Source organism: Bacteroides sp. AM37-9, from assembly GCF_003603455.1.
Classification (GTDB): Bacteria; Bacteroidota; Bacteroidia; order Bacteroidales; family Bacteroidaceae; genus Bacteroides; species Bacteroides xylanisolvens.
Map to the genome: position 1 here is coordinate 1 of NZ_QTNF01000027.1, position 57,671 is coordinate 57,671.

Annotated in this window: 57 protein-coding genes and 2 pseudogenes; 9 read left to right on the forward strand and 50 right to left on the reverse strand. The window is 42.4% G+C overall.

The genetic code is table 11. From position 1 onward, the window contains the following. Positions 1 to 1,152: 1,152 nt before the first annotated feature. From DW862_RS26420 to DW862_RS17360, 3 genes and pseudogenes are all read right to left on the reverse strand, one after another. Positions 1,153 to 1,437, reverse strand: a pseudogene (locus DW862_RS26420) (transposase); the annotation flags it as partial. 296 nt (positions 1,438 to 1,733) lie between these two features. After that, positions 1,734 to 2,933 carry a hypothetical protein gene (locus DW862_RS17355; RefSeq protein WP_120069599.1) on the reverse strand — a complete coding sequence of 400 codons (1,200 nt, stop codon included), beginning with the start codon at positions 2,931 to 2,933 and terminating at the stop codon, positions 1,734 to 1,736. Between the two features lie 243 nt (positions 2,934 to 3,176). Further along, positions 3,177 to 4,181, reverse strand: coding sequence for an aldo/keto reductase (locus tag DW862_RS17360; protein WP_120069602.1), 1,005 nt, complete (start codon positions 4,179 to 4,181; stop codon positions 3,177 to 3,179). A gap of 222 nt (positions 4,182 to 4,403) precedes the next feature. On the opposite strand from DW862_RS17360, the gene DW862_RS17365 reads away from it, so the two are divergent. The 8 genes from DW862_RS17365 (at position 4,404) to DW862_RS17400 (ending at position 18,086) form a co-directional block, all read left to right on the forward strand. Then, on the forward strand, positions 4,404 to 5,582 hold the full coding sequence (locus DW862_RS17365) for a site-specific integrase (protein ID WP_120069604.1): 1,179 nt from the start codon (positions 4,404 to 4,406) through the stop codon (positions 5,580 to 5,582). Positions 5,583 to 6,019: 437 nt separating this feature from the next. Beyond that, complete coding sequence (locus tag DW862_RS17370) at positions 6,020 to 6,607, forward strand: DUF3575 domain-containing protein (RefSeq protein WP_087318487.1); 588 nt, start codon at positions 6,020 to 6,022, stop codon at positions 6,605 to 6,607. 10 nt (positions 6,608 to 6,617) lie between these two features. Continuing rightward, complete coding sequence (locus DW862_RS17375) at positions 6,618 to 8,165, forward strand: DUF3868 domain-containing protein (RefSeq protein WP_120069608.1); 1,548 nt, start codon at positions 6,618 to 6,620, stop codon at positions 8,163 to 8,165. 194 nt (positions 8,166 to 8,359) lie between these two features. Beyond that, entirely contained in the window at positions 8,360 to 9,709 is a 1,350-nt protein-coding gene (locus DW862_RS17380) for a membrane lipoprotein lipid attachment site-containing protein (protein WP_120069611.1), read from the forward strand. A gap of 344 nt (positions 9,710 to 10,053) precedes the next feature. Further along, positions 10,054 to 11,265 (forward strand): hypothetical protein, encoded by a 1,212-nt coding sequence (locus tag DW862_RS17385; RefSeq protein ID WP_243636506.1) that lies wholly within the window; start codon positions 10,054 to 10,056, stop codon positions 11,263 to 11,265. Between the two features lie 21 nt (positions 11,266 to 11,286). Then, positions 11,287 to 12,429, forward strand: coding sequence for a FimB/Mfa2 family fimbrial subunit (locus tag DW862_RS17390; protein WP_087318491.1), 1,143 nt, complete (start codon positions 11,287 to 11,289; stop codon positions 12,427 to 12,429). A gap of 9 nt (positions 12,430 to 12,438) precedes the next feature. After that, entirely contained in the window at positions 12,439 to 14,901 is a 2,463-nt protein-coding gene (locus DW862_RS17395; RefSeq protein ID WP_243636507.1) for a DUF4906 domain-containing protein, read from the forward strand. Positions 14,902 to 14,906: 5 nt separating this feature from the next. Next, positions 14,907 to 18,086 (forward strand): DUF4906 domain-containing protein, encoded by a 3,180-nt coding sequence (locus DW862_RS17400; protein WP_120069616.1) that lies wholly within the window; start codon positions 14,907 to 14,909, stop codon positions 18,084 to 18,086. A gap of 233 nt (positions 18,087 to 18,319) precedes the next feature. On the opposite strand, the gene DW862_RS17405 is transcribed toward DW862_RS17400, so the two are convergent. The 14 genes and pseudogenes from DW862_RS17405 to DW862_RS17470 form a co-directional block, all read right to left on the reverse strand. Next, complete coding sequence (locus DW862_RS17405) at positions 18,320 to 19,807, reverse strand: MBOAT family protein (protein ID WP_120069618.1); 1,488 nt, start codon at positions 19,805 to 19,807, stop codon at positions 18,320 to 18,322. After that, positions 19,794 to 20,711 (reverse strand): SGNH/GDSL hydrolase family protein, encoded by a 918-nt coding sequence (locus tag DW862_RS17410; protein ID WP_243636508.1) that lies wholly within the window; start codon positions 20,709 to 20,711, stop codon positions 19,794 to 19,796. The genes DW862_RS17405 and DW862_RS17410 overlap by 14 nt, the downstream gene beginning before the upstream one ends. Beyond that, on the reverse strand, positions 20,698 to 22,089 hold the full coding sequence (locus DW862_RS17415) for an SGNH/GDSL hydrolase family protein (RefSeq protein WP_008023016.1): 1,392 nt from the start codon (positions 22,087 to 22,089) through the stop codon (positions 20,698 to 20,700). Before DW862_RS17415 ends, DW862_RS17410 begins: the two co-directional genes overlap by 14 nt. Positions 22,090 to 22,311: 222 nt before the next feature. Continuing rightward, on the reverse strand, positions 22,312 to 22,605 hold the full coding sequence (locus tag DW862_RS17420; RefSeq protein ID WP_049701227.1) for a PG0541 family transporter-associated protein: 294 nt from the start codon (positions 22,603 to 22,605) through the stop codon (positions 22,312 to 22,314). Positions 22,606 to 22,619: 14 nt separating this feature from the next. Further along, positions 22,620 to 25,778 carry an efflux RND transporter permease subunit gene (locus DW862_RS17425; protein ID WP_009040607.1) on the reverse strand — a complete coding sequence of 1,053 codons (3,159 nt, stop codon included), beginning with the start codon at positions 25,776 to 25,778 and terminating at the stop codon, positions 22,620 to 22,622. A gap of 114 nt (positions 25,779 to 25,892) precedes the next feature. After that, the gene (locus DW862_RS17430; protein WP_120069621.1) at positions 25,893 to 26,930 is read right to left on the reverse strand and encodes an efflux RND transporter periplasmic adaptor subunit; all 1,038 of its coding nucleotides are present in this window, start codon (positions 26,928 to 26,930) and stop codon (positions 25,893 to 25,895) included. Positions 26,931 to 26,963: 33 nt separating this feature from the next. Further along, the gene (locus DW862_RS17435) at positions 26,964 to 28,310 is read right to left on the reverse strand and encodes a TolC family protein (RefSeq protein ID WP_008023023.1); all 1,347 of its coding nucleotides are present in this window, start codon (positions 28,308 to 28,310) and stop codon (positions 26,964 to 26,966) included. Positions 28,311 to 28,365: 55 nt separating this feature from the next. Beyond that, positions 28,366 to 29,017, reverse strand: a pseudogene (locus tag DW862_RS17440) (TetR/AcrR family transcriptional regulator). Between the two features lie 348 nt (positions 29,018 to 29,365). Then, positions 29,366 to 30,865, reverse strand: coding sequence for a histidine ammonia-lyase (hutH, locus tag DW862_RS17445; RefSeq protein WP_008023027.1), 1,500 nt, complete (start codon positions 30,863 to 30,865; stop codon positions 29,366 to 29,368). Further along, complete coding sequence (locus tag DW862_RS17450; RefSeq protein ID WP_117683452.1) at positions 30,862 to 31,491, reverse strand: cyclodeaminase/cyclohydrolase family protein; 630 nt, start codon at positions 31,489 to 31,491, stop codon at positions 30,862 to 30,864. The genes hutH and DW862_RS17450 overlap by 4 nt, the downstream gene beginning before the upstream one ends. 35 nt (positions 31,492 to 31,526) lie before the next feature. Beyond that, positions 31,527 to 32,780 carry an imidazolonepropionase gene (gene hutI, locus DW862_RS17455; RefSeq protein WP_008645755.1) on the reverse strand — a complete coding sequence of 418 codons (1,254 nt, stop codon included), beginning with the start codon at positions 32,778 to 32,780 and terminating at the stop codon, positions 31,527 to 31,529. Positions 32,781 to 32,918: 138 nt separating this feature from the next. Beyond that, positions 32,919 to 33,821: a glutamate formimidoyltransferase gene (gene ftcD, locus DW862_RS17460; protein WP_004313464.1), complete on the reverse strand. Its 903-nt coding sequence runs from the start codon at positions 33,819 to 33,821 to the stop codon at positions 32,919 to 32,921. A gap of 228 nt (positions 33,822 to 34,049) precedes the next feature. Beyond that, positions 34,050 to 36,047 carry a urocanate hydratase gene (locus DW862_RS17465; RefSeq protein ID WP_015531719.1) on the reverse strand — a complete coding sequence of 666 codons (1,998 nt, stop codon included), beginning with the start codon at positions 36,045 to 36,047 and terminating at the stop codon, positions 34,050 to 34,052. 540 nt (positions 36,048 to 36,587) lie between these two features. After that, a complete protein-coding gene (locus DW862_RS17470) occupies positions 36,588 to 37,232 on the reverse strand; it encodes a DUF6563 family protein (protein WP_165861942.1) in 645 nt (214 codons plus the stop codon). 254 nt (positions 37,233 to 37,486) lie between these two features. Between DW862_RS17470 and DW862_RS17475 the strand changes: the two genes are divergently transcribed. After that, on the forward strand, positions 37,487 to 39,301 hold the full coding sequence (locus DW862_RS17475) for a MutS family DNA mismatch repair protein (RefSeq protein WP_120069627.1): 1,815 nt from the start codon (positions 37,487 to 37,489) through the stop codon (positions 39,299 to 39,301). Between the two features lie 152 nt (positions 39,302 to 39,453). Here DW862_RS17475 and DW862_RS17480 read toward each other — a convergent pair whose 3' ends face one another. The 33 genes from DW862_RS17480 to fusA all read right to left on the reverse strand — a co-directional run bounded on the left by DW862_RS17480 (position 39,454) and on the right by fusA (position 57,665). Next, a complete protein-coding gene (locus DW862_RS17480) occupies positions 39,454 to 39,996 on the reverse strand; it encodes a hypothetical protein (RefSeq protein ID WP_004313460.1) in 543 nt (180 codons plus the stop codon). Positions 39,997 to 40,108: 112 nt separating this feature from the next. Beyond that, the gene (locus DW862_RS17485) at positions 40,109 to 40,504 is read right to left on the reverse strand and encodes a hypothetical protein (RefSeq protein ID WP_120069630.1); all 396 of its coding nucleotides are present in this window, start codon (positions 40,502 to 40,504) and stop codon (positions 40,109 to 40,111) included. 147 nt (positions 40,505 to 40,651) lie between these two features. Next, positions 40,652 to 41,155: a 50S ribosomal protein L17 gene (gene rplQ / locus DW862_RS17490; protein ID WP_004313458.1), complete on the reverse strand. Its 504-nt coding sequence runs from the start codon at positions 41,153 to 41,155 to the stop codon at positions 40,652 to 40,654. Positions 41,156 to 41,158: 3 nt separating this feature from the next. Beyond that, complete coding sequence (locus DW862_RS17495; protein ID WP_004296325.1) at positions 41,159 to 42,151, reverse strand: DNA-directed RNA polymerase subunit alpha; 993 nt, start codon at positions 42,149 to 42,151, stop codon at positions 41,159 to 41,161. Positions 42,152 to 42,162: 11 nt separating this feature from the next. Then, positions 42,163 to 42,768, reverse strand: a complete 606-nt coding sequence (gene rpsD / locus DW862_RS17500; protein WP_004296326.1) for a 30S ribosomal protein S4 — start codon at positions 42,766 to 42,768, stop codon at positions 42,163 to 42,165. Positions 42,769 to 42,885: 117 nt separating this feature from the next. Further along, on the reverse strand, positions 42,886 to 43,275 hold the full coding sequence (rpsK, locus tag DW862_RS17505; protein ID WP_004296327.1) for a 30S ribosomal protein S11: 390 nt from the start codon (positions 43,273 to 43,275) through the stop codon (positions 42,886 to 42,888). A gap of 11 nt (positions 43,276 to 43,286) precedes the next feature. Further along, complete coding sequence (gene rpsM, locus DW862_RS17510) at positions 43,287 to 43,667, reverse strand: 30S ribosomal protein S13 (RefSeq protein ID WP_004296328.1); 381 nt, start codon at positions 43,665 to 43,667, stop codon at positions 43,287 to 43,289. Between the two features lie 33 nt (positions 43,668 to 43,700). Beyond that, positions 43,701 to 43,817, reverse strand: a complete 117-nt coding sequence (gene ykgO, locus DW862_RS17515; protein WP_002558051.1) for a type B 50S ribosomal protein L36 — start codon at positions 43,815 to 43,817, stop codon at positions 43,701 to 43,703. Positions 43,818 to 43,825: 8 nt separating this feature from the next. After that, positions 43,826 to 44,044, reverse strand: a complete 219-nt coding sequence (infA, locus tag DW862_RS17520; protein WP_002558052.1) for a translation initiation factor IF-1 — start codon at positions 44,042 to 44,044, stop codon at positions 43,826 to 43,828. Position 44,045: 1 nt separating this feature from the next. Further along, complete coding sequence (map, locus tag DW862_RS17525) at positions 44,046 to 44,843, reverse strand: type I methionyl aminopeptidase (protein WP_008023041.1); 798 nt, start codon at positions 44,841 to 44,843, stop codon at positions 44,046 to 44,048. A gap of 15 nt (positions 44,844 to 44,858) precedes the next feature. Further along, positions 44,859 to 46,199, reverse strand: a complete 1,341-nt coding sequence (gene secY, locus DW862_RS17530; RefSeq protein ID WP_004310881.1) for a preprotein translocase subunit SecY — start codon at positions 46,197 to 46,199, stop codon at positions 44,859 to 44,861. A 4-nt stretch (positions 46,200 to 46,203) separates the two neighbouring features. Beyond that, complete coding sequence (gene rplO / locus DW862_RS17535; RefSeq protein ID WP_004310882.1) at positions 46,204 to 46,650, reverse strand: 50S ribosomal protein L15; 447 nt, start codon at positions 46,648 to 46,650, stop codon at positions 46,204 to 46,206. A 32-nt stretch (positions 46,651 to 46,682) separates the two neighbouring features. Next, the gene (gene rpmD, locus DW862_RS17540) at positions 46,683 to 46,859 is read right to left on the reverse strand and encodes a 50S ribosomal protein L30 (protein ID WP_004296332.1); all 177 of its coding nucleotides are present in this window, start codon (positions 46,857 to 46,859) and stop codon (positions 46,683 to 46,685) included. Between the two features lie 9 nt (positions 46,860 to 46,868). Then, the gene (rpsE, locus tag DW862_RS17545; RefSeq protein ID WP_004296333.1) at positions 46,869 to 47,387 is read right to left on the reverse strand and encodes a 30S ribosomal protein S5; all 519 of its coding nucleotides are present in this window, start codon (positions 47,385 to 47,387) and stop codon (positions 46,869 to 46,871) included. Positions 47,388 to 47,392: 5 nt separating this feature from the next. Further along, the gene (rplR, locus tag DW862_RS17550) at positions 47,393 to 47,737 is read right to left on the reverse strand and encodes a 50S ribosomal protein L18 (RefSeq protein ID WP_004310883.1); all 345 of its coding nucleotides are present in this window, start codon (positions 47,735 to 47,737) and stop codon (positions 47,393 to 47,395) included. A gap of 21 nt (positions 47,738 to 47,758) precedes the next feature. Beyond that, the gene (rplF, locus tag DW862_RS17555; protein WP_004310884.1) at positions 47,759 to 48,328 is read right to left on the reverse strand and encodes a 50S ribosomal protein L6; all 570 of its coding nucleotides are present in this window, start codon (positions 48,326 to 48,328) and stop codon (positions 47,759 to 47,761) included. Positions 48,329 to 48,343: 15 nt separating this feature from the next. Beyond that, positions 48,344 to 48,739: a 30S ribosomal protein S8 gene (rpsH, locus tag DW862_RS17560; RefSeq protein WP_004296336.1), complete on the reverse strand. Its 396-nt coding sequence runs from the start codon at positions 48,737 to 48,739 to the stop codon at positions 48,344 to 48,346. Between the two features lie 52 nt (positions 48,740 to 48,791). Next, positions 48,792 to 49,091 carry a 30S ribosomal protein S14 gene (gene rpsN, locus DW862_RS17565; protein WP_004310885.1) on the reverse strand — a complete coding sequence of 100 codons (300 nt, stop codon included), beginning with the start codon at positions 49,089 to 49,091 and terminating at the stop codon, positions 48,792 to 48,794. A gap of 5 nt (positions 49,092 to 49,096) precedes the next feature. Further along, complete coding sequence (gene rplE / locus DW862_RS17570) at positions 49,097 to 49,654, reverse strand: 50S ribosomal protein L5 (RefSeq protein ID WP_004310886.1); 558 nt, start codon at positions 49,652 to 49,654, stop codon at positions 49,097 to 49,099. After that, positions 49,654 to 49,974 (reverse strand): 50S ribosomal protein L24, encoded by a 321-nt coding sequence (gene rplX, locus DW862_RS17575; RefSeq protein ID WP_004296339.1) that lies wholly within the window; start codon positions 49,972 to 49,974, stop codon positions 49,654 to 49,656. Before rplX ends, rplE begins: the two co-directional genes overlap by 1 nt. A 19-nt stretch (positions 49,975 to 49,993) precedes the next feature. Continuing rightward, positions 49,994 to 50,359, reverse strand: coding sequence for a 50S ribosomal protein L14 (gene rplN / locus DW862_RS17580; protein ID WP_004296340.1), 366 nt, complete (start codon positions 50,357 to 50,359; stop codon positions 49,994 to 49,996). A gap of 2 nt (positions 50,360 to 50,361) precedes the next feature. Next, entirely contained in the window at positions 50,362 to 50,631 is a 270-nt protein-coding gene (gene rpsQ / locus DW862_RS17585) for a 30S ribosomal protein S17 (protein WP_004296341.1), read from the reverse strand. Continuing rightward, positions 50,628 to 50,825, reverse strand: coding sequence for a 50S ribosomal protein L29 (gene rpmC, locus DW862_RS17590; RefSeq protein ID WP_004296342.1), 198 nt, complete (start codon positions 50,823 to 50,825; stop codon positions 50,628 to 50,630). Before rpmC ends, rpsQ begins: the two co-directional genes overlap by 4 nt. Positions 50,826 to 50,830: 5 nt before the next feature. Next, positions 50,831 to 51,265: a 50S ribosomal protein L16 gene (gene rplP / locus DW862_RS17595; protein WP_004291234.1), complete on the reverse strand. Its 435-nt coding sequence runs from the start codon at positions 51,263 to 51,265 to the stop codon at positions 50,831 to 50,833. A gap of 23 nt (positions 51,266 to 51,288) precedes the next feature. After that, positions 51,289 to 52,020, reverse strand: coding sequence for a 30S ribosomal protein S3 (gene rpsC / locus DW862_RS17600; protein WP_004296343.1), 732 nt, complete (start codon positions 52,018 to 52,020; stop codon positions 51,289 to 51,291). Positions 52,021 to 52,025: 5 nt separating this feature from the next. Next, positions 52,026 to 52,436 carry a 50S ribosomal protein L22 gene (gene rplV, locus DW862_RS17605; protein ID WP_004296344.1) on the reverse strand — a complete coding sequence of 137 codons (411 nt, stop codon included), beginning with the start codon at positions 52,434 to 52,436 and terminating at the stop codon, positions 52,026 to 52,028. Positions 52,437 to 52,472: 36 nt separating this feature from the next. Beyond that, positions 52,473 to 52,742, reverse strand: a complete 270-nt coding sequence (gene rpsS, locus DW862_RS17610) for a 30S ribosomal protein S19 (RefSeq protein ID WP_004296345.1) — start codon at positions 52,740 to 52,742, stop codon at positions 52,473 to 52,475. A 20-nt stretch (positions 52,743 to 52,762) separates the two neighbouring features. Further along, positions 52,763 to 53,587, reverse strand: coding sequence for a 50S ribosomal protein L2 (gene rplB / locus DW862_RS17615; protein ID WP_004296346.1), 825 nt, complete (start codon positions 53,585 to 53,587; stop codon positions 52,763 to 52,765). Positions 53,588 to 53,592: 5 nt separating this feature from the next. After that, entirely contained in the window at positions 53,593 to 53,883 is a 291-nt protein-coding gene (gene rplW, locus DW862_RS17620) for a 50S ribosomal protein L23 (protein WP_004296347.1), read from the reverse strand. Between the two features lie 16 nt (positions 53,884 to 53,899). After that, a complete protein-coding gene (gene rplD / locus DW862_RS17625; protein WP_008023043.1) occupies positions 53,900 to 54,526 on the reverse strand; it encodes a 50S ribosomal protein L4 in 627 nt (208 codons plus the stop codon). Further along, complete coding sequence (rplC, locus tag DW862_RS17630) at positions 54,526 to 55,143, reverse strand: 50S ribosomal protein L3 (protein ID WP_004313455.1); 618 nt, start codon at positions 55,141 to 55,143, stop codon at positions 54,526 to 54,528. Before rplC ends, rplD begins: the two co-directional genes overlap by 1 nt. Before the next feature lie 18 nt (positions 55,144 to 55,161). Continuing rightward, complete coding sequence (gene rpsJ, locus DW862_RS17635; RefSeq protein ID WP_002558075.1) at positions 55,162 to 55,467, reverse strand: 30S ribosomal protein S10; 306 nt, start codon at positions 55,465 to 55,467, stop codon at positions 55,162 to 55,164. Between the two features lie 80 nt (positions 55,468 to 55,547). Beyond that, positions 55,548 to 57,665, reverse strand: a complete 2,118-nt coding sequence (gene fusA, locus DW862_RS17640; RefSeq protein ID WP_004310890.1) for an elongation factor G — start codon at positions 57,663 to 57,665, stop codon at positions 55,548 to 55,550. Between the last annotated feature and the right edge of the window lie 6 nt (positions 57,666 to 57,671).

Sequence of the window (57,671 nt, forward strand, 5' to 3'; positions counted from 1 at the left end):
CAACAGGAAGAAAGAGACAAGAAGATGATATAGAAGGAAAACAAGAAAAAGAACGAAATGTAAAAAGAATACTAGGGATATACCACAAAGGGACATTACAAAAGGGGATTATTAAAGGGGATTATTAAAGGGGATGGATTAATTGGAATGGTTAATTGGGCATGACCAGCAGAATACAGGATATTCAGCGACGCAGCGCCACTAGAAATGATTTCTCATTTTCATTTCTCATATTCTCATAGGTTGCACAATAATCAACTGTAAATCATCAATATAACACTATGAGAAATAAAATAAAAAAGGCATTTCTCATAGTATTACCAGCGTTTTATACTGAAAACAGTGCATTTCTCATACCTTTTCAAGGTATTTCTCATAGTATTTTGACTATTTATGCTATAAATTCTCAAGCTAGATCCTAAACTAAAGACCAGGTTGAATACCAGACTAGACACAGCTTTACAATATATTATCAGTGCTTATTGAAAGTATATAGAGCAGACATTCGCATATTTTCCTACCTGCATCTGTATCGTTGCACTCGAGTGAACAGGCCTGTGCACTAGAGTAGAAAGAACCGTCTACTCGAGTGAAACGATCTGTTCACTCGAGTGCAACGATACAGATAGTAGTAGGAAAAAATGGTAATAATTAAGGAAAAGCATAAGGATATAAGGTGCATGATACACAGGAAAGCAGTAAACAATAGGAAGTTGCTTAATAAACGACATAAGAAAAAGGAATAATCGTAAAGTTCGACGAGAGTCTGGGAAAAGATACAGCCATAATGCATGAGAAAGGAGTAAAATAGATAAAAGGAGTATGAGAATAAGATGAGAAACGATTTAAAACCTATGAGAAATGCATCATTTTTAAGGATAAATGATAGAAATAGTATGAGAAATACCATTTTATATTTTATTTCTCATACTATTATATTATTGATTTACATATAATTACCGTATTATTTATGAGAATATGAGAAATGAAAATGAAAAATCGTTTGCAGAAGAAAAGAACAAGAGGAATCATTCACCAGGCAGGGAGATGTGTAAATTAAACTATGTAGGTAGTGTAAAATAAACTGTGTCACGCATTATTTTTCTCTATAAACCTCATCGGTCGGGGAACGGCCAGCGCCAAGGAGCAGGACTACCCGTCCCAACGGACGTAAAATTGCAACATTTTAAACCTATCTACAAATTTTATCGCCAGTTGTCGTGCACTAGCTCCCCAGTTAGCCAGTATGACATGGTCCATTTCTTACATATATTGCGATAAGCGAGGTAAAACAGTTTTTTAAGGGCGGTGTTGTTAGGGAACACGCCCTTGTTTTTTTGTCACTTTCCGTATCTGATGATGACAGTCCTCAACTGTATTTATGGTATAAATCATACGATGTATATCCGATGTGAACTGAAAGTATTCAGTAAGTTTTCCCTACGTTCATAATCCTCACATATGACATTCAGTTCTTTCAAAAGCAGAGAAATATTATTCATATTTTCTTTACCTCAAAAATCCATTTTTCGATTAAGACTACAAATAAGTTTTTCACAGTAAAATCAAACGAGAAACACTCCAGCAAAAGATCCTAAAAACAGACTTATCTCTATTATTATTGATATCCCATTTCTTGAATATTTATATTCAAATATCGGCCCAATTTGAGCCGATATTCTTAATTTAAAGGTATACGCAATATCCAACAACCTATCATTCCCAAGATAACTTTAATTGGAATTATATTCTAACCACTTCTTTATAGTTTTTTTGGTTGTTTGTTGTAATCCTTCAAGTTGGTGTGGATCATCGTTCGCATATCGTATTATCAGATTAGGATTATCTTGTAGATCTTCATACAATCTTATTGCAAAGAAATTATCCTCTTCTGTTACCATCTTCTCAATCAATAATGGAATGATTTCTTTTCCCATAGCCTTTAAATCGGCATATTGAGGTAAATTTCTTGTAGTAGCAGTGTTATTACTAAGCGAGTAATGCCATGCTTCCTTCCATTCATTAAACAGAGATTCAAACCTTGAACTATCTCTACATGTTTTTACTTTTCTAGCAATCATCATCAACTCATCCGGTGAGAAGATTATATTTTCGTGAATATCCTCACTTATTTCTTTCATTGCATTAGCATCTATTTCACTTAGACTACGGGTAGGAGAAACTGCCCCATAGGTTTCCACAGGAACTCCATACATTCCATTAGAAAACACACTTACAAGGTGCCACAATAGCCACATACGCCCCATCTTAGAATAAGGTGCCTCGCAATGGGGACTACCTCCAAGAGATGCATGCAGAGGGGTATTTCCCCAACCCCAAACTACAGGATAGTATCTTGATATTGAGGTTGCCCCTTTCATGTAATCATAAGCGGCATGATACACGGAACTCGCATTTTCATATCCATATCTTACTTGATCCCAAGTACTAAACTCTATCCACTTATTATTAAACCCCAACGAATAGGCAAAACAATTATATCCAGATGACGGATAATTCATAACAACTGTATTGGAATATTCAACTAAAGGAAACGATTTCCTAAAAGCATTCCTTTCAGCAGAAAAGAGAGGTCGTGGGAAAGAGTTCCTGATCAATTCGCGCTGTTCATCTGTTAATTGAGAATCCCAATTATCAGGAAGAATATACCCTCCCCCTGGTAGATTTGATCGTGTCTTAGCCATCGGTCCAATAATGCTATAAATATAATCCATAATTTCAAGGCTATCAAGCAAATTAACAGTTTGTATAGCCACTTCATTAGCCGGCTTTACAGATTCCTCAACGGTACTTACAATATCTTCGCTACTACAAGCAAAAATACACAACAGAGCGAATACTACAGTTAATTGCTTCATATCACAAGTATTTAAGGTGAATATTATACGAATGTATATATTTTTTTCGAGCATTCCTAACACTTTTCTGTTTTTTTACTCAATAATATTCCATTCTTTTGTTATTAAATGATATAGATGCTAGTGACTTTAAAAACCTTTTGAATATTTTAAAATAGCAGCAGCCAGAGGAGATGCAATCGCATGGTTAAATCTAGGAAATATGTATATGACTGGACAGGAGCATCCTTAAAATAAATGATTTCACCTTATCGTTTTCAATAATAAGGTGAAATCAGCATACGATTCAGGCTGAAATTATTCAGGTAAAATCTGTTCGATCTCTTTCAACTCATCTGCCGTGAATTCCAAATGATCCAACGCTTTTAAATTGTCGGCCAACTGGTTGACAGAGCTTGCGCCCACAATCACCGAAGTCATCCGTTCGTCTTTCAATACCCATGCCAGTGCCATTTCAGCAAGTGTTTGTCCACGTCGGAGGGCTATTTCATTCAACTGGCGGGCGGCTTCTACCTTTTCAGGCGTCACTTGCGAAAGCTGGAGAAAACCCGAAGAACGTGCGGCACGTGAACCTTCCGGAATACCATTCAGGTATTTATCTGTCAACAGTCCTTGCGCCAAAGGAGAAAAGGCGATGAAACCGGAACCATATTCTGCTGCCAGCGGAAGTGTTTCCGCCTCCACCTCACGGTCGAACATACTATACCGATACTGGCTGATGAGACAGGGAACACCGGCTTTTGTCATCATTTCGTAGGCCATACGTGCTTGTTCGGGAGGATATTTGGAGATTCCGATATACAGCGCTTTCCCTTGTTTCACGATATCAATCAATGTCTGAATGGTTTCCTCGACCGGAGTAACTCCATCATAACGATGGCTATAAAAGATGTCGAAATACTCCAACCCTGTCCGGCGGAGACTTTGGTCAATGCTCGCCATCAGATTTTTACGGGAGCTATTCCCTCCATAAGGACCAGCCCACATGTCATGTCCGGCTTTGGAAGAGATAATCATTTCATCCCGGTAGCCCTGGAAGTTCTCGCGCAAGATTCGTCCGAAATTAGTTTCGGCACTTCCGGGAAGAGGGCCGTAATTGTTCGCCAGGTCGAAATGAGTGACACCATGATCGAAAGCATACTTAATCATGTCGGTAGCTACATCGAAATTGTCCACACTACCGAAGTTGTGCCACAACCCCAAAGAGATTAAAGGTAACTGCAAGCCGCTCTTGCCACAATATTTATAGGGCATCCGTTCGTAGCGTCCGGCTGCCGGCTGATAACTGAAAGAGTTTTCCATAAAACAGAATGTTTATATTTTCCTTTCACAAAGAAAGGAAAATATATTTTAATAATACTTTTGAACCAGCCTAAATTTTACGGCAGCATTATTTAAATAAAATTTCCATAACAACCCTGACAGTCTCTTTACTTGAGACAATTAAACAAAAATATAAAACCGTTCTACCCCTTACAAAAAACAATAGCCGGTAGTCCACGTTACCTAAAAAAATAGAAAAATATGATAACTATCAAGGTTAAATTTAGAGAATCAACAATTAAGAAAAAGAAAGGAACCATCTATTATCTGTTGACAAGGAATAAAGAATACAGAGAGATAACAACTCCGTATAAGATTCATTCACACGAGTGGAATGACAAGCGTTCGCTAATTGCGATATCAAATGCCGAATACCAGCGCAGATATGAACTGCAGCTCATTGAAAACTCCATCATCCGGGATATTCGACACCTTCAGCACATTCTGACAAGTGAAAACAACATTGATACCATCATCAAACTTTTCAAAAAAATTCAAGGTGAAAGCCTATTATCCGTATTCAGCAAGAGTGTCACAAATGATTTGTATATCAAGAACCAACCCCGAACCGCAAAATCATATATAGCTTCGGTAAAAAGTTTCCTCCGGTTCAGAAACGGAGTTGACATTTCTTTCGAAGAACTGACTCCTAAACTTATTTCAGACTACGAAAGATATCTGAAAGAGCAGCAGATATGTAATAATACTATTTCATTCTATATGCGAAACCTAAGAGCCATTTATAATAGAGCTGTCGAAGAAAGCTATACAGAACAAAAGCATCCATTTAAAAAAGTATTCGTAGGCAATGATAAAACCATCAAACGGGCAATAGACGAAGATGTCATATCAAGATTAAAAACATTGGATTTATCGTCAAAACCACGATTGGCTTTTTCACGCGATATGTTTATGTTCAGCTTTTATGCACGAGGGATGGCTTTTATTGATCTGGCGTACCTAACCAAAGAGAATATCCAAGGAGAATATATTATTTACCGACGCCATAAGACCGGACAAGAACTTAGCATAAAACTAGAAATATGCTTAAAAACTATTATTGATAGATACTCTCATTACAGTAACGGAACTTTCTTATTTCCTATTTTATCAGAAAGTACACAGAATTATGATAGTGCCTTGAGACTTCATAATATTCATTTAAAGAAAATCTCCGGCTTCATGGGACTTCCCAAACCTTTGACTTCATACGTGGCGCGCCATAGTTGGGCTACACTAGCCAAGAAAAAAGGTATATCTACACAAATCATCAGTGAAAGTATGGGACATAATAGCGAAAAGACAACCCGAATATATCTCTCATCTCTTGACAGGTCCGTGATTGATGATGCTAATGCCAAACTGATTTCCGGTATATAAGAATATATGCAGGACTGCAAGATGGAATTAAAGTCTATGCATAATCAATTGATTTACACATTATTGTTCACTGCAATTCTTTCTCTTCAAAAGAGACGGAATAAAATATTTATTTGCAAAATAAACAATTTAAATCTTTACTCGCAAGTATTTCTCAAACAATGTTTAAGCTATATTCAAAATAATCAGCTCACTATAAATTCAAGTTACCGCAAATATATTTACCCATATTTCATAAATAAAAGGAACTTTTTTCAACCAAGCGCACAACTATACATCTAATTATAAGATAGTTACACACATAACACAAGTTTTATTCCGTCTCTTTTGAAGAGAAAGAATAGGCAGATATTACATTTTTTTCAATTAACAAAACAAACTGAAAAATAGTACAAGCTTAAAAACACACATACAAAAATAATCAACAAGTAAATATAATGAAAATAAGAAGTATTTTCACCCTCCTCATCCTAACTCTCCTCGTTTCATACTCGAGAGCGCAGGATATAGCCATAAAAACAAATTTACTTTACGGAGGTTATACCTATACCCCGAATCTTAGTCTTGAAATAGGTTTGGGTAAAAGAAGCACACTCGATTTAGGCGGCGGCTATAATCCCTGGAATCTTGACGGAACGGCTGAAAACAACAAAAAACTAGTCCACTGGCTAGGCGAAATAGAATATCGTTACTGGCTATGCCAACGCTTCTCCGGACACTTTCTCGGAGTGCATGTTCTCGGTAGCCAATATAATATTGCGCAACAGGATTTGCCACTCATATTCGGGAAAGGTTCTAAAGAATACCGCTTCGAAGGCTATGGCTACGGAGGGGGAATTTCATACGGCTACAACTTCTTTCTAGGCATACGATGGAGTATTGAAGCCAATCTAGGAATCGGATATGCACGCTTGCACTATGACAAGTACAAATGCCAAAAGTGCGGCGAAAAGGTCGGGACAGAAAACAGAAATTATTTCGGTCCTACGAAAGCGGGAATATCACTGATATATTACCTTAAATAGACAAACAAACATGAAAAGACAATATATGCTATTCGTCATCGTGTTGTTGTTCTGCACGAACACATCAGCACAGCAAAAAGAGTATTCCGGGAAAATACACGTCACGACGCTGTCCCTGCAACAAGAAGGGGATTCAGTGTACGTGAAACTCTCTTTCGACATTTCCGGGGTAAACGTAGATTCACGTCGTTCGATCAGCCTGGTTCCCGCTCTGGTAGCGGCAGGCGACAGACTGGACCTGCCCGAAGTAGTCGTCAAAGGACGTGAAAACTATAACGTGTACCGACGGGAAACCGCCTTGATGAGCAACCGGGAAAAAGCGGCGTATGCCGCAGAAGCTCCGTATGCAGTCGTCCCCGGATTCAAATCGGGGAACGCAAAAACAATTGCATACAGCGTAGCCGTGAAATACAATCCGTGGATGGCGGACGCAAAGCTGGATATGTATGAAGACCTTTGCGGCTGCGGCAATCCTGCGCGGAGGATAGGCATCACCATGCTTGCCAACCGTATAACGCTAGAGAAAATAATAGAGCCGTACGAAATAACTCCCAGCATGGCATACGTGCAACCTGTCGTCGAACCGGTAAAAAGACGCGAAATCATCAGCGAGGCTTTTCTGGATTTCGTTGTAAACAAGACCGATATCCGCCCCGATTACATGAACAATCCGCAGGAACTGAAGAAAGTCACCGACCTCGTTGCCGAGATAAAAGACGACCCGGACGTCACAGTCCGCGCAATCAACGTAATCGGTTACGCTTCACCGGAAGGCTTGCTGTCCAACAATCAACGGTTGTCCGAAGGCCGGGCCAAAGCACTGACCGGTTATTTGGCTTCACGATTCGATTATCCGCGGAGTTTATACCAAGTCGCTTTCGGGGGTGAGAACTGGGACGGACTCAAAGAATGTGTAGAGGCATCCCAAATGCCGTATCGTAAAGAAGTATTGGAGTTCATCGGGTCTTTCCCGGCCGAATGTGGCTACGCTGACCAAGTGAGGCGCAAAAAAACATTGATGAATCTGAAAGGCGGCGAGCCATACAGATACATCATCCGGGAGTTCTGCCCCTTGCTTCGCAAAGCGATTTGTAAGATTGACTTTGACGTCAGAAATTTCAGCATCGAACAGGCTAAAGAGGTATTCAAAAGCCGTCCGCAAAACCTTAGCTTGAATGAGATGTTCCTTGTTGCCAACACCTACGAAAAGGGATCACAAGAGTTTATCGACCTGTTCGAAACTGCCGTAAAACTATATCCCGACGACGTGACCGCCAATCTGAATGCAGCAGCAGCCGCGTTGTCACGCAAAGATACGGTCTACGCCAAGCGATATTTGAGCAAAATAGAAAAATCACTCGATATCCCCGAATACCACAACACAATGGGAGTACTGGAAACGCTTTGCGGCAACTATGACAAAGCAGCATCACACCTGAACAAAGCAACGGAAGCCGGACTGCCGGAAGCCAAACAAAATCTGGCAGAAATGACAAAGAAACAGGAGAATACCATTCTTATCAGGCAACAACAGTCAAAGAAAAAACAGCAGAGATGAACAACAAAGATTAATAACAGAGATAAATAACTGATTTATAAACACTTTAAAAAAACAGGAAAGCATAACAAAAAACAACCTCCTACAGGTAAGCATTCACCTATAGTTTGTTTAGGGACCAAACTATCAAACGGGCAAAACAAAAGCTAAAGCAAAAGCTGACGCAATTATTAAACATTTTATTTATAAAAACAATGAAGAAAATTATTTTCATGGCTTTATTCGCCGCCACTCTCTCCGCTTGCTCCAATGAGAACAACGAGGTGACCCAAGAAACAACGAACCTGAAATCACTCGATTTTTCTTTTGATGTCGCTACTCCTAAAACGAGAATGAGCGATGACGAAGTGACCACAGCAATAACAGCGGTCAGAAGCAATATTCAAAACATTACCATCGAGTATTTCAACGCATCCGATGCTTCGCTTGGCACGTATGACTTTACACCCGAGCAGGTAGCTACGGCAAAAGGTGACGACCAGACTGCCGCTGCTGCAGGCCGCAAACCCGTTAATATTAGCAACATTCCCAGCGCTACGACTAAAGTGAACGTTTATATGAACGTCGATAAGAGCGCTGCCGACATCAATGACTTGCAGATAGGATACACGAAGATGGAATATCGTGGTACACCTGAAGATATCACATTGAAAACACCAGGAGGGGAAAGAATAGGCGACAATACGAACGACCTTTACAGTGTCGAAGTTTCAGTGGCGCCTGTATTGTCACGTTTCGAGTTTCACGGCAAGGCATCAGACATTAAGGTGAATAGTTCGGCAAGCGGTATACTACCAAGCGGAGTTGCAGACGGAACAAAAGACCAGGCTAAAGCCCATGTAAGCGATGCTACAATTACAGCGGCAGAAAAGGCCGCTCAAGAAGCGTGGAGAAAAGCGAATCCGGGAACTGCGGATCCTTCGACATGGAGCTTCAAATACACCGTCACGTATGCATACGATGACGCATACACGATTGAAAGTATTGACGAATATTATATGAATAATATACCTCTCACCAAAGATGGAGATTTAGTCTTAAATGCCAACGACGGTGCAGGCAACTGGAACGATGCTGCTAAGGAAAAATATAAAATAGGTGGCGATATGGAAAAAATGTTCGATACCACTGTAGAAGCAGACAAAGTTATCGCATACAATTTATTCCCTCAAACAGCGACAAACGGCACAGGTGCCAGCACCACCGATGTAAAAACAAGTATGCCGCACTTCGTTCTGAAACTTACCACTAAAGCAAACGGTGCAACCGCCCCCCGATGGCTGACAATCCGTGCATTGAAAGCTGCGGATGTATTGGTTACCTCTTTCGACGCCGGCAAAGTATACGTACTGAATGCCACCGATATTAATATCAATCAATATTCCGCCAAGCTGAAAGTTACCACTAACAACGATATACCAGGTCCTGAAATACCGGAACCCGTAGACCCGACAGACCCGAATCCGGAACCGGTAGGCAAAGACCTCGACGTTCTTGTCAAGATCACCGAGTGGACTATTGTCAACGTGAAACCCGAGTGGTAATTACGACCATTACCGGACGTTAAACGACGCATAAAAAAAGGGGGGACGTGGCTGATTACCACTTCCCTTCACAAAGCCGTCTCCCTTCCCCCGGAAAGAATAACGGCAACGGGTGATAACCGCACCCTGTAACGGTTAGTATGAGATTCATTTTTTGATGCAGAATTATGAGAAAAGTCTTTTTCGTAGGGTTGATTGCCATACTGACAGGTTGTAGCTAGGAGAGCCGCGTTTCTTCGCCGGAAGACTCCGGTATCGAGCTACAAATTAATTTATCGTTAGGCAGCGTCTCCACCAGAGCCGTAGATGACCCTATCACCGGCAACGACGGAGAGGGATATGTATTGCCTTTCACAGAGGTAAAAACGCTGAAAGTCGATTTATATAAATCTCTTGAAGCCGCCCCCATATTCACCTATACAGCCACCGATGCAGAGATTGCTGGCATCAGGAATACCGCCACCGGAAAGTTGGCAAGACTCTCCATACCCAAGATTCCGGTAACAACCCAATACGTGAAAGTGACGATAAACCGGTTTAAAGAGGAGAATCCGCTTATCAACCAGTTACAGGTGAGCAGCCAGGACGACCCGCCCGCCCCTACCATGAACCGGACAGAGATTCCTTACGAAGGAGTTACCAAAGAAATTATCGTCATCCCCGAGGAATCGGACCCTTTCTCCGTCAAGGTGAAAGCCATCGTGGAAGTGGCTCCCGTATTGAGCCGGTTTGAAATCATACCGGGCGAAATCGTGGTCACCAACCCTGCAACCACAGGCGCTTCATTCGACTGGACGGACGGAACCGCAGGCAGAGACAAAATCAAGAACTTCACCGAAGCCGATATCACCGTAGCCGAAGCAGGCGCGCGGGAGAATTTCAGGAAGAAATACGGAACGGACGCTACCGCTGCCGCTATCTATTCCTATCGTGTCCGGCTCATCCGGTCGCCCTTCCCCGACGGCTTCGATATCAACAGCACGCCAACCGGATTCTATTTTTATATGAATTATTTCAAGCCGAGCCTCAACGCCGCCACCATCATAGAGAACACTAACGATGGTATCTCCGACTGGAACATGACCACAGGTTTTGCTGAATACAAGAAAGGAGGACAGCAGTCCAATATGTATGACGCAAGAACATCAGAGACTACAAAGGTGAACGCTTTTCATCTTTTTCCCCAATCGGTGGCGGCAGACGCTACTTTGCAACAAATCAAAGACGGAATGCCTCATCTGATTATGGGCTTTAGTACCGATAAGATAAAACGCTGGCTGACGGTCAGGGCATTCAGCGACAAAAGTAATAATGAAATTATCAACGCATTTAAGCCGGGGTATTGCTATTCCCTCGACCTTGATGATGTCGTTATCACCCCATGGTCATTGGGTTTGGACGTTCGCATTACCGATGGCGATAAAGTGACGGAGTCAGATCCCATCATCAAAGATTTCGATCAGACGTCTCACGTGCCCGAACCTGAAGGCGCAGATCTAGCACTCGGGCTTCGTGTCTCCAAGTGGAGAGACAAAGACTTGGAAGTAGAACTTTAACCGGAGAAAATAAAAGAAAGAATGAATAAAACATATTTCATAGGAATACTCCTGATTACTGCATCTCTTTTCGCAGGATGCACCAAAGAGAACACGGAAGATTGCTTTTCGGGACTCAGACTCGATTTCTACTTCACCCATCATACCGGCAACGGCAATCTCTTCGGCGAAAAGGTGCGGCGGATTCACGTGTACCTGTTTGACACGGAGGGCATACTTCAACTCCACGCGACAGACAACGGAGACAAACTGGAATATAGTTACCTGCAAAACGGACAGATACAGACGGTGTCAAAACCGAACCCGTGGGGAAAGCTCTCTGACGAGTATGTGATGAATCTGGATAAAGTGCCGCCGGGAAAATACAGAATTATATCATGGGCGGATAACGGGCAGAAAGACAACACTACTTATTTTCATGGAGAAATGAAAAATCCGGCAAGCCATAATTTAAGGAAAGACGTCACGCTGGGAGCGACAATGGCGGACGACCTCTATATGTTCTTAAAATGCCGGACGGCATCCGGACTGCCCGAAGAACTTGTTCCGGAAGCAGAGGAGATAAACGACCTGTGGTATGGCGCGGCAGGCTCCCGCCATCCCCAAAGCGATATGTATACCTATGAAACCGTGGAAGTTAAAAACAGCGTGGTCACCGCACGCCGCATCGAACTGATCCGCAACACCAACCTACTGAAAGTCACTTTAAGCGGACTGGAACATCTCACGCCGGAAGTCCGGGACACGCCCGCCGCGAACCGGGATACGGACTTCAAACTGTGGGCGGTTGCTACCGACGAGAGGTATAAGTCCGACAACACATTTGACGGGTACACCCGCTCCGTCCGCTACTCTCCATTCAAGACATTGATGGACGCGAACACGCTCTCTGCCGACATCAAGGTATTGCGGCTGACAATGGACCGCCCGGTGCTTTTATATATCGAGACACCCGGCGGACGCAGGATTCCGGAACAGCCGATTGACATCGTCAGTATGCTGTTCAAGGCACGCAACCCCGACACGGGAGCGTATATCTACCAATCGCAGAGCGATTTCGACCGGATATACGAACATCCGGTGGAAGTACGCATCGGCGCTAACCTGAACATCAGAATCTTTATCGGAGAATGGGAAATTGTGAACGTGAAACCTGCTGAATAGGATATGAAAATGAGAATAAGATATAGAATACTGGCATTGGCCGCGGCCGCGCTCCTGTCGGGCTGCGCCAAAGAATCCGCTGTGATGAACCTGCCTGAAGCGGAGAAAGTGACCGTACAGATAAAGACCAAAGCCCTTACCGGCAGCGTGGTGGAGGGAGTGACCATAGAGAAAGTGCGTTTCATGCTCTTTCAGAATGAGACATTATTAAATAATTATACCACTTCCAACGGGACGCTGAACGTTGACGACAGCGGGTTGTTCAATCTTGCTGTCAGCCCGGGAGTATATTCTTTCGCCGCCATCATCAACGAGACGCCCGAACTGACGGAGAAACTGAATGCCGTGACGAAGCGTACGGATATCGACGGCGCCGGATTCGACTGGCAAAGCAGCGCGCTGACCTCCGGCAATATGCCGTTGGCCAATCTGGGAGAGATAAAGATTCAACCGGGAACGACGTCCGGACAAGGAGTGGCGCAACTGCGCCCCGTATACAATTCGGAAGGCGGCAGATACAAAGGTGATTTCACGACAGCATCCACAACCGCAAGCATCGATATGCCCCGCGTGATGTCGCAAGTATCCGTGTTTTTGCGACAGGACGATGCGGTGACGGAAGAAATAAAAATCAGCAACGTGCAGGTTAGCAATATACCGCGTTACAGTTATCTGATAGACCAACAGGATACCGACAATACCAATCTGAATCTCTTCAACGGTCCCGAAATGACCATTTCCGCATCCGGGGGAGACAAGGTGTACAACAGCAAACAGTACCACCCCTTTCCTACCGCCATTATTGCGGAAAAATCGTTCTATAAGGATGGAGCAGACGACGAGACAAAAGCCGCCGACCCAGATTATGCCGCTTATATATTTATCAACGCAACCTACGGGGGCATACCCACTACGTACAAGATACTGCTTCGTGAAGGAGATGCTAATTTCAGGCTCCTTCGTAATACCAATTACAATGTGTATGCTACAATTAAGCAAATAGGCAGCAAAGGCATCTATGTGGTGATTGAACCTGTCAAACTGTACAATATCGCGGTTAATTGGGCTCCGGTAGAAGGACTGGTCATCGTGAGTGACCGGGAGGCGGACTTCAACAAGAATGTCAATGTGTGGAGTGACTACACGGCTTATTCCGGCATACTTAAAGTATATAAAGGCGACGCCTACCACGATGCCCTGTTCAAATACGGCAGCCTGATAGCTACCGGTAATGATGCTACGGCTACTACAGAGCAGGAATTCACTGCCCCGACGGCTGTTGAAACGACCAACGATGTAATTTGGTATCCCGGAAATTTCAATGTGACGGGTATCGGTAGCTGGAATGATGTCCCTTATATCACGGATGCGAGCAATATCCCGTCAGGGAATACGCTCGAACTGGTAGCACAGGGTAAGGGAGATCCCTGCCGTCTGGCAGCATTATCCCCTCATCAGATAGGCGCGGAAGGGAAGGTAGACAACCAACAGTGGCACATGGCCAATCCTACCGAATATGCCATATTGATGAAGGCAGCAAACGGGGCAGAAAGTAAAAATGATAATGGATACCGTTCTTTTCATGAACTGCTGATACCCAACGTCAAGTACCGCAATGAAAGCGGAGTGCTGGTTTCCTCCCATAATTACAACGGAAACTATTGGAGCACGGAAAACAACAAGGCATTCTCCTTCGACAGCCGGAATCCGACAGCAGCAGCACTCGACGCAGCCGCTCCCGGACAAGGATATACCGTTCGTTGCGTAAGAAACAGCATTCCTGAAGCTCGTATAACAATCAATCCTCCTACTTCCGTAGACTATAAGGGGGCAGCCGTCAACGGACTGTCTTTCTATGTGGACAGCAACGTGCCATACTGGAAAATGGAACTTATCCAGGGCGGAGACCACGCAGGAACCTCCACCAATTTCGAGGACTTCTCATTCAAGCCTTTAGCCATAGGAGTGACGCACGAAATCGAAGGTTCTTATACCCAGACTCCCAAAGCGTACATCGCACGCAGAGAATCAAGGACCGAAGACCGCACCTTTGGAGTGAAGTTCACTTCCATGCACTTCACCGGTGAAGAGACTACTTATTATTTCACTATAAAACAGAACAGATATAGCATCAGAGGAAGACTAAGTATCAATAATCTGGAAGATAATAATAGAATTAAAAAAGGGGGAGGCAAGTATACCATACATATTGAACTCACTCCTGATGACGTACCTATGCCTGTAGGGGCTGAACTTAAAGTTCGATATACCTATCTTGGTGCTTCCCGTGGTGAAGAAAGCACAATCGCCACCACTATAAATGACAGCCAACGTGAATATGACGTGGAACTGAACATCCTCCCTAATGATACGCCGGATGTTATCGGACTGGTATTTTATGTATACATGAACGAAAAAGGCAGTTTGGGATATCGCGAGATAACATCAGATTCTTATTACCAAAATAATTAGTTACAATGAGAAATAGAATAACAAGCATAATCATAGTAATGGCAATAATGACTCTGACCTCATGTGTCAGAGAAGAACTTTTGTCATCCTCCCGCAATGGAAAAGAAGGCGAAAGCGTAAAAGTAGAACTTAGTTTTAAGATACCTCCGGCTTCGAGTCCTCAGGAACTACAATCGAGAAGTATATCCACTGATAATGCTTTCTCTGTAGAATTCTTCAAAGAGGCGTCTCTGACAAAAACGCGGTCGGGTGAGGTGGCAGAGCTATATAATCTGTGGTTATTTCAGTTTCATAGTGACGGCTCCATACATGGTTCGCCCCAGCAAGTATCCGACCAGGTGACGATGGTAAACGAAATGGCTCTATTAAACGTCACGCTACGTGTGGGTACTGACCAGACACTCTACATTGTAGCACTTGGCAAAAAAGTAACCGTAGCGAGTAACCTGATGGAAGTCCGGACTATCAAGGAACTTGAAAACCTGCAACTGGACTATGTCGACAACAGAAACGGACTCTACTATTCCCGAATAACCAATGAGAGCGAAATCCCATACGCCGGAGCCGCGAAAGGTATCAGCGTAAATAAAACAGGAAATAGCGACAGTGGTGAGATTGTTTACGGCACACCGGATGGTTTCTCCGGCGGTATAGAAGTCAAACGTCTGGTATCACGCATCACACTGAAGCACAAATTCGATGTCACGGAAAACACGCTTGAAGGCATGAGACTGCTCAAAGTACCAACCAAACTGTGTATCAATCCCGCATCAGCAGATAAAGACGTAATAGACAATATCCCAATGGCAGACCTGGAAAGCGACAATGCTTTCGGGGATGCGGACAAGGATACGGATGGTTTCTTCACATCGCAATGGTATGTTGCACAAAATAAACAAGGAACCGTAGCAGATATAATATCGGAAAGAGACAGATACCGGAAAGTGACTGACGGATCGGGAAAAGCGCCCGAAGCCGGCACAAATATCGAAGCGTGGTCATATGCCAAAAGCAATAGAAGTCTTTATACAGTCCACCAGATATACGTTGGAAATAACAACACAAACAATTTCGATGTGGAAATAAACAGCTACTATGCTCTTCGAACAATCATCAATTCTGTAGATCTTAATGACGGACGTATCCGCTCCTACAAAGCCGTCCAGAAAGTTTATCTTTCTTCCTCCGCCTCTGCTACAGGCAGCGGAAGCGGAACAGGGACAATAAGCGGAAACACCAATGTATATTTTGACGCTCACTACGGATGGCGGCCTGTTATCATCTATGCACAAGGGCGTAAGGTGACTGTCGGCATTTATAAGGATGCACAATGTACACAATTAGCCAACATGAACTCTCCAACGGAAAACTGGCTTCAACTGTCATCATACCCCAATTATACGGAAGTGGTACGTAATGGTGGCGCAAATGTGCTCACAAACCAGATAGAAACCAATATTTTCGTACCGACACGGTTCAAACTATACCTATATGCAGACGAGTATATCACTGACGAGAATGGAGTGATTACAGACCCCGAATTCGATAGAAACAAGGTTTATAATGCTGCTACAGCCAACTACCCGACCAAATTCGTGTCTGAGCGAACTCTCTATGTAAAAGTAACGACCGAAGAAATTACCGCTGAAGGAACCTCCAAAAAACGAGAAGGGAAGTATACCATTAAGCAAAAACAAGGACATTATGTCGGTCTATTTGGCGGTGATATAGAGGATGGACAATACACAAAGGGACTCATCATTGATGCATTTAATGAGAACAATTTCCAAATTGACGATGAAATAGCAACAGCATCCTACATGTACTTCGGATATTATAATGTCATGACCAATTATGTATGGAGTGAGGGTAAAACTCCCGAGAAAAACTACCGTAGTTTTATGAACGGCAAGCAAGCAACATTCAATTTAGCAACAAACTCTGAGAACTATGTTGTTAATAATAGGCAAGAAAGCATCATTCCACCTATGCGGAAAATCAATGGTAATATAGATTTATATCAATATAATTATTATAATAGTTTCCAGGCAAGATTCTGTCATGATTTAAACAGAGATAAAAACGGAAACGGTGTGATAGATTATCTACCGGATGATCCTGAAAAGAATGAATTTGAATGGTATTTGCCATCCACATATCAGGCATTCGGGATACTGACCTCCGCAGGAACTATTATTTATGATGCCCCGAACGCATTAGCATTGGAAAATGATGCAACCGATGCTAGCGGTTGGAATATGGAGGGGGGAGGCTGGTTTTCCAGCAACACAGGTAAAAACGATTGGAAACGGGTTCGCTGTGTCAGAGACATACCTGTTCCTCCAGGAAGAAAAGCAGGAACCAAAGTAACCACATATACAGACAATGGAGACATCTATGCCCTGATAGATTTATCAACTCTGCCTTACGGAATCACAGATAGAACCACTGCAGAAGGGAAAACCGAGCTATATGAGGAACTGGACCTATACAGTTATTCTACAGAAGGTACGGAATATGACCCGGAGAACCCTCAAAAAGATGCTTCCCAACCATTAGGTAAAAAAGTTTTCCGCGGAAGAAAAAATTATCCGCCGAGTAAGACTACTACTACCGTCACACTCCAAACTTTAGTGTCCTCTTTTTCTTCACCAAGATTTATCGTATCACCTACAGACGTATATAATGATGGCGACACGAAAAGTAACTCTGCAAGCAGTATACTTCAAGACACTGAAGGTACTCCACAATCCAATAGTATCACAATGACTTGGGCTGAAGCGAACGGAAGACTCAATACTGCCAATAGTCAAGGCTGGAATATCCCATCAAAAGCAATGAATACCGGATGTTATGCCTATAAAGGTAAGAGCGGGAAAGACGAGCCCGGAAGTTGGCGCGTGCCAAATAGTCGAGAATTATCCATGATTTTAGTATTCGCTCACGAATTAGAACGGTTTTCTTCAGAAACAGGTTTTGAGAAGTTAAACAAGGCAAAAGCGGCGAGTTATTTCAGTAATGGATATTGGAGTTCCACAGAACAAAGTTCTACTTCATACTCTCTAAATGAAGCAACGAGTGGTCTTATTGATGTAAATTATGGTCTTACTATATACGAACGTGCTGATAAAGACGACACAGATAAAAATCGGCTACGTTGCATCAAAGACATTCCGTTGAATTAGCAACAGCAAAGCCAATCGATATTCTATAATTTCTCTAATAAGTCTACCTTTGCCATACAACGGTGCAGGGGTAGACTTATTAGAGAAACTTATTGGAAACTTCATTTCCGAATTTTAACCAACAATTTGTTCCTCACCGAGAAACTGTAGTTTCCTCGGTGTGGAAACACTTGTTTCTCGGTGAGAAACGAGTTCTTGGTTTTAAACCAATGTACAGGAGTGAATTTAACTAATTAGAATTGGAAATATATGAACGGCTGAATCTCCGAACTCTTCATCTGAATAACCAGGTAAATCAAAGCGACCATCAATACTGCTTTTCCTAGGAACGGCAAACGAATAACACCCCGACAAACTGCATTTTCCCAACTATCGGGAGCAAAATGAAGCAGGAAGCCAAGTAACATCAACGCAAACACTTTCCAATATCCTTCGAGTAATTGCGGGAACAGTTGCGGACGGAAAGTAGTGAATATCTGTCCCAACATATCCATTGAGTTCTGAAAATCGGCATTGCGGAAGAAAATCCAGCAGAAGCAGACAAAATGGAAAGTGATAATCACTCCAAACACACGTCGCCAACCGTGACTTTCCTCTCCTTTCTTACGCCCGGTGATAGACATCCACATTTTATGTAATGCCAGAGCTACTCCATGAAAAGTTCCCCAAAGAACAAAGTTCCAGGAGGCGCCATGCCACAAACCACCAATAAACATGGTAATTATCAGGTTGAGGTATTGTCGGAATTTACCTTTTCGGTTTCCTCCCAGAGAAATGTATAAATAATCTTTTAGCCAACTGGATAAAGAGATGTGCCAACGACGCCAAAATTCCGTAATAGAGGCAGACTTATAAGGTGAATTAAAGTTGAGATTGAAATGGAAACCTAATAATAAGGCGATACCGATAGCCATGTCGCTATATCCGGAAAAGTCACAGTAAATCTGTAAAGCATAACCATAGACTCCCATCAGATTCTCAACACCGGAATAAAGAGTAGGGTTATCAAAAATACGTTCCACAAAGTTGATGCTGATATAATCGGATATGATAGCTTTCTTGAAAAGACCGGAAACGATCAGAAAAATTCCGCGTCCGAACATTTCCTGCGAGACGAATAGGGGTTTCCGGATTTGCGGAATAAAGTCGCGGGCACGAACGATAGGTCCTGCCACCAACTGGGGGAAGAAAGATACGTAGAAGGCATAGTCCAAAAGATTAGTCAATGGTTTTATGTCTCTTCGGTAAACATCAATGGTGTAGCTTAACGACTGGAAAGTAAAAAAGGAGATACCGACTGGCAGGAATATATCAAGAGCAGTAAATTCTCCTCCCATCAATGACGCGATCACTCCACCCAGAAAATTGGTATATTTGAAATAGGCAAGAAGTCCTAAATTAACTCCCAAACTCAAAGCGACCAATCCTTTACGTTTCCAATAACCCTCTACACGATCCATAAGTTGCGCAAGGAAAAAGTCGGCAACGGTGACTATGGCAAGCAGGAAAAAATAGGTACCGCTACTCTTATAGTAAAAATAATAGGAAAAGAGGGTGACAAACAAGATACGGGCAGTGTATTTGCGTTGTAGCAACACATACACCACCATGAAAGCAGCGAACAACCAAAGGAATATACCGCTGCTGAATATCATTGGCGCTTGCGGATCGTAGGTAAGTACCTCTTTCAGTCTACTGAAATCTATATCAATGGGAAACATAGTCATTATATGCTTTGATAAGTGCTTGGTATAATAAATTTCCTTGCAGGATGTATCCTTCGGGTAAATAATGTACATGATCGGGGCGCATCAGTTTTGCGTCTGTCCAGTTCATGCAGGCACGACGCTTCCCTCCGACTACATCATACATATCCCACACGAGCAGACGATGGTCTTTTGCATAACGACGAATGGTTTCCGCTGCTGTCGCTGTACGCGGATTGATGGCATACGTGCGTCTACGCCTTCGCTGCCGGAAACTTTCATAAGAACCGGGAGGGGTAGTCAGAAGAATGGGTACGTTAGGAAGACTGTCGCGCAACAGTTTCACCAGTTCATCCATCTGATTGTAGTGCACATTTATATTATAACGCCGGTTATGGCTTTCATTGGTTCCGAAAGAGAGAATCAGCAATTCGGACTTCAGGGCGGCGATTTCGGCAATACGATCCGGATGGGTAAAGGTAAGGCAAGTAGCTCCGTTGACGCCTTTATCTATATAAGAAACAGCACCGAAAGTTTCTGTCAAACGGGCACCGGTGGTTTGAGGGTAGATATGCCCACGTACATGGCTGTCGCCAATATGAACGATGCGGACTGTATCTTCGGAGAGTCCGGCACGCACCTGACGGAGATGTTCAAAGACGGGAGCCAGCAGAGCGATGCTGTCAATAACTTCGTTCCGACCAGTTTCGCGGAAAGCTGAAGGGAAGGATATTTGTACAGTGATCGTATCATTCGCCCAGTTCATTTCCCGTAAGGGCTTTATAAGTTTTGCGGTCTTTCCCAGTGGAGGACATACAGGTATACGATCTTGTGCGATTGCTTCCGCAAGGAAACAAGGAACACTCAACATACCGGCGAGAATAAGAATAAAGACAGACTGCAGATTATTCTTGCTCATAAGCACGCCTCCTGTCGTATTGTTCCTTACCATAAATCATCGTTTCATAAAGTAGTCCCGCCAAATGCTTGCCGCCACGGAAATTTATATGTGTATAATCGTAGTTTGCCATAGAAGGTTTGGCATGCACCAGTTTTGCCATGCTGCCTTCTCCACCCATGGCTTCAAACATATTCCAAAAGGCGATGCCGCTTTCGGCGGCAATGTTCTGCTGATAACGAATCAGATTCTTCACACCGGGCATGGTACGAAGTTCACCGTTCTCGTTTTTAGAATCACGGTCGCCGACGCTCAACAACAGGATTCCTGCTTGTGGGAAACATTCTTTCAAATGCTCGATAGCTGTGAGCAGTCCTTTTTGATAGTTATCATAATTACGTCCCCGTTCGGTAGCTACATTCAAACCATATTCGAGGATAATAAGGTCGTAAGGACGTTGACGGTTAAACTGTTTCAACATTTGTGGAGGAATGCCCCGCAAAGAAAGACCAGAACTGCCACGCAACGAGAAGTTGTCGAGAATGATTCCTTTCTTTCCATCCATTGCCAAACCATAGAACAATGTAGAGTCTGCACGGTCTACTGTCCAACGGATAGAGCCGATGCGTCCGTCTACCTGAATTTGCTGCAATCCGTCGGAAGGGCCTAATGAATAATTCTTGTTTTCTCCTTTGTTCACACGAGCAGAAAGGAGAACGGAGTCTCTGTTATGGAAAAAGATGGAGGCACGCTGGCAAGTATCGAGCAGGGAGGCATATTTATTTTGCCCGCGCAGTTCTACATAAGCTCCGTTGCGGGGAACGAAATAATGACCGGATATGCCTTGTTTCTTCTTATCGAAATAGACGCTGTCTGTTACCGCATGACTGGACCATCCGCCAAACGTATGTCGCACCGTAGGACGGTAACCGCTTGTCATGGAAGTGATGGTAACAAAACCTACACCACAACCGCCGAATTGTTTCTGAAGCATTTCGCGTAAGTCAGCCGTAAAGATATCCGCTTCGATAAAGGAATCTCCGAATACGGCAATACGCACCTGTTTGTCATCGGAGTCATCGGAAGAGACACGGTCGAGTGCTTTATAAAAAGGAGTCATCCCCCGGAGAGTGGAATCACTGTAATCTTCAATGCAAGTCATACCTGTACGACAGGTATCTACAAAGGCAGGTTTTACAACAGGAGGCAAAGGGATGCTGTCCGAATCAGCTGCGGCAGTCTCTGATTCCGGATAACGAAGGTCGCTCAAAAGGTCTACACGCCTCATCGTGTGCCCGTCAATAGTCAGCGCCGGAAGCCAATGAAGCCCGAGTAAGACTGCAAACACAATCAGTACGAACCACAACGAATATTTCAAATAATTCTTTATTATCTCCATCTTTACAAGTAGATATAGGCACTATTTTAGTTCTTGTTTTTACCCGGTGCCGAGCTACCTCTTCCTCAGTGCCGAACCATCTCCTTATCGGTGCCGGAGGAGGCTTCATCGGTGCCGGACATTTTCAGGCTGCAAAGATAGAGAAAAGCAATAAAAAAGAAGGGAGAATCTACATTATTTATGAGATTCTCCCTTTTTACTTATTTACATGCCGGACATCGGTCAGATCGTCCGTTCAATGTTCCACACAAATGCCCGCAAGCCTAATTGCTCCGTTTCCAAGTCCATCTTATGCAAGGTGTCGAGCAACGGATCGACTTTGCTGTCATCGACTACCGTCAGGATAGCCGAACACATACTTGGCCAGGCATGGCTTCCGAAATGCGGATCGCCTGTCTTTGAACCACGTCCCTGTACTTTTTCAAGGTATGTAAAGCCACGACAACCCAAACGGTCGAGTAATGCCATGATTCGTTCGTAATAAGCCTGATCGAATGTTATCAATACTGATTTCATATTTCTTTTCTTTATTATTTCTTAATAATACTGTCTTTATTCGCCTGGAAGTAAACATCCAATTCACGTTGACGACGGAGCTTACGACGACGGTTCTTAATACCTGTTCCTGCAAATACACAATATAAAGTAGGGATCAAAATCAATGTCAAAACAGTAGAGATCGTCAAACCACCGATTACGGCAATCGCCATCGGACTCCACATTTCAGAACCCTGACCGCCACCGATAGCCATCGGAATCATACCAAGAACGGTAGTGGCAGTGGTCATCAATACCGGGCGGAGACGGCTCTTACCAGCGGTTACTACAGAGTTCAACACTGCCAGTCCACGTTCGCGACAAAGGGTGATGTAGTCGATAAGCACGATACCGTTCTTCACCACAATACCAATCAGCATGATACCTCCCAACAAACTCATGACACTCAATGTACTGTTCGTAAAGAATAGTGCCATCAAGACACCGCTAAAAGCAAACGGCAGGGAGAACATAATAATGAACGGATAGGTCAGTGACTCGAACTGTGCTGCCATCACGATAAATACGAGCACAACAATCAGGATGGCAAGTGTTCCCAAATCGCGGAACGAATCCTGCTGGTCTTCGTATGAACCGGAAATCTGAATGGTGACATCTCCCGGAAGATCCATTTTATCTATCACCTTATTACCGGCAGCTACTACGTCGCCCAACGGAGCACCGGAGATTACTGCGGAAACGGTTACAATACGTTCGCGGTCTTTACGTTCAATAGTAGGAGGCGCGAAACGTTCGACTACCTTTCCGACATCTTTCACACGAACGGATTGTCCTTGCGCATTGTAAATGAGAATATTTTCGAGACTTTCCAGACTTGTACGGAATTCAGGCGCATAACGCACTTTGATATCATACTCATCTCCATCTTCACGATATTTAGACGCTACTGCACCATTGACACGATTACGTAGATAGTTACCGGCTGTTGAAAGATTCAAGCCATGCATCGCCAATTTTTCACGGTCGAAGTCTACCTGATATTCCGGCTGGTAGTCACTACGACTGATATTTACCTCGGTCACACCTTTTACTTTCAGCAATTCACGTTTCAGACGGGCTGCTACACTATCGGTCATTGTCATGTCGTATCCGTAAACCTCAAAGTCGGCACTTGCCTGTGCGGACATACCCGTGTTACTACCACCGAGAATTACCTGTGCTTTACTAAATTCCGGATAGGCTTTCAAATCTTCACGCATCTCATCACAGACTGCTTCCAAAGTGATATCACGATCGCCCGGATCCACCAAACTGATGTTGAACGAGATAATATGCGAACCGTTGTCCTGCATAGATGCCCAAGTATTATCGGAGTCAGCCTGACCGACGGTGTAGTTGCAGACTTTCATGATGTCTTTATACTTCGTCAGCCATTGGTTGGTTAATTTCTCCGAAAGTTCCTGCGCTATCTCTTTTCGTGTACCGATCGGAAGCTCCAACTGTACAGCAATACGAGCATTATCCTGTGCCGGGAAGAACTCCGTGCCGATGCCCTTTGCACACAGCAAACTGACAATGAAGAAAGCAATACATCCCACAATGACAATCGGACGATGACGTACAGCCCAATTCAGCATCTTCGCATACCAGATATCGAGTCCGTCAAGCGCTTTCTCTATCGGAGTAAAGAAGAGCTTGAACATCTTCGACGGTTTTTTCTGCAAACGAAGCAACTGGGAACAGAGCATCGGAGTCAAAGATAGTGCAGCGACCGTAGAAATAAACATGATGGCACACATCATCCAACCCAACTGTTTGAAAAGTACACCGGACATACCGCTTACCATTGTCAACGGGAAGAACACGGCAATCATAGTCAGCGTAGAAGCGACTACAGAAATTGCCACCTCATTTGTTCCGTGCACGGCTGCCTGTTTCGGATCGGAGCCACGCTCGATATGGGTCGTTACGTTTTCAAGTACCACAATCGCATCATCCACTACCATACCGATAGCGATAGAAAGTGATGAAAGCGAGATGATATTAATCGTATTTCCACTAATCGCCAGGTAAATGAACGAGGCAATCAACGAAAGCGGAATGGTGATACAGATAATCAATGTAGCACGCCAGCGTCCCAAGAAAAGGAACACGACGATGACAACGAAGAGCAAGGCATAAACAACGGTTTCCGTCAAACTGTCGATGGTGTTCAAAATGTTGTCGGAGGTATCGACAATGACACCGATCTTCACGTCACTCGGCAGGTTCTTCTGAAGCCTCGGCAATGCGTCGGCCACTTTCTTGGAGATTTCTACCGAATTGGCTCCCGACTGTTTCTGAACAACAATCATCGCACCTTGCACACCATTGTTATAGGTTTCCTGTGCACGTTCTTCCACAGTATCGACGATTCGGGCTACATCACGCAAAAAGACATTTGCCCCATTATGCGTACCTACCACTACGTCTGCCAACTGTCGGGAATCATCGAATTCACCTTCTACACGCAACGCGTATGTTTCACTACCGATATCGAAGTTACCACCGGGAATGTTCTTATTCTCAGCGCCGATAATGGAACTGATTGTTTCGATAGTCAGGTGATAGGCTTCCAGTTTATTGGGGTCGCAATATACCTGAATCTCACGTTGCGGCGCACCACTGATAGACACGGTTCCGACTCCCGGAATACGTGCCAGCGGGTTTACCACACGGTCGTCCAATATCTTATAAAGCGCTGACTGACTCTCATTGGCCTGTACGGAAAGCAGCACGATGGGAATCATGTCCGTACTAAATTTGAAGATGATCGGATTCTCGACATCATCGGGAAGCTGCGAACTTACCATGTCGAGTTTATCACGCACATCATTGGTCAGAACGTCAATATCGTTACCAAACTCGAACTCCAATGTAATCAATGACATATTCTCGGAAGAACGGGAGGTGATATGTTTCAAGTTGCTCACCGCGTTCAACGTATTTTCGAGCGGGCGAGTCACATTATTTTCTATATCCGAAGCACTTGCTCCGGGATAAGCGGTCATTACCATGATTGTATTCGTGTCAATGTCCGGATACAAGTCGATAGGTAACTTGGACAAAGAGAAAAGACCAAAAATCACCACTGCCAGGAAGCAGAGGGAGGTCATAATCGGTTTCTTAACCGCACCTTCGTATAAACTCATGTTATTTTATTTAAAAGCCTCTCCCCGCTCCTCTCCCCAAAAGAGGGAGCCGGAAGATCGTTTTGAAATCAGGTTAATTAATAAATGCATCGGGCGAAAGGTACTGAACACCTCTTATTTGGAAGAAGACTGGGAAGAGGCTTCCACCTCTACTTCCATACCGTTCACCAAACGTGACTGTCCGGCAACTACCACCTGTGAGTTATCCGGTACACCGGATTTCAACTCATACTCCGTACCCATGCGTCTACCCAGTTCGACCTTATTATAAGATACTTTACCGTCTTTATAAACGAATACATAACGGTCGCCGGAACCTGCCTGCTTAACGATTGCCAAATCGGGAACAACGACGTTTTCTGCTGTACCGAAGTTCAATGTCGCACGGGCAAACATTCCCGGACGCACACGCTGGTCTTTATTATCCAGTCTGATCTCTACCTGGAATGTACGGGTAGTGGCATCTATGGTAGGGTAAATCAGATTGATGGTTCCTGTAAATACTTCATCGCCATATACATCGAGTTTCACGTCGACAGGAGTACCTTTTTTCACTTTCGTGAAGTAGGTTTCGGACACGTTAATCAGGAGTTTCACCGGAGTGATCTGTTCTACTACAAGTACGGGCTCTCCACCGCTGTACATATCGCCATTATCATAGTTACGTGCAGTGACCACACCATTGATAGGGCTTTGCAAAGAGGTATTCTCCAGCAGATTCTTATAAGCGGTTTGCTTCACATCGAGTTGCATCTTCGAAGCATCCCACTCTGATTTGGACGCACCGCCCACTTTATATAATTCGTCGATACGGTTGAATTCTATTTCCTGATTATCTAGTTGCAGCTTCGTCTGTTTCAGGTTGGCTGCATCCATCTCCACAAGTTTCTGGCCTTTGGATACGCGGTCGCCCACTTCCACAAAAATCTGATCGATACGTACGGGAGACGAAGGGGCTATATTATTCTTTACTTCGGCTTCCACCGTCGCTGTGTAATCTTGTATTTGATCTACGGGACGGGCTTTTACGTCTGCCAGCTTCACAATGGGCTTCGCGTCCACATGTTCCGCAGCCGCTTTATCTTTTCCACCTGTACATGAGCCCATAAACACAGTTAACAGCAGGGCTACCAATTGGATACTTCTTTTCATATTCCTTAATTGTAATTTTTTAGTTGTCTATCTTTATTCTTTTCCCAGAACCTGATCGAGGTCTGCCTTAGCAACCAGGTAATCGTATATGGACTGATTATAGGTGAGTTGCGCCTGTGTCAGCGACACTTGGGAACTGTTCAGTTCGAGCACCGTGCCCTTACCTACATCATAACGTTTTTCGGCAATCACTACCGCTTTCTTTGCCTGCATCACATTTTCCTTGTTGCTGACTACCTGCTCTGTGCTGGCACTCATGTTATTGCGACAACTGACAATCTGCATATTCAATTGTCTTTCCGTATCAATACGGTTCCAATCGAGCTGGCGCATCTGTATACGGGCGGATTTCACTTTCGTAAAGTTACTTGCCTTATATAAAGGTATACTAAGATTGAACATCAGGCTGGAACTGTTGCTCCAGTTGTAATTGAAAAAATTGATATTCGGATTATACAGTGATTGATATTGGTAGGAGAAACTCATTGAAAGAGTCGGCATAAAGTTTGTCTTTAAAGACTTTACGTTCTTTTCAAGCAACTTCATGTTCAAGTCCAACTGCTTCATGGTGGTATTGTTGTCCAGATTTACATTTTCTTCTCTCAACTGGTTGGCAAACATGGCCGTCTCATAGTTGGTCAGACTATCGTTAATCTTTATCTCCACATCGGCTGTGATCCCCATCAGGACTTTCAACTGCAACTTAGCCAAAGTCACCGCATTAGCTGCCGAAATCAAGTTCGGTTTAATACTGCGCATCTGCACTTCCGCACTGATCTTGTCATATTCGCTCACAGTTCCCTGCTGATATTTGGCATTCACCACATTGTAGTTATCTTCTGCCAGTTTATAACTGCCTTGAAGCACTTCATAGCTGTCCTGCGCAAGCATCAACTGATAATAAGCCTTGCTCACCTGATTCACGAGATCCAGTTTGGAAGCGCGTGACTTCTCTACTGCCAGTTCAATATCCGTCTTTGTCATCGACATGGCACGATAAACGCCCGGCACAAAGAGTGGCAGATTAATACTCAACCCCGCATTAGCGGTGTTCGAACCGTCTTGCCCCATCTTGAACACGTTATCGTTCAATTTCATTTCAGCCGCTTTAATGGTATGGTCTACTGAACCGGCAATACTAGCCTCCGGCAACAGACTTTGCCAGGCTTCTTTGCTGGCAACTTTCTTTAATGCAACTTCTTCTGCTGCCACTTTTATTGTCGGATTCTCATCCAATGCAATTTCCAGGGCTTTGTCTAAGGTTAAGGTTAGTATATTCTTCTCCGCCTGTGTGTCCTGCGCCTTTGCAAAACCAAATGCACAGAGTGCCACAGCTACCAGAAGAATCTTCTTACCTGCCAATCTTTTCATCTTGTCCATAAACTGAATTTCTAATTTAATCTTACTTGTTTGTCAATAAAACCTCACTTTTGCTCTAATCTGCGATGCGGTTCTTACGATATTCTTGTATAAAGTCTTCCAGTACCTTTGCTCCTTTTTCGGTGGAGATGCCGCGTATATAAGTAAACATGATGGATTCGTACACTTCAATAAAAGGATATTCATTGCAGATATCCGTATTCAGAAGTACGTCAAACTGCTCTCGTACCAGCAAATTAACGATAGCGAAGTTCACATCCGGACGAAAAATGCCCTGCTCTACTCCCGTCTTGAAGAAGGACATCGTTTTTCTGCGAATCGCTGTCCTGCCGGTTCTTCATCATCTCATATACCTTCGGATATTTCTTGATGTCTTCAAAAAAGCGTTTATTCGTCTGATGGAACACCTCAATACTTTTCTGAAAGACTGCAAGTATTACCTCTAACACATTATGCGACTGTTCAAAGATTTTCTGCAAGTACTTATCTCTGTCGGCCTGTGCCTTCAGTATACATTCTTTCAACAACGATTCTTTATCCGAAAAGACTTCATAGAGGGTACGTTTGGATATTCCTAATGCTGCTGCAATGTCGTCCATCGTAATACTCTTGATGCCTTTTGAAGTAAAAGCTTCTGTTGCTGCCGTTATGATCCGTTCTCTTAACTCTACCCGTTGGGAAGCGTCTTTTCCATGCTCTGCCATCATCCGTTTTTCTATTTTATTAAAATGCAGTTTTCGTTTTCTTTTCATTTCCAAAGGAAAAACGGAACAAAGATATATAGAAAACTCAATTAACAAATCAAGTTTCCATCTATTTATAATGCATTTGGGAATTATTATCATTCAATAGAGTAAAATGAAAACAAGTGTTAATAGGAAATACGGAACAAACATAGGGCAAAGGTAGGAATGATGGGAATACGAAGTAAAGTTTTATCGCCGGCAGAGGGATTATAATCGACAAATGCCGGATAAATATCGATAAGAATCGACACTTATCCGGCAATAACAGCCACCATTATCAACGAAAAGCGAAAAAGGGTCAATTTATTGTCAGTATTCAATCTGTGTCCTCTTCAGGAAGGCGACTGTTTTATGTATCTCCTTGTACATCACGATATCATCTTTCACAAAAGGCACTTCTTTCCGATAGGCATGGAGGAAACGCTCAAGGACGGGAGAAGTTTTCAGCGGGCGGCGGAAGTCGATGCCTTGTGCGGCATTCATCAGTTCAATGGCAAGGATATGTTCCAGGTTATCCATCACTTTATAAAGTTTGGTAGCTGCGTTGGCGCCCATGCTTACGTGGTCTTCCTGTCCGTTGGAGGAGACGATGGAGTCGCTCGAAGCCGCATAGCAGTACATTTTATTCTGGCTGACCATCGAAGCGGCGGCATATTGCGGAATCATAAAGCCGGAGTTCAGACCGGGGTTGGCAACCAGGAATTCAGGTAGTCCGCGGAGTCCCATAATCAGTTGGGAGACACGGCGTTCGGAGATATTTCCCAATTCGGCCAAAGCGATGGCAAGGAAGTCATAAGAGATGGCAAGCGGTTGCCCGTGGAAGTTTCCGCCGGAGATGATCCGGTCTTCATCGGGGAAGATGGTGGGGTTGTCCGTGACAGAATTGATTTCGGTCAATAGTACGGAGGCAACGTAGCGGATGGCGTCTTTCGTGGCACCGTGTACTTGCGGGATGCAGCGGAAGGAATAGGGATCTTGAACGTGTTCTTTGTGACGTTCGATCAGTTCGCTACCGGCCAGTAGTTTGCGGAAGGCTTCGCCTGTCTCGATTTGTCCCTGATGGGGGCGGATTTGCTGGATGCAGTCCATAAACGGGTCGATACGACCATCAAAGGCTTCGAGGGAAAGGGCGGCTATGAGGTCGGCTTTTTTCGAGAGGCGGAAGGCTTTGAGCATAGCGAATACACCGTTGGCGCTCATAAATTGGGTGCCGTTGAGCAGGGCCAGTCCTTCTTTACTCATTAGTTTGACGGGTTCCCAGCCGAATTCGTCGAGTACGCTGATGGCTTCGCACTTTTTCCCTTTATAGTAGACATCGCCGACACCGATCAGGGGGAGGAAAAGATTGGCGAGCGGAGCAAGGTCGCCGGAAGCTCCAAGAGAACCGCGGTCATAGACGATGGGCATGACGTCATTGTTGAAGAAGTCGAGGATGCGCTGCACAGTGATTACTTGTACGCCGCTATGTCCCAATGAGAGGGCGTGGGCTTTGAGAAGCATCATCAGTTTGATGATGACGGGGCGAATTTCTTCGCCTACGCTGCAGGCATGGCTTTTTATCAGGTTCTCCTGAAGCGTACCGAGTTCGTCGGGAGAAATATTTTTGGTACATAAAGAGCCGAAACCGGTTGTTATACCGTACAGCGGTTCTTCGGAAGAAGCTATTTTGTGATCGAGGTAGTCGCGACATTTCTGGATGCGCAACTTGGCTTCGGGAGCTAGTTCCAGTTTCAGGTTTTCGTTGATAATTCGTTCGATGATTTCGAAGGTCAATGCTCCGGAACCGATATGATATACATTCTTACTCATACGCGCAGGTCTTGATTTACGGCATCCAACAATTCTTTTTCTCTCCGGCAGGCGGTTTGCTCGATTGTATCGGCTTCGGTTTGCAGTTGGAGGACAAAATCTCTGTCTTTGAGCGAACCAAGGTTGATACGGACGTTCAGCAAGGCTCCCAATACGGCGGAACGGGCGGCCATCATGGCTACACAGGCATCTGTGACGGCATTGCGGTTGCCCAAGCGGGCAACATCTGCTATGACGGACATCATATCCAGTGCTTTGCGGGCTACTTCCAACGGAACGAGGGCGGCTTGTTTGGTTGCTTCCTGAATGGCGGCACTTCGCGCGGCGTTCTCTTCGTCGGTTGTTTTAGGAAGTTTGAAGCAGGCAAAGACTTCGTTGTAGGCAGCGGAATCTTTATCGATAAGTGCAATAAATTCGTCCAGCAGACGGAGGGTGATTGTTTGTGCGTGCTGCATTACTTCTTCACTGGCTTCGTATCCCTTTTTTCCTACGGTGAGCCGTGCTACCATTGTGGAAAGGGCGGAAGCTAGCGCTCCATCCAAAGCGGCAATACTACCTCCACCGGGTACAGGGTCGCTGCAAGCTACTTTATCTAAGAAATCTTTTACGGTTAAATCTGCTAACATGGTATTTTGTTTTAAGTGATTAATTGGGTCAACTATTAAGCAACGGGATACAGCATACCGCCTTTAATAGTCATGATTACACAGTTCATGCCTATATAATAAGGTAGAATATGATAGTTGTCGGAATTGAGAACGATAAAATCGCCTTGTTTGCCTACTTCGATGCTTCCGATCCGGTCGGCTCGCTGAAGGGCGGCAGCTCCGTTCAGGGTCAGGGCGGTGATGGTTTCTTCGATGCTCATTTTCATATAGATGCAGGCCAGAGCAATGGTCAGCGGGATAGAACCGGAGAAACAACTGCCGGGATTCAGGTCGGTGGCAAGTGCTACCGCACAGCCGGAGTCAATCATTTCACGACCGCGTGCGTAGGGTTCTTTCAGAGCAAAAGCTGTCAAAGGTAACAGGGTGGCTACTACTCCGGCATCGGCCATTGCACGGATGCCGGCATCGGAAGCGTGCAGGAGGTGATCGGCAGACAGTGCTCCCAGTTCGGCTGCCAGTTCAGCTCCACCGAGGGAGACGATTTCGTCAGCGTGGAGTTTCAACAGAAAGCCGTGTTCCTTGGCTGCCTGAAGCAGGCGGCGGGACTGTTCGATAGAGAAAACGCCTTGTTCGCAAAAGACATCACAACATTCTGCCAGTTCGCCGTCACGGACAAGGGGAAGCATTTCACGAATCAGGAAGTCGATGTATTCGTCGCTTCTTCCTGCATATTCTTCGGGAAGGGCATGGGCACCGAGAAAGGTGGAGACTATATCGACACGTTTATGCTCGGTGTTGTTCAGGCTGCGCATTACCTTTAGCTGTAATAGTTCGGTTTCCCGATCCAGTCCGTAACCGCTTTTACCTTCTACGGTGGTTACACCCATTGTGCTCATTCTTTTCAAAAAGCCTTCGGCTGCTGAACGCAGTTTCAGGAAATTCATTTGCCGGGTGGCTTTTACGGTGCTTGCGATTCCGCCTCCCCGCTCCATAATCGACATATAGCTTTCGCCGTTCAGACGCCAGGAGAATTCTTCGGAACGTTCTCCGCCAAATACAAAATGGGTATGGGAATCAACGAAGCCGGGCAAGAGGCAGTGTCCGCGAGCGTTATAATGCCAGTAGTGTTGATAGTAACCGTCGCGGTCTTCGCCACGGTTCTCACCAACGTAGGTGATGATTCCTTTGGTGACTTCCACGGTTCCGTTCTCTATGACTTGCAGTTGGGACATTTCTTCGCCTTTACGGGCGGAAAAGCCGATGGGAGTTACGATACGGGCATTGAATATGATTAGGTTTTCACTCATAAATTATCCGAATTATCTTGGTTTATTCTTGTTTCATTCATCCTGCTTCTTGATCCGTTGTTTTTTATCAGGGCAGGTTCCCCTGTAAACATCCGTTCTGATTTGGATTGAATATTCGCTAACATATTTCTTTACCGGCTATTCCATGATACGGGCTTCCAAGACTTGCTGCATGGAAAAGTTTTCGAGTCCGAGATAGTAGGAAGCTGTATCAATCAGGGCTTCCATCGGTACGAGACCAATGATTTCACTACCGACAATCGTAACACCATAGCGGCGGGCTTCGATACGTACCAGTTCGAAGGCGCGGTAAAGGGCAGTACGGGTATAGTCGGTCATGTTTATGGATACCTGGGTGATGTTTCTCTCCTTTAGCTCCACTCCCATTGCTTTCACATAACGGAGCCCTCCATTGATATGGCGGATATTCTTTGCTATCTTGGTAGCTATTTCCAGATTGTCCGTACTAAGATTGATATTGTAGGCAACGAGCGGCATACGGGCTCCGATGGCGACTGTACCTGCGGTTGGATGACGTTCGGCAGGTCCGAAATCTGGTTGCCATTCGGGTAGTTTGATTTTTTCGGCCATGCCTTCAAATTCTCCTTTACGAACGGAAGCGAGATTTTCCCGATGCGACGCAGTTGCGGACTTCTCATACAGGAAGACAGGAAGATGATAGATCTCGGCTACTTTTGCGGCTACTTTCTTGGATAGTTCGATGGCTTCTTCCATGCTGGTATTCTTAATCGGGATGAAAGGGATGACATCTACCGCTCCCATACGGGGATGTTGCCCGGTATGCTGATTCAGGTCTATCAAACGGACAGCCACACCGACTGCTTCAACGATTGCTTCGTACAGAGCTTCCGGCTCGCCGACAAGAGTTACAACCAGGCGGTTATGGTCTTCATCATTACTGTAATCAAGCAGTTTTACCCCGGCCTTAATACGGAAAGGGGCTACTATCTGATCTATTTTCTCTAAATCACGTCCCTCGCTAAAATTGGGGACGCATTCAATAATTTTATTCCAACTCATATCAAATATCTATTATTATAGAGGTTATATTCAACTGGATAACTATATGTTTTACATTAAACAAGTGCTCTTTACCAATAGTCCTTATATAATCAGGCACGGTTCACACGAGTTTCATACCGAATCACCGCATGGTTTATACTAAACAGCTATATGTTTAAACAGTTCCATATATTATGGGAATTTATTCTCTCATATTAAGAGAATAAATTCCCATAATATGTGATACTATTTTCCCACAATATATGGGACTATCTTCTTTATAAGTTCTTCGTCCGCTACATACGGCATTGTTATCTGATAGTCTCTTGCATGGGAGTCATTAAATGCTTCGCTTGTCTCCATCGCATGCGGATTACGCGCCCATGAGCGACGGGCTACTCCGCCCATCACATCCCAGAGCATTGCCGAACGAAGTATTTCATCTACCCGTTCGCTACCGTCGCATACCATACCGAAACCGCCATTGACTGCTTTACCAATACCGACTCCCCCACCATTGTGCAAAGCTACCAGGCTCATTCCGCGGGCACAATTTCCGGCAAAACATTGCACAGCCATATCTGCCATCACATTGCTTCCGTCTTTGATATTCGATGTCTCCCGGAAAGGAGAATCCGTTCCGCTTACATCGTGATGGTCTCGTCCCAGCATGATAGGACCTACTTCTCCCCGGCGGACCATCTCATTGAAACGGAGGGCTATGTTCATTCTCCCAACTGCATCCTGATACAGAATACGTGCCTGTGTACCCACCACGAGCTGATTCTTTTCGGCATCCCGTATCCAGTTGTAATTGTCAAGATCCTGACCGCGCCGATTGACGTCGATACATTCCATAGCTGCGTGGTCTGTTTTTATCAGATCTTCGTGTTTGCCACTCAAGCAAACCCATCTGAACGGACCGTAGCCATAATCAAAGAGTTGGGGTCCCATAATATCTTCAACATAGCTTGGCCAGATAAATCCGTCCTTTTCATCAACACCATTACGGGAAATTTCTTTTACTCCGGCATCGTATATAGCTTTCATGAAGGAGTTTCCATAATCAAAGAAATAAGTTCCGCGGGCTACGAGTTTCTTAATAACTTCGAAATGACGATGCAAGGATATATCTACCAAGTGACGGAATTGTTCCGGAGATTCGTGAAGAAGGCGTGTGCGTTCTTCAAAAGTTAGTCCGACAGGGCAGTAACCGCCTTCGTAAACGGCATGACAGGAGGTTTGATCGGATAATAATTCAATAGGAATTCTTTCGCGTTCGGCATATTCGAGCAGATCTACGACATTGCCGTGATAGGCTATCGAGCAGGGTTCACGACGTTGCATTGCTTGAGATGCCATCCGGTATGCTTCGGCTATATCCGCAGTCACGTGTCCCACCCATCCCTGGCGGTGGCGGGTTTCAATACGCGAACTATCTACTTCGGCTATGATGGAGACTGCTCCTGCTATCTCCGCCGCTTTGGGTTGTGCGCCGCTCATTCCTCCCAAGCCGGAAGATACAAATAAATGTCCCCGCAGATCCTGATCTTGGGGAATCCCCAGTTTCAATCGCCCGGCATTGAGGAGGGTATTGAAAGTGCCATGCACAATTCCTTGAGGACCGATATACATCCAGCCGCCAGCGGTCATTTGCCCGTAATTGGCAACTCCCATCTGGGCAGCAATATGCCAATCATGTTGATTGTCGAATTGCCCGATCATCATCGAATTGGTTATTATAACGCGGGGAGCATCGGGACGGGAGCGGAAAAGCCCTAATGGATGTCCGGACTCAATAACCAGCGTCTGTTCTTGGGTAAGTTCTTCGAGGTATTGTTTTATCAGCCGATATTGCATCCAGTTTTGACAGACTTGTCCGGTTTCACCGTAAGTGACTAGTTCGTAGGGATATAATGCTATATCGAAGCAAAGGTTATTGTCAATCATTACCTGAAAAGCTTTGCCTTCAATGCATTGCCCCCGGTACTCATCAATCGGTTTGGCTTTCAGGTCGCCGGCAGGACGGAAACGGTATCCGTAAATCCGCCCGCGAGTGCGTAGCTCTTCCATCAATTCAGGAGCCAATTGTTCGTGCCACTCGGTAGGAATATAACGCAAAGCGTTTTTTAATGCAGTGATTGTCTGCGCCGGGGTAAGTGTATAACCACGGTCGGGAGCTCTCCGGATACCTTCTACAAAATCCGGATAAGGAGGTAGTGTGTTGCCAAGAGTTATTCTCATAATAAACAGAATTAAGGATTACAAACTGTAAGCAATACAGTCTTATAACTCTTCGCAAGATAGAAAAAAAGAAGATAAAAGACAAGAGATTTGACAGATTTATTATCAGAAAGGTATTATTACATTTACAATTTGATAGAAGAACAAGACACAAGCGATGTCAAAACTCTCTTATGCTTTTATATAGGCACAAATACAGGCCGTTTTGTCAAAACAGATAGATAGATCTTTCATTAAAGTAGATAGCAGGGTTGGCATTACGTTAAATAGCAAAACTACCATTAAAACGAATGGCGGAGCTTCACTAAAGCTAAAAATAGACTTTTCATTAAAATGAATGGAAGGATCGTTGGTAAAAACCCTTTCATTAAAATAAAAGAGAATCTTTAGTAAAGCAAATAGCAGCCCTTTCTAAAATCAACGCTATGAAATCGGTGGAATTTGTATAACTAGCGTAACCCGCATCTCAATAATATCATTATATAGATGATTGTATTATTGATAGGGCTTTTCATACGATACCAACCGCAATTAATGGAATTATTTCTTTTGTTTATTCTGCAACTCTAACAGATATTTAAAAGTATGCTTTGCCTCCTGACTATCATCTTTCAAATATGCTTGTTTCAGTTCCGGATAATTCTTCAATAATTGCAGCATTCTATCTTTCCCCAGAAAGTCGACTTTTCCCGTTTCACCATTCAATTCATAGCAAACACGTTTTGTAACCAGACTTGAAGCGGCAAGAGCATCGCCTATATTTCCTCCTAGTTTTACATCATCTTCTTCCACAAAGTTGCCTCCGATGACTGATCCTAAAGGCATTGCACAAAAATAGATGTTTTTACCTAACTGAACAGCAGGAGCATACCATGCTCCAAAACGCAATTTCTTATAGCGCAACTTACGACAGTTCAAATATAAATTTCCTTTTTCGTCACGCACAGCAAAACAACGCTTCTTCAAACGCCGGCACATCGACTCGTCATCACCAGCCGTTATCCGGTAATCAGCCCCTCCTGTTAATACAATCTGATTTCTGGAACGTTTTTCTACACGCAACACATCAGTGGTATCGCCATGTTGAGTCAGCAACTCTTTCAGGTTGGAATAAATAATATTCTGCGCAATTAACGGAAGGCTAATCACGCTTATCAGCAAACATAAGATACATCCTTTCTTCATAAGCATCCTCCTTTCCTGTCTAACGCCTTTTCGAGTGGAAAGTTATAAATTTTAGCGGATAAATGCAAGAATGAGAAAAGAAATATTGAAAATTTCTTCCAGCTAACAACAACATTATCAGAACGAGTTATAATCCAAGCCCACACATCTTCCTACTTCCGTTAATAAACAGTAAATCTACTCTTAACAAAAACAAGCTCCTATCCCGACCGTTATGAATTATATTACCTTTGCGCAAAAGATTTAAAGTTGTCATGGAAAAACTAGAACAGGTCATTACCACATATCAGCAAATCATTCAGAAAACAGAACTGGAGTTACAGAATGCACGAAAACGTATCTATTATATAAGTCTTCTTCGACTTATCTTATTCGTAGGAGCCGTAGCAAATGCCATTATTTTTTGGTCTGACGGTTGGCTATGCCTCTCTGCATTCGCTGTCCTACCCTTTATCTTATTCATTTGGTTAGTAAAACGCCATAATTTCTGGTTCTACCGGAAAGACTTTCTGAAAAAGAAAATAGAAATCAACGAGCAGGAACTACGTGCCATGCAATATGATTTTTCCGATTTTGACGATGGAAAAGAATTCATTAACCCGTCTCACCTCTACACTCTTGATCTGGATGTATTTGGCGAGCACTCTCTTTTCCAATATATCAACCGCACCGCAACCCCTATCGGCAAGCAACATCTCGCAAATTGGTTCAATGCACATCTGGAGAATAAAGAAGCTATTGACCACCGCCAGGAAGCCATCCGGGAACTCTCCACCGATTTGGAATATCGCCAACAAATCCGCTTACTCGGATTACTCTATAAAGGAAAACCTGCCGATACCACCGAAATCAAAGAATGGGCAGCCAGTCCGAGTTATTATCGAAAACGTACGCTCCTGCGTATCCTCCCAATAGCAGTTACCGTCATTAATTTCTTATGTATAAGTCTAGCCATTTTAGGCATTATCTCGGCTAACATCGCAGGAGGAGTATTTGTCAGCTTTGTATTATTCAGTACTATTTTCTCTAAAGGAATCACTAAACTGCAAACAACCTACGGAGAAAAGCTGCAGATTCTTTCGACATACGCTGACCAAATTCTGCTCACTGAACAAAAAGAAATGCACAGTCATATACTGCAAGAGTTAAAAACGGACCTTACAAGTCAAAATCAAACCGCTTCTCAAGCAGTCCGCCAGCTTTCTAAACTGATGAACGCACTCGACCAACGAAGCAATCTGCTCATGAGTACTATACTCAACGGACTGATATTTTGGGAGCTACGACAGGTGATGCGAATCGAGAAGTGGAAAGAGATTCATGCCTCCGACCTACCCCGATGGATAGAAACAATCGGAGAAATAGATGCCTATTGTTCCCTGGCAACATTCGCATATAACCATCCGGATTATATTTACCCCACTATCGCTGCTCAATCTTTCCACCTACAAGCTGAAGCCTTGGGGCATCCCCTAATGGATCGCAACCAATGTGTGCGTAACGGAATAGACATTGAAAAACGTCCTTTCTTTATTATAATCACAGGCGCCAATATGGCAGGCAAGAGTACTTATTTACGTACTGTAGGAGTAAACTATCTACTGGCATGTATAGGAGCTCCCGTTTGGGCAAAGCAAATGAAAATATATCCGGCCCGTCTCGTTACCAGCCTTCGAACCAGTGATTCCCTAGCTGACAACGAATCTTATTTCTTTGCAGAACTCAAGCGACTTAAATTAATCATAGACAAACTTGAAGCCGGGGAAGAGCTTTTCATCATCCTTGATGAAATACTGAAAGGCACCAACTCCATGGACAAACAGAAAGGCTCTTTCGCCCTTATCAAACAATTCATGCACATGAACGCCAACGGTATCATCGCCACCCATGACTTGTTATTAGGGACTTTAATAGAGTCCTTCCCACAAAATATCCGAAATTACTGTTTCGAAGCCGACATTACCAACAATGAACTCACCTTCTCATATCAAATGAGAAACGGAGTTGCTCAAAACATGAACGCCTGCTTCTTAATGAAAAAAATGGGGATCGCCGTCATTAACGACTAATCCCCATCTTCGTATGAAAATCAAAGTTATCTTTTACAGTAACATCTAAAACCTGTTTTATTTAGTAGCAGCAAACTCAATATAAAGTTTCAAACTGCATAGTTTTAATGTGTCGGAAAAAACAAAGTCAAACAGGTGTTATAGATATATACTTATTGTATTTTACTTTTCGACAAAAAAGCGACTATCGCAGAAGCTTTTTCATTAGTGAAATACTGCACCGATGTTATTGGCTGATACGTGTAAGGTACAAATTGGAATAACTGTACAGCTGCAAACTTTTTATCAGCAGAAAGTATCACATCCATACGTATATTACCACTAGCCTCGCTTTTTATTTTCGAATCAGCGGAGAATGAACCCGAATTTACAAGATTTTTCAAAGCATCCATATGCTTCAAATCAAAGAATACACTATGCTCTTTAGCCACACTTTTTGTTGGTAAATAAACAACCTCCTTTGATTTCCAGAAAAGACGGAAAATTCCGATAAGGAATAAACCTGTCCCCAAAACCATCAAAGCCATACTGGTTGTAGAAGACTTGTCATCCAATTCGAATGTTGAAGCAAAAGCTAAAATACCAATCAATAACATAACAGAAGAGATTAAAACTCCTGAAACACTTATGCGTTTAGCGATATCGGGGTGTGTAGATGCGAATATAGTAGCATCAATCGTTTGAGTAGTTGCCATAATATTTAAAGTTTAATTTATTAGTAAAAATATAAAGATAAAAAGAAGTAGTATCACCAGTATACAGAAGATACCAGTAACCACAAAATAAACAATACCAATAAATATACTGCTAAATAATTATACGCCTCAAGGTGTATACATAGTATTCACTCGATGGCTGGCAATAATAGGAAGTTGTTGTATCATAAATCCGCCCCCAGTGTTGTGATAGTGAGCTATCACGATCAGCACAACCTTGTAGCGCATTCTTTAAAGAAAAGAAATATTCTCCAAGCTGTACACGTTGAATACGTGTCACAGATATTTGATGGCTCTGCAAATTGGTCAATTCAGCCACAGGCTTACCCGGAAGATCGGGTGCACAGATTTCCCCACGCTGCCCCATAGCATATGTAATATCACACCCCTGCTTATCCACCATTCTTTCGGTAGAGACATTGCCTGCTATGCTATGAAAAGCAACTGTCAGCAACAGAAACAATATTACCTTTACAAATTTTGCCATATTCACCTGCAAATATAACAGATTCTCTCTATGAAAAGTTTAATTAGGATATATTTTAATGTATCTTAGTATTAATAAACGGCAGACAAACAAAAAAGGCTACCTTCGAAGGTAGCCTTTTTTATATCTATAAGAATAACTGTAAAATTATTCAGCCGATTCAGCTTTTGGTTCTTCAGCCTTAGGAGCTTCAGTTGCAGGAGCTTCAACAGCAGCAGGAGCAGCTTCAGCAGCTTTCTTCGAACGACGAGTACGAGTAGCTTTCTTAGCAACTTTTTCCTTAGCCATGTTTTCATTGTAGTCAACCAACTCAATAAAGCACATTTCTGCGTTGTCACCCAAACGGTTACCAGTCTTGATAATACGAGTATAACCACCCGGACGATCAGCAATCTTAACAGAGATTTCTTTGAACAACTCTGTTACTGCAATCTTATCTTGCAAGTTGCTAAATACAACACGACGAGAGTTCGTAGTATCTTCTTTAGACTTAGTAATCAAAGGCTCAACAAACTTCTTCAAAGCTTTCGCCTTTGCAACAGTCGTAGTGATTCTTTTGTGCTTGATCAAAGAGCAAGCCATGTTAGATAACATAGCGCTTCTATGAGAAGCAGTACGACCTAAATGATTGAATTTTTTATTATGTCTCATTTTTTATTCTTTATCTAATTTATATTTAGAAATGTCGGTTCCAAACGACAGATTCAGACTTTCCAGCAAATCATCAAGCTCGGTAAGCGATTTCTTTCCGAAGTTTCTGAATTTCAGCAGGTCAGTTTTGTTGAATTGTACCAAGTCGCCGAGAGTTTCTACGTCAGCAGCCTTCAAGCAATTGAGGGCACGAACTGACAAGTCCATATCAACGAGTTTAGTTTTCAACAGCTGACGCATGTGCAAAACTTCTTCATCAAACTCTTCATTGCCGTCAGTATCATTACTTTCAAGCGTGATCTTCTCGTCAGAGAACAACATGAAGTGATAAATCAGAATTTTTGCAGCTTCTTTCAGCGCTTCTTTCGGGTGTATAGAACCGTCGGTACTAATTTCAAGCACTAGCTTTTCGTAGTCAGTCTTCTGTTCTACACGGAAGTTTTCTACAGCATACTTGACATTACGTATCGGTGTATAAATAGAGTCGATTGGAATTACATTAACATCCGTGCAATACTCGCGATTTTCATCAGCAGGTACATAACCACGACCTTTGTTAATGGTAATATCAATCTGCATAGTTGACTTAGAATCTAAATGACAAATAACTAATTCCGGATTTAACACTTCAAATCCAGTCAAATACTTACCTATGTCACCTGCTTTAAATTCACTGGAATTCTCGACAGTGATGCTCACTTTTTCGCTCTCGAACTCTTCAACTACTTGCTTGAATCTCACTTGTTTCAGATTCAAGATAATGTTGGTAACATCCTCTTTTACTCCAGGTACACTAGAAAATTCATGCTCCACACCATCGATTCTGATAGTAGTGATAGCAAAACCCTCTAATGAAGAAAGAAGGATACGGCGTAATGCATTACCTACAGTAATACCAAAACCCGGTTCCAACGGACGGAATTCGAATTTACCGAATCTGGAGTCCGCCTCCAACATTAATACTTTATCAGGTTTTTGAAATGCTAATATCGCCATGAAATTAATTATTATTTAGAATACAATTCAACGATCAAATGTTCTTTAATGTTCTCAGGAATGTCTGCTCTTTCAGGTATGTGCAACATTTTACCAACCTTTGAAGCCTCGTCCCATTCCAACCAAGCATACTTGCTGTGATTGAAACCTGCAAGAGAATTAGCAATTACTTCCAAAGACTTAGATCTTTCACGAACACCAATCAATTGTCCTGGTTTTACTGCAAATGAAGGAATGTTTACTACTTCACCATCTACAGTGATGTGCTTGTGACTAACCAACTGACGAGCAGCAGCACGTGTAGGAGCAATACCCAAACGGAATACTACGTTGTCAAGACGGCCTTCCAGCAATTGAAGAAGTACCTCACCGGTAATACCTTTAGCAGTAGCTGCTTTTTCAAACAAATTGCGGAATTGTTTTTCTAAAACTCCATAGGTGTATTTAGCTTTCTGTTTTTCACGAAGTTGCACACCGTATTCAGAAGTTTTTCTTTTTCTTGAATTACCATGTTGTCCGGGAGGATAGTTCTTCTTTGACAAAACTTTGTCAGCTCCAAAGATTCCTTCACCGAATTTACGGGCGATTCTCGATTTTGGTCCAGTATATCTAGCCATTTCTTTTAAATATTTAATTGTTTATTCATGAACTCAATTTGTTGCAGCCGCGATTACAGAGAGAAATTAATGTAATCCAAAAACAAAATCAAGATCATTGTGTAAGTTAAAGGTAAATTAAACTCTACGTCTTTTCGGAGGACGACAACCATTATGTGGAAGCGGAGTCACGTCAATGATTTCAGTAACTTCGATACCAGCACCGTGGATAGTTCTAATAGCAGACTCACGTCCGTTACCTGGACCCTTCACATATGCTTTTACCTTTCGCAGGCCAAGATCGAATGCAATCTTTGCACAATCCTGGGCAGCCATCTGAGCTGCATAAGGAGTATTCTTTTTAGAACCTCTAAATCCCATTTTACCAGCAGATGACCAAGAGATAATCTGCCCTTCACTATTTGCAAGAGAAACAATAATATTGTTGAAAGATGAATGAACATGCAACTGTCCATTAGCGTCTACTTTCACATTTCTCTTTTTAGCTGCAACTGTTTTTTTTGCCATATCAACAATTATTATTTAGTAGCTTTTTTCTTATTAGCAACGGTTTTCTTTCTACCCTTACGAGTACGTGCATTGTTCTTAGTGCTCTGACCTCTAACAGGCAGACCAATACGGTGACGTACACCACGATAGCAACCAATATCCATTAATCGCTTAATGTTCAATTGGATTTCAGAACGAAGATCACCTTCTACTTTATACTCTGCACCGATAATCTCACGAATCTTAGCAGCTTGATCATCTGTCCAGTCTTTAACCTTCAGATCTTTATCTACACCAGCTTTATCTAAAATTTTTGCTGAACTACTGCGACCTATTCCATATACATAGGTCAACGCAATTTCACCTCTTTTGTTCTGAGGTAAATCTACACCAACTATTCTTATAGCCATATACTAAATTATTTTTTTTGCAAAAATAACAAATTATCCTTGACGTTGTTTATACTTAGGATTTTTCTTGTTAATAACATACAAACGGCCATTACGTCTAACGATCTTACATTCTGGCGTGCGTTTCTTTAATGATGCTCTTACTTTCATATCTTATTTTATTTATATCTAAACACAATTCTTCCTTTCGATAAGTCGTAAGGAGACATTTCGACTCTCACTTTATCTCCCGGCAGGATCTTGATGTAATGCATCCTCATCTTGCCTGAAATATGTGCGGTAATCTCATGTCCGTTTTCTAATTCAACACGAAACATTGCATTTGACAATGCTTCAACTATAACTCCATCTTGTTCTATTGCAGATTGCTTTGCCATATTATATTGCTTTATCTCCTAAAACTTCTTCTATGAATTTGAATGAAGACAAAATATCAGCTTCACCAGCTCCAACAGCTATCGTATGCTCAAAATGTGCAGCACATTTACGATCTCTGGTCCTCACAGTCCATCCGTCACTTTCCATTATCACTTGTCGGTCTCCCAATGTTATCATCGGCTCTATCGCTATGCAAAGGCCTCTTTTCATCAATGGTCCATATCCTCTTTTACCATAGTTAGGAACCTGAGGATCTTCGTGCATCTCTTTACCGATGCCATGGCCAACAAACTCACGCACTACACCATAAGAATGAGACTCACAATATTGCTGAATAGCATATCCGATATCACCAATTCTTTTACCTTGCACTGCGTTCTGGATGCCAATATATAACGCTTCTTTAGTTACCTTCAACAAGTTACGAATCTCTTCGTCTACCTCTCCTACACAAAAAGTATAAGCAGAATCACCACAGAAACCATTCATGTAAGTTCCGCAATCCACTGATACGATATCACCATCTTTCAGTACGATATCCCCTGGGATTCCATGTACCACCTGTTCGTTGACAGAAGTACAAAGAGATGCGGGAAATGGTTCTCCATATTGATTCGGAAATCCTTTGAAAGTTGGAGTTGCCCCATGATCTCTAATGAACTCTTCAGCAACTTTATCCAACTCACGTGTAGTTACACCAGGCTTCACCAGTTTGGCAACCTCTGCAAGAGTTTTACCAACAAGCAGGTTACTCTGACGGAGCAATTCTATTTCATCTTCTGTTTTAAGAAATATCATTTCTAATCTAAAGAATTAATATGCCGCTACACCAGCGCGTCCTTTAATACGACCAGATTTCAACAGACCATCATAGTGTCTCATCAACAAATGACTTTCAACCTGTTGCAGAGTATCAAGAACAACACCTACAAGAATTAACAAAGATGTACCGCCGAAGAATTGAGCGAATCCTGCTTGCACTCCGAATACACCGGCAAAAGCAGGCATAATAGCAACTAAAGCCAAGAAGAAAGAACCCGGCAAAGTGATACGAGACATTATATCATCAATATACTCTGCTGTTTTCTTTCCCGGTTTAATACCAGGGATGAAACCATTATTTCTCTTCATATCCTCAGCCATCTGAGTCGGATTAATTGTAATTGCAGTATAGAAATACGTAAATAATATAATCATTACCGCAAAGACAAAATTATACCAGAAACTTGTATGATCTGTAAACGCATGCAAGAAACCGCCTGCATCATTTACATTTGAAAAACCGATAAATGTAATTGGAATAAACATGATTGCCTGAGCAAAGATGATAGGCATAACACCGGCAGCATTCACCTTTAAAGGGATATACTGTCTAGCACCACCATATTGCTTGTTACCAACGATTCTTTTTGCATACTGTACAGGAATCTTTCTTGTACCTTGCACCAAAAGAATAGCAGCGCCAATCACTAATAATAAGAATACGATTTCAATTATAAACATAATCAGACCACCGCTCTTATTTGCTACTCTGGACACAACTTCTTGCAACAAAGCATCAGGGAAACGAGCGATAATACCAATCAAGATGATAAATGAAATACCGTTACCAATACCTTTATCAGTAATTCTTTCACCAAGCCACAAAATAAACATACTACCTGCTGCCAAAATAATGGTAGAGGTAACCATAAACAGAGTCCAATCTAATGAAGCATTTAAGGAAGGGCCAGCCTGCATTTTAAGATTGAGCAAATAAGAAGGGGCCTGAACTAACAATATAGCAATCGTCAAGTAACGAGTATATTGATTCATTTTTCTTCTGCCGCTCTCACCTTCGCGTTGCAACTTCTGGAAATACGGTACAGCGATTCCCAATAACTGGATTACGATAGATGCAGAGATATAAGGCATGATTCCTAATGCAAAAATAGAGGCATTAGAAAATGCTCCTCCAGAGAACATATTTAACAAGGCTAAAAGGCCTTCACTTGTTTGTTCGTGCAATTTCGCCAGCATCGCCGGATTGATACCCGGTAATACGACATACGATCCGAAACGGTAAATTGCCACGAACAATATGGTGATGAGGATCCGCTGTCTCAGATCCTCAATCTTCCATATATTCTTTAATGTTTCAATAGCTTTTCTCATTGAATCAGAGTTTTACTACAGTTCCACCAGCAGCTTCGATAGCAGCAGTTGCAGTCTTAGAGAATGCATGAGCTTCTACTTCCAGCTTGTTAGTCAGAGTTCCGTTACCCAATACTTTTACCAACTGATTTGAAGAAATAAATCCTGCTTCGATAAAGTCGTTTACACCAACTTTTGTCAAGCTCTTAGCTTCAGCAAGTTTCTGGATAGTATCCAGATTGATAGCTTTATATTCAACACGATTGATATTCTTGAAACCAAATTTAGGAACTCGACGTTGAAGAGGCATCTGACCACCTTCAAAACCGATTTTCTTAGAGTATCCAGATCTTGATTTAGCTCCTTTATGACCTCTTGTAGAAGTACCACCTAAGCCAGAACCAGCACCACGTCCAATTCTTTTTCTTGTCTTAGTAGATCCCTCAGCAGGTTTTAAATTACTTAAGTTCATATTGTAATTTCGTTTTATTATTCAACAAATAATTACTTAACAATGGCAACCAAGTGTTTTACTTTATCTACCATTCCAAGAATTGAAGGAGTGCTTTCGTGTTCAACCACACGGTTCAGTTTACGAAGTCCCAGTGCGTCAAGAGTTCTTTTCTGATCAGCTGGAGCACCAATTCTACTTTTAACTTGTTTAATCTTTATAGTTGACATATCTCCTCCTTATCCTCTAAATACTTTTTCAACACTAATACCTCTGTTCTGAGCAACCATTCTTGCATCACGCATTTCACTCAAAGCTTCAATTGTAGCTTTAACAAGGTTATGCGGATTCGAAGAACCTTTAGATTTAGCCAAAACGTCAGTAACACCAACACTTTCCAATACAGCACGCATAGCACCACCAGCTACAACACCGGTTCCGTGAGATGCAGGTTTGATGAATACTTCAGCACCACCAAATCTAGCTGATTGTTCATGAGGAACAGTACCTTTTAAAATAGGTACTTTCACCAGATTCTTTTTAGCTGACTCAACACCTTTAGCGATAGCAGCTGTTACTTCACCTGCTTTACCAAGTCCCCAACCAATGATACCTTCTTCGTTACCTACAACAACGATTGCAGAGAAACTAAAAGTTCTACCACCTTTGGTAACTTTAGTAACACGATTAATAGCAACTAATCTATCTTTCAGTTCTATATCGTTAGTAATCTTAACTCTATTATTAACTCCTGCCATAATGATTAAAATTTAAGTCCACCGTTACGAGCAGCATCAGCTACTTCTTTTACTCTCCCATGATACAAGTAACCATTACGGTCGAAAACAACAGTAGTTATACCTGCTTCCTGAGCCTTTTTAGCAATCATTTCACCAACTTTAGCAGCTTGTTCTTTTTTAGCGACTTTCTCAGTCAAACCTAAAGAAGAAGCAGCAGCCAGTGTCTTACCAGAAAGATCATCGATAATCTGGACATAAATTTGCTTGTTACTTCTAAATACACTCATACGCGGACATTCAGTAGTACCTGAAATTTTGTTGCGTACTCTATATTTGATCTTAACTCGTCTTTCTATTTTTGTTGTCATAATAATCTAATTTTATATGAATTACTTAGCGCCGGCTGATTTACCAGACTTTCTACGAATTACTTCGCCAACAAACTTAATACCTTTACCCTTGTATGGTTCAGGCTTACGGAAAGAACGTATTTTAGAGCAAACTTGACCAAGCAATTGTTTGTCACACGATTCCAATATAATAAGAGGATTCTTATTTCTTTCAGACTTCGTTTCAACTTTTACCTCAGCAGGTAATTGAATGAAAATATTGTGTGTATAACCTAAAGCCAGCTCAATGATGTTACCTTGGTTTGAAGCACGATAACCTACACCTACAAGTTCCAGTTCTTTCTTGTAACCTTCAGATACGCCCACAACCATGTTGTGAACCAATGAACGATACAAACCGTGGAAAGCATGTTTCTGCTTCGGGTTATCAAGCATTTCTTTATCGTTTTCTGTTAAAGTTACGTGTCCGTCTTCAATAGTAACATTGATAGCAGGATTCACATATTGGCTCATTTCGCCTTTGGGTCCCTTTACGGTAACCACATTATCCTTCAGAGTGATTGTCACTCCAGCAGGGATACTAATGGGTAATTTTCCTATTCTTGACATTCTAATTCCTCCTAATTAATATACATAACACAAGACTTCACCACCGATTTTCAGTTCTGCAGCCTCTTTGTTAGTCATTACACCTTTGGAAGTAGATATTATAGCAATACCCAGCCCATTAATAACACGCGGCATATCTTTGTAACCAGTATACTTACGCATACCCGGAGAAGATATTCTTTCTAACTTTTTGATTGCGTTAACTTTGTTAACAGAATCATACTTCAAGGCAACCTTAATAGTTCCTTGAGGACCATCTTCTACAAACTTATAATTAAGGATGTAGCCTTTTTCAAAAAGAATCTTAGTGATTTCTTTTTTCAAATTCGAAGCGGGAACTTCAACAACTCTGTGCTTTGCACCAATCGCGTTCCGCAACCTCGTTAAATAATCTGCTATTGGATCAGTCATATAAAAATAAATTAAATTAATCAGGACTACCCTGACAATATTTAAACAATAATTACCAGCTTGCTTTTTTTACGCCTGGGATCAGTCCGTTAGATGCCATCTCACGGAATTGAATTCTCGAAATTCCGAATTGACGAATATAACCTTTAGGACGACCAGTCAGTTTGCAACGGTTGTGCATACGAATTGGATTAGAATTCTTTGGCAACTCTTGCAACTTCTGTGCAGCTTCGAAAGCATCAGCAGGATCACCTGTTCTTACGATTTGCTTCAAAGCAGCTCTTTTCTCGGCGTATTTGGCTACTAATTTAGCACGCTTTACTTCACGTGCTTTCATTGATTCCTTTGCCATATCTATTAGTCTTTTTTAGCGTTTTTAAAAGGTAAACCGAATTCCTTCAGCAAAGCATAACCTTCTTCATCTGTTTCCGCAGAGGTTACAAAGGTAATATTCATTCCGAGAATTCTTGTAATACTATCGATATTTATTTCAGGGAAAATGATTTGTTCCTGAATACCAAGGGTATAGTTACCTTTACCATCAAACTTACTTTCGATACCTTTGAAGTCACGAATACGAGGAAGAGCTACACGAACCAATTTTTCAAGGAATTCGTACATTCTTTCACGACGTAAAGTTACCATAACACCAATCGGCATTTTTTTACGCAACTTAAAGTTTGCGATATCTTTACGAGAAATGGTAGCTACAGCTTTTTGACCTGTAATAGCTGTCATTTCATTGATTGCTACTTCGATAATCTTCTTATCAGCAACAGCCATACCTAATCCCTGATTGATTACAATCTTCTTAAGTACGGGTATCTGCATTGTAGAAGAATACTGGAACTGTGATTTCAATGCAGGTGCTATACGCTCTGCATATTCTTTCTTAAGACTAGCAGTATTACTCATTACTTAATCTCCTCTCCTGATTTTTTAGAATAACGCACTAAAGTTCCTTCCGAACTCTTTTTTCTCCCAATACGCGTTGCTTTACCAGTTTTTGGATCAACCGGGTTCAAGTTTGAAATGTGGATAGAAGCTTCTTGCTTCACAATACCACCTTGTGGATTCTTTGCATTCGGCTTTGTGCTTTTAGATACCATATTGATACCTTCAACAAATGCACGTCCTTCTTTAACAAGAACCTTCAATACACGACCAGTTTTGCCCTTATCTTCACCAGCATTTACGTAAACTGTGTCGCCTTTTTTAATATGTAATTTACTCATTACTTAAATCTTTTACAAATTAAAGTACCTCAGGCGCAAGTGACACAACTTTCATGTTTGTAGCACGAAGTTCTCTTGCTACAGGACCGAAAATACGACTACCTCTAATTTCACCTGCATTATTCAACAACACGCAAGCATTATCATCAAAACGTATATAAGAACCATCAGGACGACGGATTTCTTTCTTTGTACGTACAATCAAAGCCTTTGATACTGCACCTTTTTTAACATCACTAGAAGGGATAACGCTCTTCACTGAAACTACAATGACATCCCCCACTGAAGCATAACGACGACCTGTCCCCCCCAAAACGCGGATACACAACGCCTCTTTCGCTCCACTGTTATCACATACTGTAAGTCTGGATTCTACTTGTATCATAATTACTTAGCTCTTTCAATTATTTCTACTAATCTCCATCTTTTAGTCTTGCTCAAAGGACGAGTTTCCATGATGCTTACAGTATCACCGATATTGCATTCATTCTTTTCATCGTGAGCATGGTACTTCTTCGTTTTGCTAACGAACTTACCATATATAGGGTGTTTTTCCTTAAATTTGGCAGCAACTGTGATGGTCTTGTCCATCTTATTGCTCAACACAACCCCTGTTCTTTCTTTTCTTAAATTTCTTGCTTCCATCAAGCTGATCATTTATTGTTAAGTTCTCTTTCGCGCAATTCTGTTTTCATACGCGCAATAGTCCTGCGTAATTGTTTGATTTGAGCAGGATTTTCCAAAGGAGAAATAGAATGATTAATAACCATTTGGTTATAATTAGCTGTTTCCGCCTCTACTCTTTCTACTAAATCATTAGTAGTCATTTCTTTAATTTCTGCAATTTTCATAACACTTACGCATTTTGATTTTGAATATCATAATCACGTCTTACGACAAACTTCGTTGTAATAGGAAGCTTTTGAGCAGCTAAGCGCAATGCTTCTTTCGCGATTTCGTAAGATACTCCTTCAGCTTCAATAATGATTCTACCTGGAGTTACAGGAGCCACAAATCCCTCTGGAGCACCTTTACCTTTACCCATACGTACATCGGCAGGTTTTCTAGTGATCGGTTTATCCGGGAATATACGGATCCAGATCTGTCCTTGACGTTGCATATATCTTGTTACTGCAATACGAGCAGCTTCGATCTGACGGCCTGTAATCCACTTAGTCTCCAAAGCCTTTATGCCAAAAGAACCAAAGGCCAGCTGGTTGCCTCTCTGGGCATTACCTTTCTGACGGCCTTTTTGTTGTCTTCTGAATTTTGTCTTTTTCGGTTGTAACATAGTTTCCTAAAATTCAAATTCGTTTAGCGATTATTTTTCTTTCTTTTGAAGTTCTTTCCGCCGTTGTTTCCACTATTGTTTCCACGACCACTTTCTTTGCTTTGTGTAAAGTTCGGAGCCAATTCTTTCTTACCAAACACTTCACCTCTACAAATCCAAACTTTGATACCAAGAAGACCTACTTTAGTCAATGCTTCTGCATGACAGTAGTCGATATCAGCTCTGAAAGTGTGCAACGGAGTTCTTCCTTCTTTATACATTTCAGAACGAGCCATTTCAGCTCCATTCAAACGTCCTGAAATCTGAATTTTGATACCTTCAGCACCCATACGCATTGTGTTTGCGATAGCCATCTTGATGGCACGGCGATAGGCAATTTTACCTTCAACCTGGCGAGCGATGTTGTTAGCAACAATCACAGCATCCAGTTCCGGTCTCTTCACTTCAAAGATATTGATTTGAATATCTTTGTCGGTAACCTTCTTCAACTCCTCTTTTAACTTATCAACTTCTTGGCCACCTTTACCGATAATAATACCCGGGCGAGCAGTGCAAACAGTAATAGTAACGAGCTTCAGCGTACGTTCAATTACGATTCTTGATACACTTGCTTTTGCAAGTCTTGCATTAAGATATTTACGGATTTTGCTATCTTCCAGCAAAGAATCACCGTAATCATTTCCACCATACCAGTTAGAATCCCATCCTCTGATAATTCCTAAACGGTTGCTTATTGGATTAACTTTTTGTCCCATCTACCTTAATTTTGATCTTCGTTATTACTTTTAGCACCAACGAACAATGTTACGTGATTTGAACGTTTGCGAATTCTATAACCTCTACCCTGTGGTGCCGGTCTCATTCTTTTGAGTGTAGCTCCACCATCAACAAAAATCTGTGTTACGAACAATTCGCCACTTTCTGCTTTACGTTCGTTTTTCTGTTCCCAGTTAGCAATTGCAGAGCGAAGCAATTTTTCCACTCTTGCAGCAGCTTCTTTTGAAGAAAATTTCAAAACACCAAGTGCTCTGTTCACTTCCATACCACGGATCATGTCTGCAACCAGACGCATCTTACGTGGAGAAGTAGGAACATTTTGCAATTTTGCAAAATACATGGTCTTAAGGGCTTCTTTTCTTTTTTCAGCCGATATTTTTTTTCTTGCTCCCATTATTATTTATTACTTTATTATTTCAAATAAATCCTGTTATCTTTTCTTGTTACCAGCGTGTCCTCTGAATGTACGAGTTGGAGCAAATTCGCCCAACTTGTGTCCTACCATATTCTCGGTAACATAAACAGGAATAAATTTATTTCCATTGTGAACTGCAACTGTATGGCCTACAAAATCAGGCGAAATCATTGAAGCTCTGGCCCAAGTCTTTACTACGACTTTCTTACCTGATTCATTCATGGCAAGAATTCTCTTTTCAAGCTTAACGTTAATATATGGACCTTTTTTTAATGAACGACTCATAGTTTACTCAATTAATCAGATTACTTTTTTCTTCTCTCAATAATGTACTTAGACGATTGTTTCTTAGGAGCTCTAGTCTTAAGTCCCTTAGCATACAATCCCTTACGTGATCTTGGGTGACCTCCGGAAGCACGTCCTTCACCACCACCCATCGGGTGATCAACCGGGTTCATTACAACACCACGGTTACGAGGACGACGTCCTTGCCAACGAGAACGTCCTGCTTTACCTGAACTTTCCAATCCATGATCAGAGTTACCTACACTACCGATAGTAGCTTTACAAGTGCTAAGAATCTGTCTAACCTCACCTGAAGGCAACTTAATTACACAATACTTACCCTCACGAGAAGTCAACTGAGCAAAGTTACCAGCTGAACGAACCAGAGCAGCACCCTGTCCCGGACGTAATTCGATATTGTGAATCACAGTACCCACCGGAATGTTTTGAAGAGGAAGAGCATTACCAATCTCTGGCGCTGCTGTTTCACCTGACATCAGAGTCGCACCAACTTGCAATCCATTGGGAGCAATAATATATCTTTTTTCTCCATCAGCATAAAATAACAGAGCGATACGAGCCGAACGATTCGGGTCGTATTCGATTGTTTTAACTACTGCTGGAACACCGTCCTTATTTCTCTTGAAATCAACAATTCTAATCACCTTTCTATGACCGCCACCAATGTAGCGCATAGTCATCTTACCTTCGCTGTTACGACCACCAGATGATTTCTTACCATATACAAGAGACTTTTCTGGTACTGATGCAGTAATTTCTTCGAAAGTACCAATAATTTTATGTCTTTGCCCCGGTGTTGTGGGCTTAAATTTACGTACTGCCATTTTTATTAAATATTGCTATAAAAATCAATAGTATCTCCTTCTTTCAATGTCACGATTGCTTTTTTGAAAGCATTCGTACGACCATTGATGATACCTGCTTTGGTATAACGGCTCTTATTCTTGCCAGCATACTTCACAGTATTCACATCAACTACAGTAACATTATAAAGAGCTTCAATTTCCTTCTTAATTTCCAGTTTGTTAGCTTCAGGACGTACAACAAAGCCGAAACGATTCAGCTTATCTGTGATTGCAGTCATTTTCTCTGTTACCAACGGTTTAATAATAATTCCCATTATTTAAGCCTCCTTTTTAAATTAAGATATTGTCAATAGCCTTCAGAGAGTTTTCTGTAAGCACAACAACCCCAGCATTCAATACTCTGTAAGTATTTAATCCTGAGATAGTCTGTACATTAGCACCCTCAATGTTACGAGCTGACAAATATACGTTTTTATTTGCTTCCGGTAAAATTACAAGTAGCTTTTTATCGGAAACTTTAAGATTTTTTGTCATTGCAACGAAATCTTTTGTCTTAGGAGCTTCAAATGTGAAATCCTCAACGACAATGATTGCATCGTTTTGAGCTTTATAAGACAAAGCTGACTTACGAGCCAATGTCTTAACTTTTTTATTCAATTTGAAGAAGTAGTCTCTTGGTTTCGGACCGAAAACACGAGCACCACCTACAAGAACAGGCGAGTTCATATCACCACGACGTGCTCCACCGCCACCTTTCTGACGACCGATCTTACGAGTTGAACCACTGATTTCACTTCTTTCTTTTGACTTATGAGTACCCTGACGCTGATTAGCCATAAATTGTTTTACGTCCAAATAAATAGCGTGGTCGTTGGGCTCAATTCCGAAGATAGATTCGTTTAACGTAACCTTTCTCCCAGTGTCTTCACCTTTAATGTTATATACGTTAACTTCCATTATTTCTCAATTAATACGATTGAACCTTTGCAACCCGGGATAGAACCTTTAACCAAAAGAAGGTTATGATCCGCGATTACTTTTAATACCTGCAAGTTTTGTACAGTGACTCTGTCACCACCAAGTTGTCCACCCATGCGCATTCCTTTGAATACTTTTGCAGGGTAAGAACAAGCACCGATAGAACCCGGTTTACGAGCGCGATTATGCTGACCGTGAGTAGCTTGACCCACACCACCAAAACCATGTCTTTTTACTACACCCTGAAAACCCTTACCCTTAGAAGTACCAACAACGTCAACAAAGCTAGCGTCGTTAAACATTTCTACAGTAATGGTATCACCCAAATTCAACTCTGTTTCAAATTCTTTGAACTCAGCCAAGTGTCTCTTCGGTGTTACTCCTGCTCTTTTAAAATGTCCCATCAACGGTTTAGTTGTATGTTTTTCCTTTTTGTCCTGGAAACCCAACTGAACAGCTGCATAGCCATCTTTTTCTACAGTTTTAACTTGAGTAACAACACAAGGACCTGCTTCGATAACAGTGCATGGTACATTTTTACCATCGGCACTGAAAACGGATGTCATTCCGATTTTTTTTCCTAATAATCCTGGCATTTCACTAATTTTTAATTATCAAACTTTAATTTCTACTTCCACACCACTTGGCAATTCCAACTTCATCAAAGCATCTACTGTCTTAGCTGTTGAGCTATAGATGTCGATTAATCTCTTATAAGAAGAGAGTTCAAATTGCTCACGAGACTTCTTGTTTACGAAAGTCGAACGGTTCACAGTAAAGATACGTTTGTGCGTAGGCAGAGGTATTGGACCGCTAACGATAGCACCTGTAGCTTTTACAGTTCTTACAATTTTCTCAGCTGACTTGTCAACCAAGTTGTGGTCGTAAGATTTCAATTTAATTCTAATTTTCTGACTCATTATTTTTTTAAATTAATACATTTATAATAAGATAAAGCGGCAGGCTAAGAGTCATTCGCTAGCCTGCTGCTTTAGATATTTTAGAGTAAATCAGCGCGTCCTTTTACTTCTTCCAATACAGCCTTAGCAATAGAAGAAGAAAGCTGAGCGTGATGAGAGTAGGTCATTGACGAGGTTGCACGACCAGAAGTAATAGTACGTAAAGCTGTTACGTAACCAAACATTTCCGCCAGTGGAACCATCGCTTTCACGATACGAGCGCCAGAGCGGCTAGATTCCATACCTTCAACCTGTCCACGACGTTTGTTCAAGTCACCGATAACATCACCCATGTTTTCTTCCGGAGTTACAACTTCCAGTTTCATGATAGGTTCCATCAAAACAGGACCTGCCTTAGCACATGCATTTTTATAAGCCTGCATTGCACAGATTTCAAATGACAACTGATCAGAGTCAACCGGGTGGAATGAACCATCAACCAAAGTCACTTTCAATGAATCCAATGGGTAGCCTGCCAAAACACCACTCTTCATAGCATTTGTAAAGCCTTTCTGAACTGCTGGGATAAATTCCTTAGGAATATTACCACCCTTCACTTCATCAACAAACTGCAAACCACCTAAAGTGAAATCCGCATCAGCCGGACCAATGTTCACAATGATATCAGCAAACTTACCACGTCCACCAGACTGCTTCTTGTACACTTCACGCAAGTTAACTGTCTTCGTGATAGCTTCCTTATAGTTAACCTGAGGCTTACCTTGATTACATTCTACCTTAAATTCACGTTTCAAACGGTCAATGATAATATCCAAGTGAAGCTCACCCATACCAGAAATAACTGTCTGACCTGTCTGTTCGTCTGTTTTCACAGTAAATGTTGGGTCTTCTTCAGCCAATTTAGCCAAACCGTTAGACAGTTTATCCATATCCTTCTGAGTCTTAGGCTCTACAGCGATACCAATAACCGGTTCCGGAAAGTCCATAGACTCAAGTACTATCGGAGCTGTTTCATCACACAAAGTATCCCCAGTACGAATATCTTTAAAGCCTACACCTGCACCAATATCACCAGCACCGATTACTTCAACCGGGTTCTGTTTGTTGGAGTGCATCTGGAACAGACGAGAAACGCGTTCTTTCTTACCAGAACGAGAGTTGTAGATATAAGAACCTGCTTCAATTTTACCAGAATAAACACGGAAGAAAGTCAAACGACCTACATATGGGTCAGTTGCGATCTTAAACGCCAAAGCAGATGTTTTTTCATCATCACTTGGTTTACGATCCTCTTCAGCTCCCGTATTAGGATTTGTACCTATTACGTTCTCTGTATCAAGTGGAGAAGGCAAGAAAGCACAAACATAATCAAGCAATGTCTGAACACCTTTGTTCTTAAAAGAAGATCCGCAAAGCATAGGAACTACAGCCATCTGAACTGTTGCATTACGAAGAGCTCTCAATACTTCTTCTTCAGTAATAGTAGAAGGATCATCGAAATATTTCTCCATCAAAGCATCATCAAATTCTGCTACTTTTTCAAGCATCTTATCTCTCCACTCGTTAGCTTCATCGATAAGTTCTGCAGGGATTTCCTCAATACTGTAGTCAGCCCCCATTGTTTCATCATGCCAATAGATAGCTTTCATTTTGATAAGGTCAACAAGACCTTTGAAAGATTCTTCAGCACCGATAGGAACAACAATCGGACACGGATTAGCTCCAAGAACATCCTTCATCTGACGAACTACTTCAAAGAAGTCAGCACCAGAACGATCCATCTTATTAACATAAGCAATACGAGGAACGTTATATTTATCAGCCTGACGCCATACAGTTTCTGATTGAGGCTCAACACCACCCACAGCACAGTAAGCAGCTACAGCCCCATCAAGGATACGCAATGAACGTTCTACCTCTGCGGTAAAGTCAACGTGTCCCGGAGTGTCAATCAAGTTAATTTTATAAGTATCACCAGCATATTTCCACCTTGTTGTTGTAGCAGCGGATGTAATAGTGATACCACGTTCTTGCTCCTGTTCCATCCAGTCCATAGTAGCAGCACCATCATGAACTTCACCAATTTTGTGAGTCAATCCAGTGTAGAACAGGATACGTTCAGAAGTAGTTGTTTTTCCGGCATCAATGTGAGCCATGATACCGATATTACGAGTTAAATGTAAATCATGTTTAGCCATCTTCTA

Excerpts from the sequence above, each read along its gene's own strand:
- DW862_RS17480 (WP_004313460.1), bottom strand. The coding sequence starts at position 39,996 with ATGGCAACTACTCAAACGATTGATGCTACTATATTCGCATCTACACAC.
- rpsQ (WP_004296341.1), bottom strand. The coding sequence starts at position 50,631 with ATGATCAGCTTGATGGAAGCAAGAAATTTAAGAAAAGAAAGAACAGGG.
- DW862_RS17405 (WP_120069618.1), bottom strand. The coding sequence starts at position 19,807 with ATGTTTCCCATTGATATAGATTTCAGTAGACTGAAAGAGGTACTTACC.
- rpsM (WP_004296328.1), bottom strand. The coding sequence starts at position 43,667 with ATGGCTATAAGAATAGTTGGTGTAGATTTACCTCAGAACAAAAGAGGT.
- DW862_RS17495 (WP_004296325.1), bottom strand. The coding sequence starts at position 42,151 with ATGGCGATATTAGCATTTCAAAAACCTGATAAAGTATTAATGTTGGAG.
- rplO (WP_004310882.1), bottom strand. The coding sequence starts at position 46,650 with ATGAACTTAAGTAATTTAAAACCTGCTGAGGGATCTACTAAGACAAGA.
- DW862_RS17450 (WP_117683452.1), bottom strand. The coding sequence starts at position 31,491 with ATGTTAGCAGATTTAACCGTAAAAGATTTCTTAGATAAAGTAGCTTGC.
- DW862_RS17380 (WP_120069611.1), top strand. The coding sequence starts at position 8,360 with ATGAAGAAAATTATTTTCATGGCTTTATTCGCCGCCACTCTCTCCGCT.
- rpsJ (WP_002558075.1), bottom strand. The coding sequence starts at position 55,467 with ATGAGTCAGAAAATTAGAATTAAATTGAAATCTTACGACCACAACTTG.
- hutI (WP_008645755.1), bottom strand. The coding sequence starts at position 32,780 with ATGAGTGAAAACCTAATCATATTCAATGCCCGTATCGTAACTCCCATC.
- secY (WP_004310881.1), bottom strand. The coding sequence starts at position 46,199 with ATGAGAAAAGCTATTGAAACATTAAAGAATATATGGAAGATTGAGGAT.
- DW862_RS17365 (WP_120069604.1), top strand. The coding sequence starts at position 4,404 with ATGATAACTATCAAGGTTAAATTTAGAGAATCAACAATTAAGAAAAAG.
- infA (WP_002558052.1), bottom strand. The coding sequence starts at position 44,044 with ATGGCAAAGCAATCTGCAATAGAACAAGATGGAGTTATAGTTGAAGCA.
- DW862_RS17430 (WP_120069621.1), bottom strand. The coding sequence starts at position 26,930 with ATGAAAAGAAGTATCCAATTGGTAGCCCTGCTGTTAACTGTGTTTATG.
- DW862_RS17360 (WP_120069602.1), bottom strand. The coding sequence starts at position 4,181 with ATGGAAAACTCTTTCAGTTATCAGCCGGCAGCCGGACGCTACGAACGG.
- DW862_RS17415 (WP_008023016.1), bottom strand. The coding sequence starts at position 22,089 with ATGGAGATAATAAAGAATTATTTGAAATATTCGTTGTGGTTCGTACTG.
- rpsH (WP_004296336.1), bottom strand. The coding sequence starts at position 48,739 with ATGACTGATCCAATAGCAGATTATTTAACGAGGTTGCGGAACGCGATT.
- DW862_RS17355 (WP_120069599.1), bottom strand. The coding sequence starts at position 2,933 with ATGCTCGAAAAAAATATATACATTCGTATAATATTCACCTTAAATACT.
- rplR (WP_004310883.1), bottom strand. The coding sequence starts at position 47,737 with ATGACAACAAAAATAGAAAGACGAGTTAAGATCAAATATAGAGTACGC.
- rpmC (WP_004296342.1), bottom strand. The coding sequence starts at position 50,825 with ATGAAAATTGCAGAAATTAAAGAAATGACTACTAATGATTTAGTAGAA.
- ykgO (WP_002558051.1), bottom strand. The coding sequence starts at position 43,817 with ATGAAAGTAAGAGCATCATTAAAGAAACGCACGCCAGAATGTAAGATC.
- DW862_RS17410 (WP_243636508.1), bottom strand. The coding sequence starts at position 20,711 with ATGAGCAAGAATAATCTGCAGTCTGTCTTTATTCTTATTCTCGCCGGT.
- DW862_RS17465 (WP_015531719.1), bottom strand. The coding sequence starts at position 36,047 with ATGAGAATAACTCTTGGCAACACACTACCTCCTTATCCGGATTTTGTA.
- DW862_RS17395 (WP_243636507.1), top strand. The coding sequence starts at position 12,439 with ATGAGAATAAGATATAGAATACTGGCATTGGCCGCGGCCGCGCTCCTG.
- rplW (WP_004296347.1), bottom strand. The coding sequence starts at position 53,883 with ATGGGAATTATTATTAAACCGTTGGTAACAGAGAAAATGACTGCAATC.
- rplQ (WP_004313458.1), bottom strand. The coding sequence starts at position 41,155 with ATGAGACATAATAAAAAATTCAATCATTTAGGTCGTACTGCTTCTCAT.
- DW862_RS17470 (WP_165861942.1), bottom strand. The coding sequence starts at position 37,232 with ATGAAGAAAGGATGTATCTTATGTTTGCTGATAAGCGTGATTAGCCTT.
- map (WP_008023041.1), bottom strand. The coding sequence starts at position 44,843 with ATGATATTTCTTAAAACAGAAGATGAAATAGAATTGCTCCGTCAGAGT.
- rplP (WP_004291234.1), bottom strand. The coding sequence starts at position 51,265 with ATGTTACAACCGAAAAAGACAAAATTCAGAAGACAACAAAAAGGCCGT.
- rplD (WP_008023043.1), bottom strand. The coding sequence starts at position 54,526 with ATGGAAGTTAACGTATATAACATTAAAGGTGAAGACACTGGGAGAAAG.
- rplE (WP_004310886.1), bottom strand. The coding sequence starts at position 49,654 with ATGAGTAATACTGCTAGTCTTAAGAAAGAATATGCAGAGCGTATAGCA.
- DW862_RS17420 (WP_049701227.1), bottom strand. The coding sequence starts at position 22,605 with ATGAAATCAGTATTGATAACATTCGATCAGGCTTATTACGAACGAATC.
- DW862_RS17485 (WP_120069630.1), bottom strand. The coding sequence starts at position 40,504 with ATGGCAAAATTTGTAAAGGTAATATTGTTTCTGTTGCTGACAGTTGCT.
- rplX (WP_004296339.1), bottom strand. The coding sequence starts at position 49,974 with ATGAGTAAATTACATATTAAAAAAGGCGACACAGTTTACGTAAATGCT.
- rpsS (WP_004296345.1), bottom strand. The coding sequence starts at position 52,742 with ATGAGTCGTTCATTAAAAAAAGGTCCATATATTAACGTTAAGCTTGAA.
- DW862_RS17475 (WP_120069627.1), top strand. The coding sequence starts at position 37,487 with ATGGAAAAACTAGAACAGGTCATTACCACATATCAGCAAATCATTCAG.
- DW862_RS17435 (WP_008023023.1), bottom strand. The coding sequence starts at position 28,310 with ATGGACAAGATGAAAAGATTGGCAGGTAAGAAGATTCTTCTGGTAGCT.
- rpsE (WP_004296333.1), bottom strand. The coding sequence starts at position 47,387 with ATGGCAGGAGTTAATAATAGAGTTAAGATTACTAACGATATAGAACTG.
- rpsC (WP_004296343.1), bottom strand. The coding sequence starts at position 52,020 with ATGGGACAAAAAGTTAATCCAATAAGCAACCGTTTAGGAATTATCAGA.
- rplN (WP_004296340.1), bottom strand. The coding sequence starts at position 50,359 with ATGATACAAGTAGAATCCAGACTTACAGTATGTGATAACAGTGGAGCG.
- DW862_RS17370 (WP_087318487.1), top strand. The coding sequence starts at position 6,020 with ATGAAAATAAGAAGTATTTTCACCCTCCTCATCCTAACTCTCCTCGTT.
- DW862_RS17375 (WP_120069608.1), top strand. The coding sequence starts at position 6,618 with ATGAAAAGACAATATATGCTATTCGTCATCGTGTTGTTGTTCTGCACG.
- rplF (WP_004310884.1), bottom strand. The coding sequence starts at position 48,328 with ATGTCAAGAATAGGAAAATTACCCATTAGTATCCCTGCTGGAGTGACA.
- DW862_RS17400 (WP_120069616.1), top strand. The coding sequence starts at position 14,907 with ATGAGAAATAGAATAACAAGCATAATCATAGTAATGGCAATAATGACT.
- fusA (WP_004310890.1), bottom strand. The coding sequence starts at position 57,665 with ATGGCTAAACATGATTTACATTTAACTCGTAATATCGGTATCATGGCT.
- rpsK (WP_004296327.1), bottom strand. The coding sequence starts at position 43,275 with ATGGCAAAAAAAACAGTTGCAGCTAAAAAGAGAAATGTGAAAGTAGAC.
- rplB (WP_004296346.1), bottom strand. The coding sequence starts at position 53,587 with ATGGCAGTACGTAAATTTAAGCCCACAACACCGGGGCAAAGACATAAA.
- rpsD (WP_004296326.1), bottom strand. The coding sequence starts at position 42,768 with ATGGCTAGATATACTGGACCAAAATCGAGAATCGCCCGTAAATTCGGT.
- rplC (WP_004313455.1), bottom strand. The coding sequence starts at position 55,143 with ATGCCAGGATTATTAGGAAAAAAAATCGGAATGACATCCGTTTTCAGT.
- rpmD (WP_004296332.1), bottom strand. The coding sequence starts at position 46,859 with ATGTCAACTATAAAGATTAAACAAGTTAAAAGTAGAATTGGTGCTCCA.
- ftcD (WP_004313464.1), bottom strand. The coding sequence starts at position 33,821 with ATGAGTTGGAATAAAATTATTGAATGCGTCCCCAATTTTAGCGAGGGA.
- DW862_RS17425 (WP_009040607.1), bottom strand. The coding sequence starts at position 25,778 with ATGAGTTTATACGAAGGTGCGGTTAAGAAACCGATTATGACCTCCCTC.
- rplV (WP_004296344.1), bottom strand. The coding sequence starts at position 52,436 with ATGGGAGCAAGAAAAAAAATATCGGCTGAAAAAAGAAAAGAAGCCCTT.
- hutH (WP_008023027.1), bottom strand. The coding sequence starts at position 30,865 with ATGAGTAAGAATGTATATCATATCGGTTCCGGAGCATTGACCTTCGAA.
- DW862_RS17390 (WP_087318491.1), top strand. The coding sequence starts at position 11,287 with ATGAATAAAACATATTTCATAGGAATACTCCTGATTACTGCATCTCTT.
- rpsN (WP_004310885.1), bottom strand. The coding sequence starts at position 49,091 with ATGGCAAAGGAATCAATGAAAGCACGTGAAGTAAAGCGTGCTAAATTA.